Source organism: Actinotalea alkalitolerans (assembly GCF_023369855.1).
In the GTDB taxonomy this organism is placed as follows: domain Bacteria; phylum Actinomycetota; class Actinomycetes; order Actinomycetales; family Cellulomonadaceae; genus Actinotalea.
On sequence record NZ_JAMBPP010000003.1, the window covers coordinates 1 to 57,671 of the forward strand.

The following is a 57,671-nucleotide window of genomic DNA, read 5'->3' on the forward strand; positions in this document are numbered from 1 at the left end:
CGACTTTTGGCACGCTGTTGAGTTCTCAAAGAACGAACGCGCATCCATCCGGGCCATCAAGCCCGTCCGGAGGCAACTTCACAAGACTACACCCTCCACCACCCGGTTCTGACCACTCGATCTCAGCCAGATCCGTACCTGTGAAGGACCCCGCACGACAACGGGGCGCACTCGGCGCCCGTTGATCTTGCCAGGGGTTTCGCCCTCCGGGACCGGCCTGCGAGCTCTCACTCGCTGTCCGTTCCTCCCGCGCTGGGCGACGTCGAGAACAGTACGCAGCGCCTGCCGGGACGTCAACTCGCTGACTGGTGACGGGCGTCACGGCACCAGGTGCAGCGCCTCGGAGTGCCCCGGCTCCGCCCAGACGGTCCGGGCTCGCGGCTCCCGGCCACCTAGGACGAGAGCTCGGCGACCGCCAGCGTCTTCTTGCCGCGACGCAGGAGGGCCCACCGGCCGTGCAGGTACTGGTCGGGGGCGAGGACGGCGTCCTCGTCCAGGACCCGCACGTTGTTGATCGAGACACCGCCCTCGTTCACCGCGCGGCGCGCTGCACCACGCCCCGCGACGAGTCCGGACGCCACGAGCAGGTCGACCACGAGCTCACCCTCCGGTCGAGCCGCGGCTCGGGGTAGCTCGGCCACGGCCGCGCCCAGCGTCTCAGCATCGAGCTGAGCCAGGTCACCGCGACCGAACAGCGCACGGCTGGCCTCGATGACGTTGTCGGCAGCCTGCGAACCGTGGACGAGTGCGGTGACGTCGTGGGCCAACGCGCGTTGGGCCTCACGGGCTGCCGGCCGCTCGGCGACCGCGGCCGCGAGCTCTGCGATCTCCTCGCGCGTACGGAAGGTGAAGATCCGCAGGTAGCGCTCGACATCGGCGTCGTCGGTGTTCAGCCAGAACTGGAAGAAGGCGTACGGGGTCATCATGTCGGGAGCGAGCCAGATGGCTCCGCCTTCCGACTTGCCGAACTTGGTGCCGTCGGCCTTGGTGATCAGCGGGGTGGTCAGGGCGTGCACCGTGCGGTGCTCGCTCTTGCGGATCAGCTCGACCCCCGAGAGCAGGTTGCCCCACTGGTCGTTGCCACCGGTCTGCAGGGTGCAGCCGTACCGACGGTTGAGCTCGAGGAAGTCCATCCCCTGCAGGATCTGGTAGCTGAACTCCGTGAAGCTGATCCCCTCGTCGCTGGCGAGGCGGCGGGCCACGGTGTCCTTGGCCAGCATCGTCCCCAGGCGGTAGTGCTTGCCGATCTCCCGGAGGAAGTCGATCGCCGTGAGCTCGCCCGTCCAGTCGAGGTTGTTGACCATCCGCGCCGCACCCGGGCCCTCGAAGTCGAGGAATCGTGAGATCTGGGCGCGCAGACGCTCGACCCACTCGTGCACGGTGTCCTTGGTGTTGAGCACCCGCTCACCCGACATGCGCGGGTCACCGATCAGGCCTGTGGCCCCACCCACCAGCGTCAGTACCTGGTGACCCGCCTGCTGGAGGTGCCGGAGCAGCACCAGCTGGACCAGGTGACCGTGGTGCAGGCTCGGGGCCGTCGGGTCGAACCCGCAGTAGACGGTCACCGGCCCGGAGTCGAAGGCCTCGCGCAGCGCCGTCTCGTCGGTCGTCTGGGCCAGCAGGCCACGCCACCGCAGGTCGTCCAGGATGTGCACCGGTGTGCTCCTTCTCGGGTCGGTCGCCCCTAGTGTGCCGTGCCCGCGCCGTCCCGCGGGGACGTCCTCGCCGCACGAGACGCGCCGCTCGCGCGGTCTGGGCGCGCCGCCCTGCCCGGACGGTAAGCCGACACGGTCGGCTCGTGGGGCAACCAGAAGCGCCACGGGAACCGCTCGGCGTCGCCACCCGGCCCCGCGACACCCACCCGCGGGCCCATGCTCCAGGTGGCTGGTGCAGTCCCCTCGGTCAGGTGCACCGGTGAGCCCGCGTCCAGGACGTCCGTACCGCCGAGCGCGAGATCGATCCCCAGCGCGACGGCGAGGCGCGCCGGTCCCCGTGCCAGGTCGACGTCCGTGCGGGCGACCCCCGACAGGGTCCGTCGGGCTCGCGCGAGGTCCTTGCCCTCGACCACCTCACCGGCACGGACCAGGACGGCCGAGGCTCCTCCCGGCCGACCGGTGACCACGTTCGCGCAGTGGTGCAGCCCCAGGTGGCGGTACACGTAGAGCCGGCCCGCCGGGCCGAACATGACGGCGTTGCGGTCCGTGCGACCCCGGAAGGCGTGCGAACCCGGGTCCTCGGCGCCGTCGTAGGCCTCGACCTCGGTGACCCGAACCGTCACGATGCCATCGCGCAGGACAGTGGTCAGATGCGTGCCGAGCAACCTGGGTGCCACGGCGAGCACGGGGCCCTCGAGGTCCGCCCGTCGAAGGAGTGCACCGTGCGCCGGGGAAGGGCTCACGGGTCGAGCACCGCCGTGCCGTCGACGACCACATCGGCCCGCGCGCGTGTGCCCTCCCGTGCGAAGTGCGCCGCCTCCAGGTCACGCCACCTCAACCACTCGGCACGCATCTCCTCACCGTCGCGGGCCACACCCCTGGCCAGACGCAGCTCCGACGGCGCCTCGACCCACACCACGAGAACCGCCCTGTCCCCCAGCGCCCGAGGGGCGCTCCCACATCCCTCGACGACGAGGTGCTCGGGCACCGGGACGTCGCGCCACTCCGCGAACGCGCCCTCGACCCAGTCGTACCGCTGGTACCGGGCTGGGCGGCCAGAGGCCAAGGGGGCCAGCACCTGCTCCTCGAGACGGTCCCACCCACCCTCGAGACCGCTCCAGCCCTCGTAGAGGTCGTCCATGTGGATCACGGTCGCCCCGAGGTCCTGCCCGAGGCGCTCAGCGAGCGTCGACTTGCCCGCGCCCGCCGGCCCGTCCACGCAGACCAGGCGCACCGGGCCGAGCCGGGGAGCACGCTCGCGCACCAGCCGGGCCAGGCCCGGTGCGCCGAGGCTCACACCGTGGTCCACGCCCGGAGCTCGACCGACCGCGCACGGGCCCGCTCGAGCTGCTCGGCCACACGGGCCGGTGCGGTCCCGCCGGTGGCCGACCGCGACGCGAGGGAGCCCTCGACCGTCAGCACCTCGCGCACCGACGGGGTCAGGTGGGGCGAGATCGCCACCAGATCCGCCTCGGAGAGATCCCAGAGCTCGATGCCGCGGTCCTCGCAGACCCGCACGCACGACCCCGCGACCTCGTGCGCGACCCGGAACGGCACCCCCTGGCGGACCAGCCACTCGGCGATGTCGGTGGCCAACGAGAAGCCCTGCGGGGCCAACGACGCCATGCGGTCGGTGTCGAAGGTGAGGGTCGCGACCATTCCGGCGAAGGCCGGGAGCAGCACGCTGAGGGTATCGACCTGGTCGAACACCGGCTCCTTGTCCTCCTGCAGGTCACGGTTGTACGCCAGGGGCAGCCCCTTGAGCGTGGTCAGCAGACCTGTCAGGTCTCCGATCAGCCGCCCCGCCTTGCCGCGCGCGAGCTCGGCGACGTCAGGGTTCTTCTTCTGCGGCATGATGCTCGACCCGGTCGAGTACGAGTCGTGCAGCCGGACGAAACCGAACTCCTTGGTGGCCCACAGGATGACCTCCTCGGCCAGCCGCGACAGGTCCACACCGGTCATCGCCGCGACGAAGGCGAACTCGGCGACCACGTCCCGTGACGCCGTCCCGTCGATCGAGTTCTCGACGGGGCCTGCGAAGCCCAGCTCGGCAGCGACCGCACCGGGATCGAGACCCAGCGACGATCCCGCCAGGGCGCCCGAGCCGTACGGCGAGGCAGCCGCCCGGGCGTCCCAGTCACACCACCGGTCGACGTCGCGCAGCATCGGCCACGCGTGGGCCAGCAGGTGGTGCGCCAGGAGCACGGGCTGGGCGTGCTGCAGGTGCGTGCGTCCGGGCATCGAGGCGTCTGGGTGCGCCGCCGCCTGGTCGATCAGCGCGTCGACGACGTCCAGCAGCAGACCCGAGACCACGCGTGCCTGCTCGCGCAGGTACATCCGCACCAGGGTGGCGATCTGGTCGTTGCGCGAACGGCCTGCACGCAGCTTGCCGCCCAGCTCGGGACCGGCTCGCTCGATCAGGCCGCGCTCGAGCGCGGTGTGCACGTCCTCGTCGTCCGGGTCGGGGCGGAACGACCCGCCCGCCACGTCCGCACCGAGCCGGCGCAGCGCATCGACCATGGCGGAGAGCTCGTCGTCGGTGAGCAGACCGGCGCCGTGCAGCACGCGCGCGTGGGCGACCGAGCCGGCCACGTCGTGCCCTGCCAGACGCCAGTCGAAGTGGGTCGAGACAGACAGCGCCGCGAGCGCATCGGCAGGGCCGCCGGTGAACCGGCCGCCCCACAGGCTCACCCGGGCTGCCGCCGGCCCGCCCTGCGACCCCGGGTGCTGGTCAGGCATCAGCGACGGGGAGGTCGACGGCGCCCAGGTCCACACCGTTGCCGAACTTCACGTCGCGAGCCGCTGCGAGCTTGGCGGTGAGCCCGTAGATCTCGATGAAGCCCTTGGCGTGGGACTGGTCGAAGGTGTCCCCGGTGTCGTACGTCGCCAGGTTGAAGTCGTACAGGCTCTGCTCGCTGCGACGCCCCGTGACCGTCGCGCGGCCACCGTGCAGGACCATCCGGATCTCACCCGTGACGTACCGCTGGGTGTCGTCGATGAAGGTGTCGAGCGACCGCTTGAGCGGTGAGAACCACATGCCGTCGTAGACGAGCTCGCTCCAGCGCTGCTCGACGCCCTTCTTGAACCGGGCCTGCTCCCGCTCGACCGTGACGTTCTCGAGCTCCTGGTGGGCGGCGATCAGCGCGATCGCACCGGGCGCCTCGTACACCTCGCGCGACTTGATGCCGACCAGGCGGTCCTCGACGATGTCGATCCGACCCACGCCCTGCGCGCCCGCACGCCGGTTGAGCTCCTGGATCGCCTCGAGCGGCGTGACCGGGACCCCGTCCAGGGCGACAGGGACCCCCTGCTCGAAGGCGATCACGACCTCGTCGGCGACCGGCGGGAAGGTCGGGTCGTCGGTGTAGGTGTAGACGTCCTTGGTCGGCCCGTTCCAGATGTCCTCGAGGAAGCCGGTCTCGATCGCACGGCCCCAGACGTTCTGGTCGATCGAGAACGGGTTGTGCTTGGTGGTCTCGATCGGCAGGGCGTGCCGGTGGGCGAACTCGATCGCCTTGTCCCGGGTGAGCGCAAGGTCGCGGACCGGTGCCAGGCAGGTCAGGTCGGGCGCGAGCGAGGTGATGCCCACCTCGAAACGCACCTGGTCGTTGCCCTTGCCGGTGCAGCCATGGGCCACGGTGGTCGCACCGAACTGGCGTGCGGCACGCACCAGGTGCTTGACGATCACCGGGCGCGAGAGCGCCGAGACCAGCGGGTACCTGTCGAGGTACATCGCGTTGGCCCGAAGGGCCGGCATGCAGTACTCGTTCGCGAACTCGTCGCGGGCGTCGGCGACGTAGGCCTCGACCGCGCCGCAGTCCAGTGCGCGGCGGCGGATCACCTCGAGGTCCTCACCTCCCTGGCCGACGTCGACCGCCACAGCGATCACCTCGGCGCCGGTGGCCTCGGCGATCCAGCCGATCCCCACAGAGGTGTCCAGGCCGCCGGAGTAGGCAAGCACGACGCGTTCAGTCATCAGGGTTCTCTTTCTCGACAAGGGATCAGGGAAGTCTGGCAGGTCGGGCGGTCAGGCGGTCAGGTGCCGTCGGTGGCGAGCTCGAGGAACCGGCGGGCGACGGACTCCCCGCCCTCGACCTCACGGGAGATCACCAGGACGGTGTCGTCGCCCGCGATGGTCCCGAGCACCGCGGGCAGGATGGAGTGGTCGATGGCCGAGGCCAGGAACTGGGCGGCTCCCGGTGGCGTCCGCAGCACCACGAGGTTGCCCGAGGCCTCCGCGGTCACCAGCAGCTCGGCACACAGACGGGCGAGCCTCGCCGCGAGCTGCTCGGTGTCGATCGCGGCCTGGGGCCGACGGTCGGCCCCTTCGGCAGGAACGGCGTAGGCCTGCGTCCCGTCCGCCGCCCGGATCTTCTCGGCGCGAAGCTCGACCAGATCACGCGAGAGGGTCGCCTGGGTCACATGAAGACCCTCGGAGGCGAGCACCGCGGCGAGCTGGGCCTGAGAGTGCACCGGCTCACGGCTCAGCAGCTGGGCGATCCGTGCGTGCCGAGCTGCCTTGGTGGTGGGCACGGGCGACGTCGGGCCGCCCGCGGCGCCCGAGGTGGGCTGCGGGGTCATGAGTGCTCCAGGAGCCAGGTGAGCAGCGCCTTCTGCGCGTGCAGCCGGTTCTCGGCCTCGTCGAAGACCACCGACTGCGGCCCGTCGATCACCTCGGCGGTGATCTCCTGACCGCGGTAGGCGGGCAGGCAGTGCAGCACGAGAGCCTGGGGCGACGCGTGCGCGAGAGCCGTCGACCCGAGCTGGAACGGGCGGAAGATCTCCACGTCCGCGGCCGTGGCGGCGTCACCCATCGACACCCACGTGTCCGTGGCCAGGACGTCCGCCCTGTCCACCGCTTCGGCGACGTCCTGGGTGACGGTCACCGAGCCCCCGGTGCGCTCGGCCACCTCACGGGCGTCGGCGACGATCGCGGGGTCGGGCATCCGCTCTGCCGGGGTCGCGACGCGCACGTGCATCCCGGCGACCGCACCGCCCAGCAGGTAGGAGTGCGCCATGTTGTTGCTGCCGTCGCCCAGGTAGGCCAGGGACAGGCCGGGCAGGGCGTCGACCCCCCCGGGCGTGTGCTGAGCGACCGTCATCAGGTCGGCAAGCACCTGGCACGGGTGGAACGAGTCGGTCAGGGCGTTGACGACCGGGACCGACGAGGCCGCGGCCATCTCCTCGAGCCGGTCCTGGCCGAAGGTGCGCCAGACGATGGCGGCGCACTGCCGGTCCAGCACCCGGGCGGTGTCGGCGACCGGCTCGCCCCGACCCAGCTGGCTCGAGCCCGAGTCGATCACCAACGGGTAGCCGCCGAGCTCGGCGATGCCGACCGAGAAGGAGACCCGGGTCCGCGTCGAGTGCTTGTCGAAGAGCACCGCGACCGTTCGCGGGCCCTCGAGGGGGCGCGACGCGAAACGTGCCCCTCGCAGTGCCAGTCCGAGCTCGAGGACCTCGCGCTGCTCGGCAGAGGAGAGGTCGTCGTCCCGCAGGAAGTGCCGGACCATCAGGAGCCCTCCCCCGGTTCGAGCTCTGCCGGATCGGCCGGGAGCCCGGCCAGGAAGTCCACGAAACCGCTCACCTGGTCCCAGGTGAGCACCAGCGGAGGTGCCAGACGCAGCGCCGTGGGTGTCACCGGGTTCACGATGAAGCCGGCCGACAGGGCGCGCTCGGAGACCACGGCCGCGACCGGGGCCACCAGCTCGACGGCCACCAGCAGGCCGGCCGACCGCACCTCGCGGACCAGCGGACCCGCGCCCGCGAGCGCGGTCGAGAGCCGCGAGCCGAGCTCACGGACGTGGTCGAGCAGGCCGTCGCGCTCGATCACCCCGAGAGTCGCCAGGGCGGCGGCGGCCGCCACGGGGTTGCCCCCGAAGGTCGTGCCGTGCTGACCCGTGCCGAGCAACGTCGCGCTGCGCTCGCCGTAGGCGATCACCGCGCCGATCGGGAAGCCGCCGCCCAGGCCCTTGGCGACGGTCATGACGTCGGGCAGGACGCCACCACCCAGGTCAGGGTGCTGATGGGCGAACCAGGCACCGGTCCGGCCCACCCCGGTCTGGACCTCGTCCAGGACCAGCAGGACACCGTGCTCGTCGGCGAGCTCGCGAGCACGCGCCAGGTACCCGGGAGGCAGCATCCGCACACCCGCCTCGCCCTGGACCACCTCGAGGAAGAGGGCAGCGACGTCGTCGGCCATCGCCTGCTCGAGCGCGCGCGTGTCACCGAACGCGAGGAACTCGACCCCGCCCGGGAGTGGCTCGAAGGGCTCGCGGTACGCCGGCTTGTGGGTCAGCGCGAGGGCACCCATGGTGCGCCCGTGGAAGGCACCCTCGAGCGCGAGGATCCGTGGGCGCCCCGTGCGACGCGCCATCTTGAAGGCGGCCTCGTTGGCCTCGGTGCCCGAGCTGGTGAAGAACACCCGCGAACCTGGTCGCCGGGTGGCCCCCGCCAGGTCGAGCAGCCGCTCGGCCAGCGCGATCTGCACGGGCGTGGCGAAGAAGTTCGAGACGTGCCCCAGGGTGCCGAGCTGGGCCGAGATCGCCGCCGTCAGCGTCGGGTGCGCGTGACCCAGGGCGTTGACCGCGATACCGCCCAGGAGGTCGAGGTAGCGCTCACCGTCGGCGTCCCACACGTAGGGGCCCTCGCCGCGCACCAGGACGCGACGCGGTGCACCGAAGGTGTTCATCAGGGCGTGGGAGTAGCGCTCACCCCAGGCCGCGCCCGTGCCGGCGAGGTCCGTGGTCCCGGTTGCGGGCTCGAGGTCGTTCACAGCGCATCACCCAGGTGGCTCGGCGGGACGGTCGGGACACCGGGCTCGGCGACGACCGGAGGAGTCGCCGCCACCACCGGGACGGCGGGCGCGGAACCGGTCCGCAGGTCGTCGGGCAGCACCATGGTGCCGACACCCCGCTCGGTGAAGACCTCCATCAGCACGCAGTGCGCCTGGCGGCCGTCCACGACGTGCGCCTGCGGCACGCCGCCCCTGACGGCGCGCAGGCAGGCCTCCATCTTGGGGACCATCCCCGACTCGAGCGAGGGAAGCAGCCGGGCGAGCTGCGAGCTGCGGATCTCGGAGGTCAAGGAGGAGCGGTCGGGCCAGCTGGTGTACAGCCCCTCGACGTCGGTCAGGATGATCAGCTTGGCAGCGCCCAGCGCGACCGCGAGGGCCGCGGCGGCCGTGTCGGCGTTGACGTTGAGGACCTGGGTGGGGTCGTCGACATCGGGTGCGACGGTCGAGACCACCGGGATGCGTCCGGCGTCGAGCAGGTCCTGGACGGCGCGGGGGTCGACCTCGACGACGTCACCGACCTGACCGACGTCGACCAGCTCACCGGCGACCGTCGCCTTGCGCCGGCGTGCTCCGAACAGGCCGCCGTCCTCGCCGGACAGGCCCACCGCGTAGGGGCCGTGCGCGTTGAGCAGGCCGACCAGCTCACGCGAGACCTGACCGGTGAGCACCATCCGGACGACGTCCATGCTCTCGGGGGTGGTGACCCGCAACCCTCCACGGAACTCGCTGGGGATCCCGAGGCGCTCGAGCATCGCCGAGATCTGCGGGCCTCCGCCGTGCACGACGACCGGGCGAAGACCGACCTGCCGCAGGAAGACCATGTCCTGGGCGAAGGCACGCTTGAGATCGTCGTCGATCATGGCGTTGCCGCCGTACTTGACCACGAAGAGCGCGCCCCGGAACCGCTCGAGCCAGGGCATCGCCTCGATCAGGACGGCGGCCTTGTGCTCGGGTGCGAGGTCGGCGACCGGGTCGGTCATGGTCTGCTCCGTCGGTCTCATGTGGAGTACGCGCTGTTCTCGTGGACGTAGTCGTGGGTGAGATCGTTGGTCCACACCGTCGCCGTGGACTGCCCCGCGTGCAGGTCGACCTCGACGTGGATCTCGCGCGACGCGGCCAGGTCGAGCAGCTCGCGCGGTTCGCCCAGGCCACCGGCACGGCACACCTGGACACCGTTGATGGTCACGTCCAGCAGGTCCGGGTCGTAGGCGGCGACCTCGACCGGGACCGTGCCGACCTGCGCCAGGACCCGACCCCAGTTCGGGTCATTGCCGTACATCGCCGCCTTGAAGAGGTTGGAACGGGTGACCGCGCGGGCCACGGCCACCGCTGCCGACGTCGTCTCGGCCCGGACGACGGTGACAGCGATGTCGTGCGTCGCGCCCTCGGCGTCGGCGACCAGTCCACGGGCGAGCACCGCGCACGCCTCGGTGAGCGCCTCGGTGAGCTCGGCGAGCCCGACCTCGACGCCACTCGCGCCGGAGACCAGCAGGGTCACGGTGTCGGAGGTCGACATGCACCCGTCGGAGTCGACCCGGTCGAACGTGACCCCGGTCGCGGCACGGAGCGCGGCGTCCGCGGTCGCTGCGTCCGTCACGGCGTCGGTGGTCAGGACGCTGAGCATCGTGGCCATACCGGGAGCGAGCATCCCGGCCCCCTTGGCCATGCCACCCACCGACCAGCCCGGGGCGCCGTGGGCTCCGCGCGCGACGTGGACGGTCTTGGGGACCGAGTCCGTCGTCATGATCGCGCGGGACGCGTCGTCCCCGCCGTCGGGGCTCAGCGCACCGGCGGCCTCGCTCACCCCGGCCAGCAGCTTCTCGGTGGGCAGCCGCTCACCGATCAGCCCGGTCGAGCACACGACGACGTCACCCGCCGACACCTCGAGCAGCTCCCCGACCAGCTCGGCGGTCCGGTGGACGTCCGTGAACCCCTCAGGTCCCGTGCAGACGTTCGCCCCACCGCTGTTGAGGACGACCGCGTGGACGACGCCGTCGGTCACGACCTGACGCGACCAGACCACCGGTGCGCCGACGACGCGGTTGGTGGTGAAGACGGCGGCGCCGACGTGCAACGGTCCGTCGTTGACGACGAGGGCGACGTCGGGCCCGCCCGAGGCCTTGAGCCCCGCGGCGACCCCTGAGGCACGGAACCCGGCGGGTGAGGTGATGCTCACGGAGCGACTCCTTCGACGGGGAGGCCGAGGGTCTCGGACAGGCCCAGGGCGAGGTTCATCGACTGGACGGCGGCACCCGCGGTGCCCTTGACCAGGTTGTCCAGGGCGGTCACGGTCACGACCCGTCCGGCCCGCTCGTCGACGGCGACCTGCACCAGGGCGGTGTTGGACGCGGTGGTGGCCGCGGTCGTCGGCCACTGCCCCGGGGGCAGCAGGTGGACGAAGGGCTCGTCGTCGTAGGCGTCCTCCCAGGCCCGCCGGACCGACGCCGCGTCGACGCCGTGACGCAGACGCGCAGTGGTGGTCGCCAGGATCCCGCGCGACATCGGCACCAGCGTCGGGGTGAAGGACAGACTCACCCGCTCGGCGCCGACGGCGCGCAGGTTCTGCTCGATCTCCGGGACGTGGCGGTGGGTCCCGCCGACCGCGTACGGCACGGCCGAGCCGAGACCCTCGGAGGCGAGCAGGTGGGTCTTGGCGACCTTTCCTGCGCCCGAGTAGCCGACGGCCAGCACGGCCACGAGGTCCTGCGCCTCGACCACCCCGGTGGCGATGCCGGGCTGGATGCCCAGGGTCACGGCCGTGACGTTGCAGCCGGGGACGGCGACCCGGCGGGTACCGGCGAGCAGGTCCCTCTGACGGCGTGCCCCGCGGTCGAGGATCAGCTCGGGCAGGCCGTAGGGCCAGGTCCCCGCGTGCGGGGAGCCGTAGAAGTCGGTCCACGCCTGGGGGTCGGTCAACCGGTGGTCCGCGCCGCAGTCCAGCACCAGGACGTCCTCGCCGAGCTCGGCCGCGACGGCTGCGGAGGCGCCGTGCGGCAGCGCGAGGACGACGACGTCGTGCCCGGCGAGGTTCTGCGCGGTGGTCTCGAGGATCTCGAGGTCGGCGAGCGACCGCAGGTGGGGCTGGTGCGCGCCCAGCCGGGAGCCGGCCGTGGAGTGCGCGGTCACCGCACCGATCTGGACCTGGGGATGCGCGGCGAGCAGTCGCAGCACCTCTCCCCCGGCATACCCGCTCGCGCCGGACACGGCGACTCTCACAGTCATGCGCATGAACATACACCGATACGCAGAAGTATGCATCTTGCTGATGTCTGCGGCCGGGACCCCAGGTAGGTTCGACCCATGCGAGCGATCCACGCCGTCACCGCCGGCGGCCCTGACGTCCTGACCCTGGTCGACCTGCCCGACCCGTCCCCCGGCCCGCACGAGCTGCTCGTCAGCGTAGCCGCGGCAGGCGTCAACTTCATCGACACCTACCGACGGGCGGGCGTCTACCCGATGGAGTTCCCGCACGTGGTGGGCAGCGAGGGCGCTGGCACCGTGACCGCGGTCGGCGCGGCGGTCACCCGGCACCGTGTCGGCGACCGTGTCGCCTGGTGCGACGGAGCCTCAGGGAGCTACGCGGACCAGGTCACCGTCAACGAAGACACCGCCGTCGCGGTCCCCGACGAGGTGGAGAGCACCCAGGCCGCGGCGCTGATGCTCCAGGGCCTCACCGCGCACTACCTGGTCGACTCGACGTTCCCGGTGCTCGCCGGCCAGGTCGTGCTGGTGCACGCCGGCGCAGGTGGTGTCGGGCTGCTGCTCACCCAGCTGGCGGTGGCCCGCGGCGCACGCGTCCTGACCACCGTGTCGACCACCGAGAAGGCCGAGCTGTCCCGTGCCGCCGGAGCCGACGCGACCATCCGCTACGACCAGATGGAAGACCTGACCCTCGAGCTGCCGCGCGCGGTGAGGGCGCTGACGGACGGCCACGGGGTGCACACGGTGTTCGACGGGGTCGGACGCACCACCTTCGACGCCTCGCTGGCCTCGCTGCGTCGCCGGGGCGGCCTCGCCCTGTTCGGCGGCGCCTCGGGCCAGGTCCCGCCGATCGACCCACAACGCCTCAACAGCGCCGGATCGGTGTTCCTGACCCGTCCCAAGCTCGGTGACCACGTCGTGACGCCCGACGAGCTGGCCCGGCGGACCGGGGACGTGTTCGGCGCCGTCGTCGACGGGAGCCTGTCGGTCCACGTCGGCGCGACGTACCCGCTGGCCCTCGCCGCCGAGGCGCACCGCGCGCTCGAGAGCCGCGAGACCACCGGCAAGCTCCTGCTCCTCCCGTGACCGCGTCGACCGCAGGCCACCCCGGGGCAGCTCCCCTGCGCCCCGTGTCGTCGGCCGACCTCGACGCCCTCGCCCACCTCAACGACGCGGCTGTCCCCGCGGTCAACGCCCTGGGCGTCGAGGGCCTGCGCGTGCACCTCCCGCGGTGCGACCTTGCCCTCGTCGCCGACGACGGGGCAGGGGAGATCGCCGGCTTCCTCCTGGCCGTCGGCCCCGGCGAGCCCTACGCCAGCGAGAACTACCGGTGGTTCAGCACGCATCGCCCGGGCTCCCTCTACGTCGACCGGATCGTGGTGTCGCCCCAGCACCACGGACGAGGGATCGGTCGCGCCCTCTACGCCGCGGTCGCCCGGAGAGCCACCGAGCGCGGGCTGCCCGAGGTGACGTGCGAGGTCAACCTCGAGCCGCCCAACCCCGGCTCGCTCGCCTTCCACCGCCGGCTGGGCTTCGAGCAGGTCGGCGAGCAGACCACCAGCGGCGGGACCGTCCGCGTGGCTCTGCTGGCCTGGCGACCCTGAGCGACCTCAGCTGCGCAGCACCGCGCCCACCTGACGGTTCGCCTCGGCGAGCGCGGCCTCGCGCACCCCGGCAGCCTCCACCGAGGTGAGGGTCCGGTCAGGTGCCCGCAGCCTCAACGAGAACGCCAACGACTTCTTGCCCTCCCCGACCTGCGTCCCGGAGTAGACGTCGAAGAGCCGGAGCTCCTCGACGATGTCGCCGGCGACCGAGGACGAGGCACCGACCCGGACGGCGTCGAGCACGGCAGCGGCCGGGACTGCCATGTCCACGACCAGGGCGATGTCCTCCTTGGCCACCGGGAACGTCGAGACCGGGGTCGCCTGCACGGGTCCGTCGGGTGCTGCACCCACCAGCAGGTCAAGGTCGATCTCGAAGGCCACCGTCCGGGCCGGCAGACCCAACGTCGCCACCACACCCGGGTGGAGCTCACCCGCGTGCCCGACCAGGGAGCCGTCAAGGAGCTCGAGCCTCGCCGTACGGCCCGGGTGCCACGGCGCGTGGCCCGCATCGGCCACCACACCGAGCTCGACGCCCAGGGTCGTGGCCACCCTCAGCGCCGCGCCGATCGCGTCCGTGTGGTCGGCACGGCGTCCTGCTCCCCACCACCCGGCGGGCTCACGCAGACCGGCGAGCACCCCCGCGACCCGGCGCGGCTGCGCAGGCACCGCCGCGTCCAGCCGGGCCAGGTCCTCGGGAGACGGCAGCACCCCACCGGCCAGGCGCGGGGCCGACGGGGCGCCGTCCACCGGGCGTGTCACCAGCCCCATCTCGAAGACGGCCAGGTCGGTCGTACCCCGAGCGACGTTGCGGCGAACCGTGTCGAGCAGGGTCACCAGCAGCGAGGTGCGCATCAGCGGCTGCTCGTGCGACATCGGGTTCAGCAGTCGGACCGCCCGACGGCGCTCGTCCCCGGCCGGCAGGCCCAGCTCGTCGTGCTGGTGCTCGCCCACGAACGGGTAGCTGAGCACCTCGACCAGGCCGTGCTCGGCGAGCGAGCGGGCCACTGCGCGTCGTGCGCGCTGCTCGGCCGTCAGACCCCGACCTGCCGGCGCGACCGGGAGCACCGAGGGGATCGCCTCGTAGCCGCGCAGCCGTGCGACCTCCTCGACGAGGTCGACCGGCACCGTGAGATCGGGTCGCCAGCTCGGTGGCTGGACCTGCACCGTGGCCGAGCGCCCGTCGCGCGACGGCACCTCGTCCGAGACGACGCAGCCGATCTCCTCGAGCGTCTGGCGGACCTCGGTCGGGGTGTAGCCCACACCGACCAGCCGGGCCGGCAGGTCGACCGCGAGCGGGATCGACGGGGCCGGTGACGTGCGGTCGACGTCGGTCAGAACGCTGTCGGGAGTCCCGCCACCGTGCTCGACCAGCAGCTCGACGACCCGTCGCACCGCGACCCGCGGGAGCCGGGGGTCGACCCCGCGCTCGAAACGCTTGGCCGCCTCGCTCGGCACGCGGTGCCGTCGTGCCGTGCGGGCCACCGTGACCGGGTCGAAGTGCGCGGCCTCGACCAGCAGGTCGGTGGTGCCGTCGCCCACCTCCGAGTCGGCCCCACCCATCACACCGGCGAGCCCGAGGACGCGTCCGCCGCGCGCACCACCGGTCGAGTCGGTGATCAGCAGGTCCTCGGCGTCGAGTGCGCGGACGGCACCGTCCAGGGTCGTGAGCGACTCGCCGGGGGCGGCCCGGCGCACGACGATCGGTGCGGCGAGCCTGGCGAGGTCGTAGGCGTGCAGCGGCTGACCCAGATCGAGCATCACGTAGTTGGTGACGTCGACCGCGAGCGAGATCGGACGCATCCCGGCCTGGGTGAGCCTGCGCTGCATCCACGCCGGGGACGGGCCGGACGCGGCCACCCCCCGCACCACCTGCGCCACGAACCGGTCGCACCCGGGCACGCCGTGCACCGGCGCGTCGTCGGCCAGCTCGACACCGAAGGTGCCCTCGACCCCGTCGGCGACCGGACCGTCGTGCGGGCCCTCGAGCCCGCGGTCGACGAACGGGCTGCCCGTCGCGTGGCTGTACTCCCGCGCGACCCCGCGCAGCGAGAAGCAGTACCCGCGGTCGGGGGTGACGTTGATCTCCAGGACCTCCTCGCCGAGGCCGAGGAGCTCGCGGGCGTCCGTGCCGGGGGTCGCGTCCAGACCCAGCCGCGACAGCACGATGATGCCCTCGTGGTCCTCTCCCAGCCCCAGCTCGCGGGCCGAGCAGATCATCCCGTCCGAGACGTGCCCGTAGGTCTTGCGGGCGGCGATCGGGAACGGTCCGGGCAGCACCGCACCGGGCAGCGCCACCACGACGCGGTCGCCGACGGCGAAGTTGTGCGCCCCGCAGACGATGCCACGCGGCCGCGAGCCGCCACCGTCGGTGGCCTCGTTGTGCGAGCCGACGTCCACCAGGCACCAGTTGATGGTCTTGCCGTTCTTCTGCGGCTCGGCCGAGAGCTCGACCACCTCGCCGACGACCAGCGGACCGGTCACCGCGGCCGGGTGGACGGCCTCCTCCTCGAGCCCGACGCGGACCAGGTCAGCCGCGAGCTGCTCGGCCGTGGTGCCCAGCGGGAGCGTCGTGTGCTCGGCCAACCAGCCGAGGGGGATGCGCGGCATCAGATCTCCGTCCCGAACTGCAGGGAGAAGCGGACGTCGCCCTCCACCATGTCGTGCATGTCAGCGATACCGTGACGCAGCATCAACGTGCGCTCGATGCCCATCCCGAAGGCGAAGCCCGAGTACACCTCGGGGTCGACCCCGCACGCGCGGAGCACCCGGGGGTTGACCATTCCGCACCCTCCCCACTCGATCCAGCCCGCGCCGCCCTTCTTCTGCGGGAACCACAGGTCCATCTCGGCGCTGGGCTCGGTGAACGGGAAGAAGGAGGGACGCAGCCGCGTGCGGGCCTGCGGACCGAAGACCGCCTGGGCGAAGTGGTCGAGCGTGCCCTTGAGGTGAGCCATCGTCAGGCCCTTGTCGACAGCCAGCCCCTCGACCTGGTGGAAGACCGGGGTGTGCGTGGCGTCGAGCTCGTCGGTCCGGAAGGTCTTGCCGGGGCAGACGATGTACACGGGCAGGTCACGTTCGATCAGGCTGCGCGCCTGCACCGGTGAGGTGTGCGTGCGCAGGACGAGGCCCGACGACGTCTCCTGCCCCCCGGGCCCGGAGCCCTGCGCGGGGTCGGCGACGAAGAAGGTGTCCTGCATCTGCCGCGCGGGGTGGTCGACCCCGAAGTTGAGCGCGTCGAAGTTGAACCACTCGGCCTCGAGCTCGGGGCCTTCGGCGATCTCCCACCCCATCGCCACGAAGACGTCGCCGATCCGCTCCTGGAGCATCTCGAGCGGGTGGCGAGCACCCTGGGGAGCGCGATCCGCCGGCAGCGTGACGTCCAGGGCCTCCTCGACCAGCACTCGGGCGTCGCGCTCGGCCTCGAGCACGGTCTCGCGCTCGGCCAACGCACGACCGACCTGCGCACGGGCCGCCCCCAGTCGCTTCCCCGCCACCGCCTTGTCCGCGGCGTCGAGCCCTCCGATGGCGCGGTTGGCCAGCGCGATCGGGCTCCGGTCACCCACGTGGGCGAGCCGGGCCTCCTTGAGTTCGTCGAGGTCCGTGGCGGCGGCGAAGGCCGCAAGCGCTGCCTGGACGGCGGCCGCGACACCGTCCTCGTCGAGCGGAGAGAGCGTGGTCGTGTCAGTCATCAGGGCCTTCCCGGGCGGGTGGTGGGTGCGGCCTCACGGCCGACGGACGCACAGGGCCCGAGGTGGGGTGTCGCGGACCGGCCGGCGACACGGCTCCCCCGCGCGCGGCGTCAGCCGCCCAGCCCACCTGCGGGCCTGGTAAATCGGCGATCCCTCGCGTGGGGGCTCTGCGACATGGGCGTCATCCTGCCACAGCGCGCAGCGGGAGACGGTGCAGCACCTCGTGCACCGGGTGTCCGCCGGGGCCGGCTCCGGGCTCCGAGGCGATCAGCGCGATGGTGTCGACCACCCAGGACGGCCCGGTGTACACGGCGAGCGCCCGTGCGAGATCGGCGATCCCGTCCGACGCGGGTGCCGTTCGACCGAGCCGGGGCCGAACGGCGGGCCTGGCCCGGCTGCGCACCCGGGCGACCGTCAGGTGCGCTCGAGACCGCACGCGCGGGTCGACGTGGCCGAGCAGCGCCTCACCGACGCCCGTCACACGGCCCATCAGGCCGCTGAGCCCCTCGGTGTCCCCTGTGCATCCCACCCAGAGGGTCCGCCGGTCGAACAGGCCCGCACCGTGCAGGGCGAGCGAGAGGCGTGGCGTCCCGTCCGCCACGGCCGTGAGCCCTTCGCAGAGGTCGGGGAGGTAGCCCTGCGGGGTGCTGCCGAAGAACGCGAGCGTGAGGTGGCGCCCCTGCGGAGGTGTCCAGCGCAGCGATCCCCACGCGCCGAGGTCAGGGTGCGTCGCCCGCGCGACCTCGAGACTCCGCTCGAGGTGGTCGAGGACCACCGGGGGCGGCAGCACCGCGGCGAAGAGTCTCATCGGACCAGGATGCTCCTGGGCACGGGCTCAGCGCTGGGCCCGCGAGCTCGCGTACAAGCACACCGTGGCGGCGGTCGCGAGGTTGAGCGACTCGGCCCGACCCCGGATCGGCACCCGCACGACGGCGTCCGCCAACGAGCGGTGCGGTGCGGTCAGCCCCCACGCCTCGTTGCCGAAGACCCATGCGGTGGGTCGGGAGAGGTCGGGGCCGTCCGGGGCACCGGACCCATCGGTCCCCGCCCGGTCCAGCAGGTCGTCGAGATCGTGCTCGCCGGTCCCGTCGGCCGCGAGCACGGCCAGCCCCGCTGAGCGCACCGCGTCCAGGGCCCCCGGCAGCGAGAGCCCGGTCACCACCGGCAGGTGGAACAGCGAACCGGCTGTCGAGCGCACCACCTTGGGGTTGTGGACGTCGACGCTCTCCACGGTGAGGAGCACGGCGTCAGCTCCCGCGGCATCGGCCGCACGGATCACCGCACCCGCGTTCCCCGGGTCGCGCACGTGGGCGAGGATCGCGACCAGGCGGGGTGCCGTCGAGAGCACCGCGGCGAGATCGGGGGGTCTGATGTCGACCACGGCGACGACCTGCTGGGCATCCGGACTCATCGCGGCGAGCACCTCCGGGGTGCCCCGGTGGACGCGCACGCCGCGCGACCGTGCTGTCTCGACGATCTCGGGGTGACGCGCCTCGGACTCGGCCGTCACGTACAGGTCACGCACGCGCAGGTCGCGTTCCCGGACGGCCTCGCGGACGGCCTGCGGGCCCTCGGCGAGGAAGCGCCCGGTCCGCGCACGCACAGAACGCCCGGACAGTGCACGAACTGCCTTGACCCGCTCGGCGCGGGGGTTGGTCAGCTCGGGCACGGTCCGGGCGTCCGGGGTGCTCAGGTCAGGCTGCGGGAGCGCTGGCTGCGTTCACGTCGGCCGGCAGCGCGGCCTTGGCGACGCCGACCAGCGTGGCGAAGGCCGCGGGGTCGTTGACGGCCATGTCCGCCAGGACACGACGGTCGACCTCGACGCCAGCGGCCTTGAGACCCTGGATCAGGCGGTTGTAGGTCATCCCGTTCGCACGGGACGCAGCGTTGATCCGCTGGATCCAGAGCCGACGGAAGTCGCCCTTGCGCGCCTTGCGGTCGCGGTAGGCGTAGACGAGGGAGTGGGTGACCTGCTCCTTCGCCTTGCGGTAGAGACGCGAGCGCTGACCGCGGTAACCGCTCGCGCGCTCGAGAGTTGTACGACGCTTCTTGTGGGCGTTGACCGCCCGCTTCACGCGTGCCACGTGATGCTCCTTGCGTTTCGGGGCTCACAGGTGGGGACAGGGCGCGACGGGCGCGCCGCGGTCCTCACTTGCCGAGCAGCTTCTTGATCTTGGGCGTGTCGGCAGGCGAGACCACCTGGTCCGAGGAGAGGCGACGGGTACGACGGCTGGACTTGTGCTCCAGGAGGTGGCGCATGCCGGCCTGCTCGCGCATGAGCTTGCCGGTGCCGGTGATCCGGAACCGCTTCTTCGCACCACTGTGCGTCTTGTTCTTCGGCACTGGTGTGCTCTCTTCCATCAGGTCACCCCGGAGCGGGGGCGACACGGGCGTGGTGCGGACCGGTGGGTCCGCACACAGGTACGGGTCTACGCGCTCGGCGTCGGCCCGGTGCTCTTGGCGGCCTCAACCGGGGCGGGCTGCTCGGCCGGGGCGTCGGCGGGCGCGTCGGGCGCGCTCTCCTGGGCCTTGCGGCGCTGCTCGCTCTTGGCGTCGGCCTTCTTCTTGGTCGGGCCGAGCACCATGATCATGTTTCGGCCGTCCTGCTTGGGCATGCTCTCGATGAAGCCGAGCTCGGCGACGTCGTCGGCGAGACGCTGGAGCAGCCGCACGCCCATCTCGGGCCTGGACTGCTCGCGCCCGCGGAACATGATCATGACCTTGACCTTGTCCCCGGCACGCAGGAAGCGCTCGACGTGGCCCTTCTTGGTGCCGTAGTCGTGCGGGTCGATCTTGAGCCGGAAACGGATCTCCTTGAGGACCGTGTTGGCCTGGTTGCGCCGGGCCTCCCGGGCCTTCATGTCGGCCTCGTACTTGAACTTGCCGAAGTCCATGAGCTTGCAGACCGGGGGCCGGGCGTCGGGGGCGACCTCGACCAGGTCGAGGTCGGCCTCCTGCGCCAGCCGCAGGGCGTCCTCCACGCGGACGATGCCGACCTGCTCGCCGTTGGGGCCGACCAGGCGGACCTCGGCGACGCGGATCCGATCGTTGATGCGGGGCTCGCTGATGTGCTGCTCCTCGTGCTCGTGTCGGGACCTCGAGCACACGAAGAAGGCCTCCGCTGCTGAGCACAGGCGGAGGCCGGTTCCGATGACGTCGCGACGTGCCACGACGTCGAACCGAACGGCACGCCGCTCAGTCCTCGGACCAGGACCCGGCACCTGTCGTCCGCTCACGCGGACCGTCGGCACCCGGGTGGGATCAGCTCCACTTGTGCATCCGTGAGTCGTGACCCGCGTGGGCCGTCGATCACAGATCGGTCGGGAGACACGATAGCACCCACCTGCGCCCGGTCGGGTCGGACGGCGCCCACCGCGCCACCGTGCGGTGAGAGGATCGTCCCATGACGACCGCTGGCGACACCTCACCCGAGCCTTCGACCGAGCCGACGACCCCTGGTCCCGGGAGCGCCGAGCTGCGCGACCTGGCCGACGTCGCTGCCGTCGAGGTCATCACCGCCGCGGCCGTGCACCTGCTGAGCGCAGCCGCGATCAAGTGCGGCCTGAGCGAGGACACGGCCGAGATCCGCGGCACCGACCTGACCGATCTCGACGAGGCTCGCAAGCTCATCACCGCCCTCGCCGGGCTCATCACGGCCGCCGCCCCCGAGATCGGGAACCAGCACGCCAGGTCCCTGCGCGACGGCCTGCGCTCCCTCCAGCTCGCCTTCCGCGAGGCGTCCCCCTTCCCCGACGCGCCAGGTGAGGGCCCGGGTGAACGATGGACGGGCGCCGTCAGCTGAGCTGACGGGCACCGCCAGCTCAACCGGACCGCGACACGCAGCGACGCCGCGAGCCAGCCTCTCCTATCCTGTCCCCGAGACCGCTCGTCCCGGATCGTCCGGGGACCGGCCCGGACAGGGCGCAGGAGCGTGATCGAGTTCGGGGACCAGGGGGCAGGACGGGTGAAGGACGAGGCCGAGCAGGTCGAGGCGGCGGACGTCGACCCTGAGGTCGACGAGGCCGCGGTCGACACCGCGCCCGCGCACCCGGACGACGACGCCCCCACGCCATCCACCGAGGGTGATGCCTCCACGCCATCCCCCGAGGACGAGGCCCCCACGCCATCCCCCGAGGGCGAGGCCCCCGAGGTGGCGCCCGGCACACGGCCCGCACCGCCCGTCGACGCCGACGGCACCGAGCTCACGTCGGACACGGCCGGTCCGCCCGTCGGCGCGCACACCCCCGAACCCGGCGCTGCGAACGCCACCGCCCGTCCGGGCCTCGACACCTCACCACCCCCCGGCCGCACGACCGCGACCGAGCCCGCCGTCCGGTCGCACGCGCAGCCTCCGAGCAACCGAACCCTGCAGCGGCGCCGTCGACGGCGCCGCGCAGGTGTCGCACTGCTCGTCCTGCTCGTCCTGGCCCTCGGATCCTTGTCCACCTACCTGTACCTCACCACCGAGGCCTGGCAGGAGCACGCCGAGCGGTACCTGGCGACGGCCGAGGAGCTGGGTGAGGAGGTGTGGGCGACCCAGGCGTCGCTCGACGGGGCACGGGCCGAGCTCGAGGCCGTCCGTGAGCAGCTCCGAACCGCACAGGGACGGATCATCACCCTCGCGGACGAGAAGGCCCAGATCGGCGACGACCGCGAGATCGCTCGCCAGCTGAGCGACTACCAGGCCCGGGTCACCGACGCTGCCGGGCGCGTCGCCCTGGCCCTGGACGAGTGCGTGCAGGGCCAGCAGATGCTGATCGGCTACCTGGAGAACGCGGAGGCCTACGACCAGGAGGCCCTCGACCAGTTCGCGGTCGAGGTGGACACGCTCTGCCAGGCCGCGACCGAGGCCAACATCGCCCTCCAGCGCGAGCTCGCCCAGTGAGCGCCACGAGCCGGCACCGTCGTGGCCTGGGTGCATCGACGCTCCTCCTGGCCCTCGCGCTCGCCCTGACGGGCTGCGCCGTGATCGAGGAGTTCCCACGGCTGCCTGGCCCGCCGGTCACCGACTTCGTCCCGACCGACCCACCGCAGCCCTCACCGGACGGCAGCCTGTCCCCCGACGGGTTCGACACCGTCGAGCGCATGGCGGTGCGCATCAGGAACATCGGCTGCAGCTCGCTGTCCACCGGCTCCGGCTTCGCGATCGACGCGACCACGCTGATCACGAACCGTCACGTCGTGGCCGACTCGGCTGACCTCCAGGTCTCGACCTACGACGGACGGGACATCGACGTCACCGCGACGAGCACCGCGTCCCTCGCCGACCTCGCCGTCGTCCGCACCGCCGAGGAGCTGCCGAGCTTCCCCGAGCTCGCCCCCGCCGACCCGGTGCGCGGGGACGCCGTGACCGTGGTCGGCTACCCGCAGGGCGGGGTCCTCACCGCGACGCGCGGTCAGGTGATCGGCTCGACCACCGACCCGCTCAACGAGATCCTCGGCGAGGTGCTGGTCACCGATGCGCCGGTCGAGCCCGGGAGCTCGGGCTCGGCTGTGCTGGACGAGGACGGTCGCGTGGTCGGCGTCGTCTACGCGAAGAACGCCACAGGTCAGAGCTTCATCGTCCCGGTCAGCACGCTGCGCAGCCTGCTGGCCGACGAGGGCGCCTTCACCCCCAGCGCGGGCTGCGACCAGTAGACCGGGTCCTCCTGACAGGATGGCCCGTCCGCGGCACGATGGGTCGATGGCGACGAGCAACGAGAACGACGAGACCTCCGACCGGCACGAGGACCGCTCCGGGCACGACGCCCAGCGTGCACGGCGGGGTGGCCGCCGTGGGGGCGCCCACGGACTGATCACCCGGACCGCGGGTGATGCGCTGAGCGTCCGGCGCGCGTTCGGCACCCCCGTCCAGCACGGCGACGTGACCCTCGTGCCGGTGGCCTCGGTCGCCGGAGGGTCGGGATCGGGCTACGGCACCGCAGAGGTGGGCGGCGACGCGGCCCGGGGTGCTTCGCGTGGGGACGGCACCGGGACCGGAGGTGGAGGCGGCTTCGGTCTGCGGGTCCATCCGATCGGGGTCTACGTCGTGCAGGGCGCGCAGGTTCGGTGGCAGCCCGCGCTGGACCTCGGTCGGGTGATCCTCGGCGGTCAGGTCGTCGGGGCCGTGGCCGTGATCGCCCTCAGCTGGGCGATCCGCGGGCGACGGCGCTGACCCACGGCTGAGCGGTGCGCCCCAGACCGTGCCACCTCGCACCGGCGCGCGGCTCAGGGTGAGGCGGTCGTGAGCCGGAGCTCGATCGAGTCCACAGCCGTGGTCACGACGTCGTCGGCGGCCAGTCGCGCGTTGACCCGGGCCAGCACCATGTCCAGGGCCGCGCGATCCAGCCCAGGACGCAGAGCCAGGACCACGGCGACCTCGGCACGCCGCCCGGGAAGGGCGTCGACGCCGAGCACGTGGTCCGTCCCGGACACCGCGGCGACCACCGCTCGGCGGACCTCGGGGCGGACCTGCGAGCCGTGCACCGCCGGGTCCCAGGACGTCCCGGTGGCCAGCGCACGCACTGCCGGACGCGGCACGACGACCGTCACCGGTCCGGCCGGGTCGACGACCAGCACCTCCCATCCTTCCTGCGCGGCCGACAGCGCCGCCCGCGGGGCCTGGGCGGGGACAGGTCGCGCGTCAGGTCGCCAGGCCGCCAAGGTGGTCGTGCTGGTGAACACGGGCAGGGCGGTCCGGCCGTCAGGGGCCCGTAGCGCCACGATCCCGGTCGACGCCTCCTTGTCCAGGTCCAGTCCGAGGTCGCTGTGTCCCGCGACCTCGAGCTCGGCCAGGACCGGGACCAGGACGCGGGCACCGGACAGGGCGACGACGACGTCACGGAGCGTCGCGGCTCCCTCAGCGTGACGGACGAGCGCAGCGGAGAGCTCTGCGTCGGCGCTCCCGTCGTCTCCGGCGAAGGCTGAGGTCGGCGGAAGCTCCCGTCCCGCACCCGTTCCAGACTGCACCACTAGGGCCGCCCGGCCACGTCCAGCGCCTCGGGGAGGGTGAAGGCACCGGCGTAGAGCGCCTTGCCCACGATGGCCCCCTCGACCCCGACCGGCACCAGGCCGCGCAAGATCACCAGGTCCTCGAGGCTCGAGATGCCGCCCGAGGCGACCACCGGGGCATCGGTCCGCGAGCAGACCTCACGGAGCAGGTCGATGTTCGGGCCGCGAAGGGTCCCGTCCTTGGTGACGTCGGTCACCACGTACCGCGGGCACCCGGCGACCTCGAGACGCTCCAGGACCTCCCAGAGGTCGCCACCCTCACGTGTCCAGCCTCGCGCGGCCAAGGTCGTTCCTCGCACGTCGAGCCCCACCGCGATGGCGTCGCCGTGCTCGGCGATCACCCGCGCCGTCCACTCGGGGTCCTCGAGAGCGGCAGTGCCCAGGTTGACCCGACGGCAGCCGGTGGCCAGCGCACGGCGCAGCGACTCGTCGTCACGGATGCCGCCGGACATCTCGACCTTGACGTCCAGGGCGCCGACGACCTCGGCCAGCAGGTCCGCGTTCGAGCCACGGCCGAAGGCCGCGTCGAGATCCACCAGGTGGATCCACTCGGCGCCACCTGCCTGCCAGTCCAGCGCCGCCTGCAAGGGGCTGCCGTACGAGGTCTCCGACCCCGCCTCCCCCTGGACGAGCCGCACCGCCTGGCCGTCCGCGACGTCCACGGCGGGCAAGAGCTCAAGTCGAGACATGCTGGGCATTCACGGTCCTCTCAGGCTGCTGACCCAGTTGGTCAGCAGGTGGGCGCCGGCATCGCCGGACTTCTCGGGGTGGAACTGGGTCGCGGCGAGCGGTCCGTTCTCGACCGCTGCCACGAAAGGACCTCCGTGCTCGGACCAGGTGACCTGCGGTGGGGTGAACCGCTGGTCACCCAGCGGGGGGAAGGCGCGCGCCGCGTAGGAGTGGACGAAGTAGAAGCGCTCACCCTCGACACCGGCGAAGAGCCGCGAGCCCTCGGGGGGCGTGACCGTCGACCATCCCATGTGGGGCACCACGGGCGCCTCGAGCCGATCGACCAGACCGGACCACTCCCCCAGGCCTTCGGTCCGCACACCGTGCTCGTCACCGGCCTCGAACATGACCTGCATGCCCACGCAGATCCCCAGCACGGGCCGCCCGCCCGCGAGGCGACGGTCGATGATCTGGTCACCGCGCACGGCCCTGAGCCCGTCCATGACCGCGGCGAAGGCCCCGACGCCGGGGACGACGAGACCGTCCGCCTCGGCAGCCGCCTTCGGGTCGGCCGTGAGCTCGACCTGCGCACCGACGCGCTCGAGGGCGCGCACAGCCGAACGCACGTTGCCGAAGCCGTAGTCGAGGACGACGACACGTGGAGAGGTCACGGCGCCGAGTTTACCGACGCGGGGCGCAGCCGCCCGTCGCTGTCCAGATGGCGCGCGCTCAGGCCCGCCGCCTCTTGGCCGCCGCGGCGAGGATGCGCATCGCGGTCCATCGCGACATGCCGACCGAGGACACGACCCCGGGCAGCTCCTGCGGCGTGACCTGGCCCAGCAGCAGCTGCTCGACGACAGGTGGGGCACCGTCCAGCATCAGGACCGGCGCGATGTCCTCACCCTTGCTCCCCGCCGACCACCGGGAGGCGGTCATCTGCCCGTCGCGCTGGGTGAGCAGCACGACCGGGGTGTTCTTCAACAGCTTCGAGATGACCGCGGCAGCACGCTCGGGATCACCCACCGCGGTCGTGCGGCACACGCCGACGGCCCCGATGTCGGTGGGAACGGCATCGACCGGCACCTTGCTCAGCGCACACGCTGCGGCCAGGCCCTGCGCGACCGCGACCTGCGTGAGGACCACGGCAGCTGCCGGGAGGTCCTCACCGCTCACAGCGCGCCCTTGGTCGAGGGGATGCCCTCGACCCGGGGATCGTGGGCCACGGCGAGCCGCAGAGCACGGGCGAGGGCCTTGAACTGCGCCTCCACGATGTGGTGCGGGTCTCGCCCGGCGAGCACCCTGACGTGCAGGCAGATCCCCGCGTGATGGGCGATCGACTCCAGGACGTGGCGGGTCAGCGACCCGGTGAAGTGCCCGCCGATGAGGTGGTACTCCTGGCCCTGGGGCTCACCCGAGTGCACCAGGTACGGCCGACCGGACACGTCGACGACAGCCTGGGCGAGGGCCTCGTCGAGCGGCACGAGCGCGTCGCCGAAACGCGCGATGCCCGCCTTGTCGCCCAGCGCCACGCGCAACGCCTGGCCCAGGGCGATGGCCACGTCCTCGACCGTGTGGTGCACGTCGATCTCGGTGTCGCCGGTCGCGCGGACCGTGAGGTCGATCAGCGAGTGCTTGCCCAGCGCGGTGAGCATGTGGTCGTAGAAGGGCACCGAGGTCGAGATCTCGGTGCGCCCGCTGCCGTCGAGATCGAGCTCGACCAGGACGTCGGACTCCGAGGTCCTCCGCTCGATCCGGGCCGTGCGACCCGACCCGCCTGCGCCTACGGTCTGGCTCACAGTCCTGCCACCTCCACCAGGGCGTCCTTGAACGCCACCATCTCCTCCGGGGTGCCGATCGACACCCGCAGCCACCCGTCCGGCCCGGTCTCCCGGATCAGCACACCGCGGTCGAGCAGACCCTGCCAGATCGCGTGCCGGTCGTCGAACGTGCCGAACAGGACGAAGTTGGCGTCCGTGTCCGCCACACGCAGACCACGCGCGCGCAGCCACGCCACCGTCGTGTCCCGCTCGGCCCGCAGCGCGCCGACCAGCGCCATGAGCTCGGTCGAGTGGGCCAGGGCCGCACGCGCCACCGCCTGGGTCACTGCGGACAGGTGGTACGGGAGCCGCACCACGCGCAGGGCGTCGACGAGCGCCGGCGCAGCGGCGAGGTAGCCGAGGCGCGCACCGGCCAGCCCGAAGGCCTTGGACATCGTCCGCGACACCGCGAGGGCAGGATGACGGTCCAGCACCTCCAGGGCAGAAGGGGTGCCCCGCCGCCGGAACTCTCCGTAGGCCTCGTCCACGACCACCACGCACCCTCCCACGACACCGCGCGCAGCCTCCAGGACGGCCTCGATCGTCGCGAGCGGAAGCGCCGTCCCGGTCGGGTTGTTGGGGCTCGCCAGCAGCACCACGGAGGGCTGGTGCCTCTCGATCGCCGCCGCCGCGACCACCGGGTCCACGGTGAAGTCCTCCTCACGTCGGCCGACCACCCAGGTCGTGGAGGTGTCACGCGCGTACTCGGGATACATCGAGTAGGTCGGTGCGAAGGAGAGCGCGGTCCGTCCAGGACCACCGAACGCCTGAAGGAGGTGCAGCATGACCTCGTTGGACCCGTTCGCCGCCCAGATCCGGGTCGGGTCCAGAGCCACGCCCGACTCGCGCTCGAGATAGGTGGCGAGATCGCGCCGCAGCGCGAGGAAGTCGCGGTCGGGGTAGCGGTTCAGACCCCGTGCGGCCTGCGCCACCGCAGCGGCGATGTCGGCGACCACGGCGTGCGAGGGCGGATACGGGTTCTCGTTGACGTTGAGCAGCACGGGGACGTCGAGCTGGGGCGCGCCGTAGGGTTCCAGACCCCGCAGCTCGGTGCGCAGCGGGAGCTCTGCGGAGGCGCGGTCCCGCGCTCGCTCGGGAAGGTCGGCAACGGTCACGGGGCCGATCGTAGCCACGGTGGTGGCCTCGTCGTCGGGCTCGACCGTCAGGCGTCGACGAGCTCGAGCACGCGGCGGTCACCCTGAGCGACGAACCCGACCGCCCGGAGGTACTTCTCGGAGGCCGCCATGCCCGCCGAGGCAACGACCCGTCGAGTGCCCATCGCGGCGAACGGGCCGTCGGTGCGGAAGACGAACTCCCCCGGCGTGAAGTCCCGGTAGGCCGGGAGCACGTAGTCCAGGACGACCTGCTGCTCGCCGACCTCCTGCCCGGCCCGGGACAGGACCACACCCACGAGCTGGTCGCCGGTGCTCACCAGGAAGGCGTGATCGGCCACGGGCACACCGTCGTCGGGAAGGTCGGGGTTGAAGGCACGGATGTCCTGGCTGTGGCGCGAGAGCAGGTGACGCAGGTACGGCTGGTCCACCCCGATCGGCACGACGTCGTAGGCACGCTCGTCGTGACGCTCGCGCACCAGCCTGCTGATGACCCACAGGTTGATCCCGACCAGCACGACGTTCATCGCGGCCATCGGCCAGACCTCGACCACCGCGTTGTACCCGATCAGCACCAGGCACGAGAGGGTGTTGAGCACCCGGAAGCGCATCACCCTGGTCTGCAGCAACGAGATGATCAGGACGGCCGACCCGATCCAGCCGATGGCTTCGACGACGGGCACGTCACACGCTCCTGGGTCTCCGCGAGGCGACCGTGCGCCCCGTCCGGCGACGATCCTACGGCGCGGGAGGGAGGTCGACGGCCTGCTCGACCCACCCGGCCAGCAGGTCACCCACCACCTCGGGCAGGATGACCTGGCCGTGGTCCACGCCTGGCAGCACCTCGACGGCCACCTCGTGGCCGCCGACCGTGAGGGCGTCGGCGAAGACGGTCGAGAAGGATGCCGGGACCAGGTCGTCCTCGGCGCCGTGCACGAGCAGGACGGGGATCTCGGGGTGGGCGTCCGCCCAGGTCAACGGGTTGGCCTCGCGCCAGAGCTCGGGCGCACTGTCACGGGGGACGCCGAGCAGGGTCTGGGCCGCACCGGCCGTCGCCGCCAGGTCGTACGGACCGGCCAGGCCGACGACGGCGTCGGGCCGGACCGGCGGGTGAGGGCACGAGGCCGCACCCGGCCGGTCGGGGGCAAGACCGACCAGGGCCGCCAGGTGGGCCCCTGCGGAGTGACCCACCACCACCACCGGGACACCGGGCACCTGGTCCACCGCGTAGGCGACGCCGCACGCGACGTCGTCCACCGGTACCGGGTAGCTGTCGCCGGTACCACCCGCCCGGTAGGTGATGGTCACGACCGCGTGACCCTGGGCGACGAGCGCCTCGGCCAACGGAGCGAGGCCCGCGGGGTCCGCAGACCACCAGCCCCCGCCCGGGACGAGCACGATCACCGTGTCCGGGCGACCCGGCGGGAGGTCGACGGTCGCGGGCAGGCCCGCAAGGAACTCGCCCGTCCCCGGGGTCGGGGGGGTCACGGACGGTCGCGACGTGACGTCAGCGTCCGGCGCGGGCTCCTGGGGTGCGCAGCCCGCCAGGAGCAGGAGCAGGATCAGGGCCAGGAGGACGGGAGGTCGCACCCCTCCACTGTGGCATCCCGAGCGGCCCGGTGCGTGTGCTCGGGCACGTGCGTGTGCCTGTGCCTGAGCACCCTGCCGCAGACCGGCAGGTGTCCGTGACGGGTGACAGACTTCGACGATGCCCCCCACCTCGGACCCCTCGACCGGAGCGATCGCGGTCGCGGGACACGCCGCACCTCGGGGCGGGTCCGACCGCCCCGCGCTGCGGGAGCGCGCCGAGGAGGTGCTCCGCGCGCTCGTCGGACACCCCGACGCGCGGTTGCGCGAGGACCAGTGGACGGCGATCGAGGCGCTCGTGGCGGACCGACGCAGGGCCCTGGTGGTCCAGCGGACCGGGTGGGGCAAGTCGGCCGTCTACTTCGTGGCCACCTCGCTGCTCCGCGAGCAGGGGTCCGGCCCGACGGTCATCGTCTCGCCGCTGCTCGCCCTCATGCGCAACCAGGTCGAGGCGGCCCGACGCGCCGGGATCCGCGCCGAGACGATCCACTCGGCCAACACCGAGGAGTGGGCGTCGGTGCAGGAGCGGGTCGTGGCCGGGGAGACGGACGTGCTGCTCGTCTCACCCGAACGGCTCAACAACCCCGGCTTCCGGGACGAGGTCCTGCCCCGTCTCGCGCAGGACGCCGGGCTGCTCGTGATCGACGAGGCCCACTGCGTCTCGGACTGGGGTCACGACTTCCGCCCCGACTACCGTCGCATCCGCGACCTGCTGCTCGACCTCCCGACCGGCACCCCCGTGCTGGCGACCACCGCGACGGCCAACGCCCGGGTGACCGCCGACGTCGCCGAGCAGCTCGTGCCGCACGGGTCCGGCACGCCGGGGCCCGGCGACGAGCCGGGCGAGGAGGTGCTCGTCCTGCGGGGCAGCCTGGATCGCACGAGCCTGCACCTGTCCGTCCAGGAGCTCGAGGACCAGGCGTCCCGGCTCGCCTGGCTCGCGCAGAACCTGCCCGCGATGCCCGGGTCAGGGATCGTCTACTGCCTGACGGTCGCCGCTGCCGAGCAGGTCGCGGCCCACCTCACCGCCGCAGGCCTGGTGGTCCGCCCCTACACCGGGCAGACCGACCCGGCCGAGCGGCTCGAGTGCGAGCAGGATCTCCTGGCCAACCGGGTCAAGGCACTGGTCGCCACGTCAGCCCTCGGGATGGGTTTCGACAAGCCCGATCTCGGCTTCGTGGTGCACCTGGGGGCGCCGGCCTCCCCGATCGCGTACTACCAGCAGGTGGGCCGCGCAGGCCGCGCGACCGAGCGGGCCGAGGTCGTCCTGCTCCCCGGCCGCGAGGACCTCGCGATCTGGGACTGGTTCGCCTCGATGGCCTTCCCGCCCGAGCAGGAGGTGCGGGCGGCGCTGGCGGCCCTCGAGGACGCCGGCAGGACGCTCTCCACCGCTGCGCTCGAGCCCCGGGTGAGCCTGCGGCGCAACCGCCTCGAGATGATGCTCAAGGTGCTCGACGTCGACGGGGCCGTCCGTCGGGTCCGTGGAGGGTGGGAGTCCACCGGGCAGCCGTGGTCCTACGACAGCGCGCGGTACGAGCAGGTGGCTGCGACGCGGCAGACCGAGCAGCAGTCGATGCTCGACTACGTCGCCGGACCAGGGTGTCGGATGCACTTCCTGCGCAGTGCGCTGGACGACCCCGACCTCGCGGCTCACCCCCGGTGGCAGTGCGGGCGCTGCGACCGTTGCGGCGGCACGACCTCGACGACCAGGCCCGACGAGGAGGCCGTCCGCCAGGCGCGCAGCCAGCTCGCCGTGCCGGGGGTCGAGGTCCCCGCACGTCGGCAGTGGCCGAGCGGGATGGCGTCGCTCGGCGTCCCGGTCAGCGGTCGGATCTCGGCGCAGGACGGCGCGTCGGCAGGCCGTGCGGTCGCCCGTCTCGACGGTCTGGGCTGGGGGAACCAGCTGCGCGAGCTCTTCAGCGCCCCCGCGCAGGCCGCAGGGGCCCAGGACACCTTGCCGGTCGCGCTGCGGGCCCCGGTGCTCGAGGTGATGGACGCCTGGAGCCCTCAGGTCGACGGTGTCGTGGTGATCGGGTCCCTCACCCGACCCGGGCTCGTCGAGCACCTGGCGGCCGGGATCGCCCGCCACCTCGGCGTCCCCGTGGTCGGGCGGGTCGGGACGGACACCGGGCGTCCGCCCGGGCGCCACGACGTCAACTCGGCCCAGCGACTGGCCGGGGTCTGGCAGCGTCTCTCGCTCGACCTGAGCCCCGCCGCCGAGGCCGGTCTGACCGGCCGCTCGGTCCTGCTGGTGGACGACCGCTACGACACGGGATGGACCGTCACGGTCGCGGCGCGCCTGCTCCGCCAGGCCGGGGCGACCGCCGTCCACCCGTTCGCCCTCGCGATCGGGTGAGGGGTCCGGAGACCGGCTCGACGGCGTCGGACGTCAGCCTGGGGCAGAACCTCGGTTTGCCGTGGCGCAGCCTCAGTCCTCGAAGCGAGCCTCGACGGCCTCGCCGTGCGCCGGCAGGTCCTCGTCGTCGGCGAGGCTCACGATGCGTGACGCCAGCGTGTGCAGTGCGCCCGCGTCGTACTCGACCACCTGCACGGCCCGCAGGAAGCTGTGGACGCCGAGGCCGCCCGCGTAGTGCGAGCACCCGCCCGTCGGCAGCACATGGTTCGAGCCTGCCATGTAGTCCCCCAGGGAGACCGGCGAGTAGGGGCCGACGAAGATCGCCCCGGCGCTGGTGACACGGTCGGCCACCCTTGCGGCGTCAGCCGTCTGGATCTCCAGGTGCTCGGCGCCGTAGGCGTTCACCACCTCCAGGCCCTGCTCGAGGTCGTCCACCAGGACCACCGCTGACTGGGGGCCGCCCAGGGCCTGGACCACCCGGTCACGGTGCTTGGTCTGCGCGACCCGCTCCGGTAGCAGGGCCTGGACAGCGTCGGCCAACGACGTCGAGTCGGTGACCAGGACCGACGCCGAGGTGGGTCCGTGCTCGGCCTGCGAGATGAGGTCGACCACGACGTGCACCGGGTCCGCACCGTCGTCGGCGAGGATCGCGATCTCGGTCGGGCCGGCCTCGGAGTCGATGCCGACCACCCCCCGGACCAGCCTCTTGGCTGCGGTCACGTACTGGTTGCCCGGACCGGTCACCACGTCGACGGGCTCGCACAGCATCGCGCCGTCCTGAGGCAGCTCTCCCTGCGCGCCGTACGCGAGCATCGCCACGGCCTGCGCGCCGCCGACCGCGTAGACCTCGTCCACCCCCAGCAGGGCGCAGGCCGCCAGGATCGTGGGGTGCGGCAGACCGCCGTTCTCCCGCTGCGGCGGGCTCGTCACGACCAGCGAGGCCACACCGGCCTCCTGCGCGGGGACGACGTTCATGACGACCGACGAGGGGTAGACGGCGATCCCTCCGGGGACGTAGAGGCCGACCCGACGCACCGGCAGCCACCGCTGACGCACCTGCGCCCCCGGTGCGAGGTCGACGCTCAGGTCGGCGGGGCGCTGGGCGGCGTGCACGCGCCGCGTCCGCGCGATCGCCTCCTCCAGGGCAGCACGAACCGGCGGGGCGAGGCTCTCCAGCGCGTCGGCCAGGGCCGACTGCGGGACGCGTAGATCGACCGGGCGGACGCCGTCGAACCGTTCGGACAGGTCACGCAACGCCCGTGCACCGTGCTCACGCACCTCGGCGATGATCGGCGCGACATGCTGGGTGACCGCGGCGATGTCCTGCTCGGGCCGCGGCAGGACCGCAGCGAGCTCACGGGTGGACAGCGTGCGACCGCGCAGGTCGAGACGAGAGATCACGCGGTCAGTCTAGGCAGTCGGCGTCGCGTGCCCGGCCTGGTGGGAGACTGGCCCGATGAGCTCCGCACAGACCGTCCCCGTCACCGGCGGCGCGATCCGACTCGGCCAGCTGCTCAAGCTCGCCGGTGCCGCCGACTCCGGGGCGCAGGCCCGAGCCCTGCTCGACGAGGGCGAGGTCCAGGTCAACGGGGAGCTCGAGCAGCGCCGGGGCCGGCAGCTCGTGACCGGCGACGTCGTCACCGTCGCCACCCCGGCAGGCGACCACGTCTTCGTGGTCGGCTGACCCGACCCGACCCGACCGGCCGAGGGCGCGACGCCGCGACCCGCGAGGCCCGCTCACCGGGTCATGTAGTCCGAGCCCATGACACGGTCGACCGCGACCTGCAGCACGATCCGTCGAGGGTCGTGCTCGAGCGTCCGGTAGCGCGTGCCGTAGCGGCGCATCGCCTCGAGAACCTCGTCGGGGTCGCGAGACACGCTGATCCGTCCTTCGAGGGTCAGCCACCGACCGCCCAGCACCTGGCAGACCGCAGCCCTGGGAGCGAGACCGTCCGGTCCGACCCGCTCGGCGTTGCGCGCCTTGACCGAGCCGTCCCTCGTGGTGATCCGCAGGATCCCGAGCTCGGCGTCCCAGGTGAAGCCCACCGGGACCACGTGAGGGGTGCCGTCAGCCCGCAAGGTCGTCAGGGTCGCCAGGTGACGCTCGGTCACGAAGACGTGCTGCTCGGGAGTCAGGTGGATCACCCGAGGAGTCTAGGTGTCGCCGCGCGGTCTCAGCCCACCAGGCAGCTGGGGCCCAGGAGCGCCTTGAGGTCACCGAACAGGGCGTTGGACCGCTCGATGCGCAGGCCCTCCTCAAGCCGCATCACGGTCGACCGACCCGGCTGGGTCAGCTTGAGGTGGACCTCGGTGACCCCGGGATGGGTCGAGAGGATCTCCCGCAGGCGCTCGACCACGGGTGGGGTGCACCGCACCACGGGCAGGGTGATGGTGACCGGCGCGGACTCGGCCGTGGACACGTCCGGCAGCCAGACCTCGACGGCCTGGAGCTGGAGCTGCTCGTCGCGACGGCGCACCCGGCCCCGCACGGTGATCACCGCGTCCTCCGCGAGCGCCGTGGAGTAGGCCAGGTAGGTCTCGCCGAAGAACATGATCTCGATCGAGCCGTCGATGTCCTCCAGGGTCACCGCGGCCCACGGGTTGCCCTGCTTGGACATCTTCCGCTGGAGCGAGGTGACCAGCCCGCAGACGGTCACCATCGACCCGTCGGACCTCGCGTCGTCGGCCAGCAGGGTCATGATCGAGCAGTCGGCGGCGGCACTCAGGACGTGCTCGAGGCCTGACAACGGGTGGTCCGAGACGTAGAGCCCGAGCATCTCCCGCTCGAAGGCCAGCCGCTGCTTCTTGTCCCAGTCAGGGACGTCCGGCACCTCGACGCTGAAGGACAACGCCGTGTCGGCGGCGTCGGTCGCGTCGCCGAAGCCCGCGAAGAGGTCGAACTGCCCCTCCGCCTCCTTGCGCTTGACGCCCACGACCGCCTCGACGGCCTGCTCATGGACCAGCAGGAGTGCCCTCCGGCTCGGCGCGAGCGAGTCGAAGGCGCCGGCCTTGATCAGCGACTCGATGGTGCGCTTGTTGCAGACCACCGCGGGCACCTTGTCCAGGAAGTCGATGAACGAGGTGAAGTCGCCCTTCTCGGTGCGCGAGGCCACGATCGCGTCCACGACGTTGGCGCCCACGTTGCGCACCGCGGTCAGGCCGAACCGGATGTCCGTGCCCACCGCGGTGAAGTTGGCCGAGGAGGAGTTGACGTCCGGGGGCAGGACGGTGATGCCCATGTGCCGGCACTCACCGAGGTAGAGGGCCGACTTGTCCTTGTCGTCGCGGACCGAGGTGAGCAGCGCCGCCATGTACTCGGTCGGGTAGTTCGCCTTGAGGTACCCGGTCCAGTACGAGACGAGGCCGTAGGCGGCCGAGTGGGCCTTGTTGAAGGCGTACCCGGCGAACGGCACCAGGGTGTCCCACACCGCCTGGATGGCACCGTCGGAGTAGCCCCGCTCACGCATTCCCGCCTGGAACGGCACGAACTCGGCGTCCAGCACCTCCTGCTTCTTCTTGCCCATCGCACGACGCAGCAGGTCGGCCTGGCCGAGGGTGTACCCGGCGAGGATCTGCGCGGCGCGCTGCACCTGCTCCTGGTAGACGATCAGCCCGTGGGTCTCGTCGAGGACCTCGGCGAGCGGCGCCTCGAGCTCGGGGTGGATCGGGACGACCTTCTGCATCCCGTTCTTGCGCAGCGCGTAGTTGATGTGCGAGCTCATGCCCATCGGGCCCGGTCGGTACAGCGCGATGACGGCCGAGATGTCCTCGAAGTTGTCCGGTCGCATCTGGCGCAGCAGCGAGCGCATCGGCCCGCCGTCGAGCTGGAACACACCGAGCGTGTCACCCCGGCCGAGGAGCTCGTAGGTCGCACGGTCGTCGAGCGGCAACGACTCGATCTCGATCGGCGGCTTGCCGTTCGCCTCGATGTTGACCAGCGCGTCATCGAGGATCGTCAGGTTCCTCAGACCCAGGAAGTCCATCTTGATCAGGCCGAGGCCCTCACAGGTGGGGTAGTCGAACTGGGTGATCATCGCGCCGTCCTGCGGGCGGCGCATGACCGGGATGATGTCGATCAGCGGCTCGCTGGACATGATCACGCCCGCGGCGTGCACGCCCCACTGCCGCTTGAGCCCCTCGATGCCCTGGGCGAGCTCGACCACGCGCTGCGCGTCAGGGTCGGTCGCGTGCAGCTGACGGAACTCGTCCGCCTCGGAGTACCGCTTGTCCTGCGGGTCGAAGATCCCGCTCAGGGTGATGTCCTTGCCCATGATCGCCGGGGGCATCGCCTTGGTGAGCTTCTCCCCCATCGCGAAGGGGAACCCCAGCAGGCGGCTCGAGTCCTTGAGCGCCTGCTTGGCCTTGATGGTCCCGTAGGTCACGATCTGCGCGACGCGCTCGTCGCCGTACTTCTCGGTGACGTACCGGATGACCTCGCCGCGGCGCCGCTCGTCGAAGTCGATGTCGACGTCGGGCATCGAGACGCGCTCGGGGTTCAGGAAGCGCTCGAAGATCAGACCGTGCTCGAGCGGGTCGAGCTCGGTGATGCCCATCGCGTAGGACGCCATCGATCCCGCTGCCGACCCGCGCCCTGGCCCCACCCGGATGCCGTTGTCCTTGGCCCAGTTGATGAAGTCCGCCACCACGAGGAAGTACCCCGGGAACCCCATCTGCGTGATGATCCCGGTCTCGTAGTCCGACTGCCGACGTACGTCCTGCGGGACCCCCGCCGGGTAACGACGGTGCAGGCCCCGCTCGACCTCCTTGACGAACCAGCTCGTCTCGTCCTCGCCGGGTGGCAGCGGGAACCGGGGCATGTAGTTGGCCGAGGTGTTGAACGAGACCTCGCACTGCTCGGCCAGCAGCAGCGTGTTGTCGCAGGCCTCGGGCAGCTCGGACCAGACCCTGCGCATCTCCTCCGCGGACTTGACGTAGTACCCGTCACCGTCGAACTTGAACCGGTCAGGATCGGCGAGGGTGGTGCCGGAGTTGATGCACAGCAGCGCTTCCTGGGAGTGCGAGTCCTCACGCTTGACGTAGTGCAGGTCGTTGGTGGCCAGCAGCGGTGCGCCGATCTCCTGGGCGATGCGCAGGAGATCCTTCTGGACCCGTCGCTCGATGTCGAGGTCGTGGTCCATCAGCTCGACGTAGAAGGAGTCCTTGCCGAAGATGTCCTGGAGCTCACCGGCAGCACGCAGCGCTTCGTCGTACTGACCGAGCCGCAGCCTGGTCTGCACCTCGCCCGACGGGCAGCCGGTCGAGGCGATCAGGCCCGGCGAGTAGCGCTCGAGGAGCTCGCGGTCCATCCGGGGCCACTTGCCCATCTGTCCCTCGAGAGAGGCCAGCGAGCTCGCGCGGAACAGGTTGTGCAGGCCCTCGTTGTTGCGCGCCCACATCGTGAGGTGGGTGATCGACCCGCCACCCGAGACGTCATCGCTCTTCTGGTGCGCCTCACCCCACTTGACCCTGGTCTTGTCGAAACGGCTCGTGCCCGGGGTGACGTAGGCCTCGACGCCGATGATCGGCTTGATGCCGGCACGTGTCGCCTTGCTCCAGAAGTCGAAGGCGCCGAACAGGAAGCCGTGGTCCGTGGTGGCCATCGAGTGCTGCCCCAGGCGACCGGCCTCGGCGAAGAGCTCGTCCAGCTTGGCGGCACCGTCGAGCATCGAGTACTCGGTGTGCACGTGCAGGTGGACGAAGTCGGACCCGCCGCGTGCTGCCATGCCGACGATTCTAGGTGCCGCGACCGACGCCGAGGACCCTCGTGCCGGACTCCGGCGGCCCGCGGCCGCAGGTCCTAGAGGTAACCCTCCGACAGGACCGCCCACGCAACCGCGAGGTCGTCCGGGTACTGGCTGGTGACCTCGAGCCGCCGCCCTGTCGACGGGTGGTCGAACGCGAGCCGCATCGCGTGCAACCACTGCCGACCGAGCCCGGCACGGGCAGCGAGCACCGGGTCCGCGCCGTACTGCAGGTCGCCCACGCACGGGTGGCGCAGCGCCGAGAAGTGGACCCTGATCTGATGCGTTCGCCCGGTCTCCAGGGTGACCTCCACCAAGGAGGCCGACGGCACCATCTCGAGCACCTCGTAGTGGGTCACCGAGGGCTTTCCCTCGGCGACCACCGCGAACCGGTAGTCCGCGGTGGGATGGCGCCCGATCGGCGCATCGATGGTGCCTGTGGTGGGCTCCGGGTGGCCCTGCACGACCGCGTGGTAGACCTTGTCGACCGTTCGTTCCTTGAACGCGCGCTTGAGCACCGAGTAGGCGTGCTCGCTCTTGGCCACCACCATCAGCCCCGAGGTCCCCACGTCCAGGCGGTGCACGATGCCCTGGCGCTCGGCCGCCCCTGAGGTCGACAGCCGGTGACCCGACGCGGCCAAGGCGCCGACCACGGTGGGCCCGGTCCAGCCCGGCGACGGGTGTGCGGCCACGCCGACCGGCTTGTCGATGACGAGCAGGTCGTCGTCCTCGTGGACCACGATCATCCCGGGCACGGGCTGGGGGTCGACCGGGACGGTGGCCGCAGGGTCGAGCCCCTCGAGGTCCACCTCCAGCCAGCCACCTGCAGGCAGACGGTCGGACTTGCCGACGACGGCGCCGTCGAGCAGCACGGCGCCCGCGACCGCGAGATCGGCCGCCCGGGTCCTGGAGATCCCGAGCATCCGCGCGATCGCCGCGTCCACCCGCTCACCGGCCAGGCCGTCAGGTACCGGCAGGGCGCGCAGGTCGCTCACCTGAGCTCCCCGTCCCGGTGCTGCCCCTGGCCGTCCGGCAGCTCAGCGGCCGGGGAGTCCTCCGTGACACCGTCGACCGGTTCGTCACGGCTGGCTCCGCGCGCGGACTCGCGGGAGCCGTCGACACCGATCCCACGCAGGCTCAGCAGCACGATGAGGCAGGCCGCGACGACGATCGCGATGTCGGCGACGTTCCCCACGAAGAAGCCCGCGTAGTCGATGAAGTCGACCACGTGACCGCGACCGAAGCTCGGGTCGCGGAACAGACGGTCCATCAGGTTGCCGACCGCCCCACCGAGGAGGAGGCCGAGTGCCACCGCCCAGGCCCGCGACCCCAGCCGCTTGGCGATCCGCAGGATCACCACCGAGACGACCGCGGCCGCGACGGTGAGCAGCCAGGTCATCCCGGTGGCGATGCTCAGCGCCGCGCCGGGGTTGTAGAGCAGGGTCAGCCCGAGCAGGTCACCGACGACCGGGATGCGCTCGCCCACCGAGAGGCTCGCCACGGCCCACACCTTGGTGAGCTGGTCGACCAGGAGCACCGAGACGGCCAGGGCGAGGAGCAGTCGGACGAGAGGACGTCGGGCTCGACCGGACACGCTCAGCGTCGCTCCTGACGGGCCTTGCAGGTCACGCACAGCGTCGCCCGGGGGAACGCCTGGAGGCGCGCCTTCCCGATGGCCTCGCCGCACGACTCGCACCGCGCGAAGCCCGGGGCGCCCACGCGCTGGAGAGCGTGGGAGACCTGCTCGAGAAGGTCGCGGGTGTTGTTGACGATCGTCAGCTCCTGCTCGCGCTCGAGAGCGCTCGAGCCGGAGTCGGCCTGGTCGTCACCCGCACCGTCGCCCGAGTTCCGCAGCAGGTCGGAGAGCTCGGCGTCCGCGTGCGACAGCTCTGTCCGGAGCCTCGTGATCTCCTCGGTGAGCTCGTTCGCGAGAGCACGCACCTCGGCAGAGGTCCAGGGGTCCTCCCCGTCGCGGACCGGGAAGCCGTCGACGAGCTCGTCCAGGTCCGGCAGCTCGGGGGCCGCATGGTCGGTCGTCGTCGAGGGGCGCGCCGTGTCGTCGATGGCCATGACTCTTCCTGTCGCTGAGGTCACGCGAGAGTAGACCTCTCACGGGTGACGCACAACGCACCACGCCGGACTGCCGGCGTGGTGCGTCGTCTGGTGCTGTGCAGAGGTGATCAGCCGTTGAACTGGAGTCCCGAGTCCGAGCCACCGGAACGAGGTGCGACCGAGGTCCCTCGTGCGTCGAGGTCGCCCAGCAGGTTCTCCAGGTAGCTCTTGAGCCGCGTGCGGTAGTCCCGCTCGAAGACCCGGAGCTCGTCGATCTTGCGCTCGAGGAGGCTGCGCTCCTGCTCGAGCTGGGCCAGCGTCCTGCTGGACGTCTCCTCGGCCTCGCGGACGATCCGGGTCGCCTGGCTCTTGGCCTCGGTGATGATCCGGTCGCCCTCCTCCTGACCGCTGCGCACGTAGTCGTCGTGCAGCTTCTGGGCGAGGTGCAGCATCCCGGTGGCAGACTCGGGCTCGCTGACCCGGGCCGGTGCCGGTGCCGGTGCGGCGGCCACGGGAGCCGGTGCGGGCACGGGCTCGGGGGTCGGCTCCGGGGTCGGGGCCGCAGCCTGCTGGATCCGGCCGGAGGCCCCTGCGGACGAGCCGGAGCCGTTGTCGGCGTTGCGGCTGAGCTCAGCGATGCGCCGCTCTGCCGCTGCCAGCTTGGCCTTCAGCTCGTCGTTCTCGCCCTGGACAGCACGCAGCGTGTTGACGACCTCGTCCAGGAAGTCGTCGACCTCGTCCTGGTCGTAGCCTTCGCGGAACTTCGTCGCCTGAAACTTCTTGTTCAGGACATCATCTGCTGTCAGCAGAGCCATGGTGTCACCTCGGTTGATCGTGCTGGTCAGGCCGGGCAGTCCGCCGACCGCCAGGCATCACGGTAGCGGAGAATGCCGCCGGTGCACGCGGGAGCGCGTGAACGGGACGGCGTGTCGGGCGGCACTCAGACGAATGGGGCAAGGATGCTCAGCAGCACCGAGCAGGCGATCATCACGATGAGGAACGCCAGGTCGAGCCGGATCGTCCCGAGGGACAGCGGCGGGACCACCCGACGTACCGCACGCAGCGGCGGGTCCGTGACGGTGTAGGTGGCCTCCGCCACCAGCAGCACGACGCCGCGCGGCCGCCACTCGCGCGCGAACACCTGCACCCAGTCCAGGACGAGCCGCACGAACATCAGCAGGAAGAAGACGAGGACGACCAGGTAGAGCAGGCCGAGGACGAGACCCACGTCAGCTCTGGTTGTAGAAGCCGGTGCGCGTCTCGCCGGGCGCGACCTGCTCCTCACCGGTGACCTCGACGTGCTCGGGCGAGAGCAGGAAGACCTTGCTCGTCACCCGCTCGATCGCTCCGTGCAGGCCGAAGATCAGCCCGGCGGAGAAGTCGACCAGACGCTTGGCGTCCGCGTCGGTCATCTCCGAGAGGTTCATGATGACCGGCGTGCCCGACCGGAAGGCCTCGCCGATCACGCGCGCGTCGTTGTACGACCGCGGGTGGATGGTGGTGATCCGACGCAGCTCGGCTGCGGGCGCGGGCGCGCTCGGGACCCGCTGGTTGCGGTGCAGAGGGGTGACCTCGGCCTCGTACTCGTGCGGCACGGCGTACTCCTCGTCGTACTCGTCGACGTACTCCTCGACCTGCCCCTGCCGGTCGTCCTCGGCCAGGCCGAGATACAGCATCGTCTTGCGAAGCGCTCCGGCCATCGCGATCTCCATCCCCTGTGCGGTCCGTCAGGACCGTTCCACCCAGGGTTCTGGGCGCCACGATCCGGTCGGTCTCACGCTAACCCAGCGCCCTGTGCGACCCGGCGCGACACGCCCGCAGCCCTCGATCAGCACCGATCCGCGTCATGCGCCCTGCCCGGGCGCGGCTGTCGGCAGCAACCTCACGACACCGGCGAGACGACCACGGGGTCGGCCCTGCTGCTCGGCCCCGCGGTGGGAGTACCACCGGTGGTCGGTGAGGGTGCATCCGCCCACCTGGCGCACGTGATCGACCTTCGCGGCGGCGAGCAGCCGACGCACTCCTTCGGGGAGGTCCAGGGAAGGGGTCCCCCAGGTGGTGGTCGAGGCCGTGCCCGGCACCGCGTCGTCGACCACCTGCTGCATGGCGTGCGGGACCTCGTAGCACTCCCCGCAGATCGCGGGTCCGATCACGGCCTGGAGCTCGCCCGGACGAGCCCCGAGCGAACCGAGCGCGTCGACCGTGCTCTGCACGACGCCGTCGACCAGGCCTCGTCGACCAGCGTGGACGACGCCGGCCACGCGCGCTCCGACGTCGACGAGCAGCACCGGGACGCAATCCGCCACCAGCACCGCCACCGCGACGTCCGTCCGTCGGGTCACGATCGCGTCGGCTGTCGCGACGACCGTGACACCGTCGGGAGGTGGCTCGGTGCAGTGGTGCACCGACGCACCGTGGACCTGCCGGGTGAGTGCGAGCGGAGCACCGACCCACGCGGCCAGCCGTCCCCGTCGCTCCAGGACGTCCACCGGCTGGTCCGGCGTGGACAGGCCGAGGTCGTACCCCTCGCCCCGTGGCCCCAGGGTGGTGAAGGCAGCGCGCACCGCCGGTCCGAGCGTGACCTCGACCAGCGGTGGCGCCGAGGTCACGACGGGTTCTTGAGGAAGTCCGGCAGGTCGAGGTCGTCGTTCGCACGACGCGGCCGCGCCTCGAAGACCGGCGGCACGTCGAGGGCATCGGCATGGGCATCGGCCCGGCCGTCGGTGCCACCCGCGACGGGTTCGTGCACCGAGAGGTCGGGGCGCTCACCTCGCGGCACGTCGCTGCTCTCGTAGGGGTTCGGCACCTGGTGGGGGGCCCATCCCTCGTCGAGGGCCGAGGCAGCGGGCTGCACCGGGACGACAGGAGGCATGGCCCGCTGCTCGACCTGCGGCGGTCGTTGTGCGCCACCGACCTGGCCGAGCCCGCGGGTGTCCCGGGTGTCCCGGTGCACCGTCGGCGAGCCGCTGTCGAAGCCGGCAGCGATGACCGTGACCCGCACCTCGTCGCCGAGCGCGTCGTCGATGACCGCACCGAAGATGATGTTCGCCTCGGGGTGGGCGGCCTCCTGGACCAGCCGCGCGGCCTCGTTGATCTCGAAGAGCCCCAGGTCCGACCCGCCCTGGATCGAGAGCAGCACTCCGTGCGCGCCGTCGATGCTGGCCTCGAGCAGGGGCGAGGAGATCGCCAGCTCGGCAGCCTGGACGGCCCGGTCGTCGCCACGCGCCGAGCCGATGCCCATGAGCGCGCTGCCGGCTCCCTGCATGACGCTCTTGACGTCGGCGAAGTCGAGGTTGATCAGCCCGGGGGTGGTGATCAGGTCGGTGATGCCCTGGACGCCTGAGAGGAGCACCTGGTCGGCGGAGCGGAACGCGTCGAGGACCGAGACCGAGCGGTCGGAGATCGACAGCAGCCGGTCGTTGGGGATGACGATGAGCGTGTCGACCTCGTCCCGCAGGCTCTCGATGCCCGTGTCCGCCTGGACCGAGCGTCGGCGTCCCTCGAAGGTGAACGGCCTGGTCACGACACCGATCGTCAGCGCTCCGAGCGACCGGGCGATCCGAGCCACGACGGGGGCGCCGCCGGTGCCGGTGCCGCCACCCTCGCCGGCCGTCACGAAGACCATGTCCGCGCCACGCAGCACGTCCTCGATCTCCTCGGCGTGGTCCTCGGCTGCCTTCTTGCCCACCTCGGGGTCGGCCCCCGCGCCGAGACCTCGGGTGAGCTCGCGGCCCACGTCGAGCTTGACGTCCGCGTCGGACATCAGCAGGGCCTGGGCGTCGGTGTTGATGGCGATGAACTCGACACCCTTGAGGCCGACCTCGATCATCCGGTTGACGGCGTTGACGCCGCCGCCACCGATCCCGACCACCTTGATGACCGCCAGGTAGTTCTGCGGAGCTGCCACGTCGGTGCCTCTCGTCGTGCGACAAACCTTCACGTTCAGGTGGAAGGTTAGAGTTATGTCAGATTGCTGTCAGGGGCGACGCTAGGTGGCCCCGGCGCAGCCTGCAACGACCACGGGCGCGTGTCGTCGGATTACCCCCGGCGTTCCATGGTCAGGAGCGTGTGATCGGCAACCTGGGTGCCGAGACGTCGTAGACCGCCGCGCCGCTGCTCGCCTCGGCGCGACGCAACGCCCCCAGCACCTCGGCCTTCAGGGCGGTCTCGTCCGCGCTCCCCCACTCGACCCGCGCACCGTCCTGGAGCGTGAAGGTCACGGTGTCCTGGGTTGCGGCCGCAACGGTGGTGACCTCGGCGAGGAGGTCCTCCGGCAGACGCTGGAGCACCGTCAGGACCGCCGTCAGGACGCGCGCGTCCTCGGCGTCGAGCGGGACGTCGACCACAGGCAGGCCCTCCGGGACGGCATCCGCCCGGCCCACCTGCACCCCGTCGACGTCGAGCAGGACCACCGCCCCACCGGCCTGCGGGACGGCCGCGACGGGCTCCCGCGAGACCAGGGTGACCCGCAGCCCGTGCGGCCACACCCTCGCGACCTCGGCCGCGCGGACCCCCGGCACGTCGAGGATCGCTCGGCGCATCCCCACGGTGTCCAGCCGCGGCAGCGGGGTGCCCTGGTACCCCTCGACCACCGTCCGCACCGCGGCCGGATCCACCACCGTCCCCTCGCCGCGCACCTCGACGTCCTGGGTGTGCAGCGCCAGCACGGGCGAGATCAGCAGCAACCAGCCCACGGCGGCGACGACCACGACCACCGTTCCCACGATCAGCATGCGCCGGCGGCTCAGTCGGCGCCGCATCGCGACACGCTCGGCGAAACGCTCCGCCGAGCCTGTCGAGACCACCGGTGGGCGGACCGGCACCCAACCACCTCCCCGGACCACCTGCGCGTCCCGACCGTCGCGGGCAGCACGAGCGTCCGGCCCGCCGTCGGCCCTCCCGCCGTCGGCCCTCCCGCCGTCGGCCGCCCGTCCGGCCGGGCGTGCCGTCGCCGGACGGGTGACCTCGCCACGACCCTCGCGCGGCACGCGCAGCGGCGCCGCCGGCCGGGCCTGACGGGTAGGAGCCACCGGGACGACCCGGGGCCTGGAGGGCGGCCTCATCGCGCCCAGGTCCCGACCGCCTCGAGGACCTCCGGCCCGAGCTCGGTGACGTCCCCCGCCCCGACGGTCAGCACGAGATCCCCCGGGCGGGCCAGGCCGCCCACGCAGCGGGCCGCCGCATGCCTGTCTGCCACGAAGCGCGCACCAGCGTCCACGGGCATCAGGGCCGTGATGGTCTCGCCGGTCACCGCAGGGTCGACGTCCTCCCGCGCGGCGTACACGTCCGTCACCACGACGACGTCGGCCAGGCCGAGGGCGTCGGCGAACTCCTGGGCGAAGGCCAGGGTCCGCGAGAAGAGGTGGGGCTGGAAGAGCACCAGCACCCGGCCCTCGCCCGCCACCGACCGGGCGGCGCGCAGCAGCGCGGCGACCTCGGTGGGGTGGTGCGCGTAGTCGTCGACCACGCGCACGCCCTCACGCACCCCCCGCGGCTCGAACCGGCGACCCGTGCCGCTGAAGCCGCCGAGACCGCGGGCCGCCCGGGCCCCGTCCACACCCAGGAGACGCGCGACCGTCCACGCCGCGGTCGCGTTGAGCGCGTTGTGCTCACCGGGCACCAGGAGGTGCAGCGCCGTCACGCCGTCCTCGGTCTCGATCGACGCGCTGCTGCCACCGGTAGCACCACCCGACCGGAACCCGGTCAGCCGGACGTCGGCCCCCGGCTGCATGCCGTACGTGCGGACCTGACGCCCCTCGGCCCGCACCCGCTCGGCCAGGGCGCGCGAACCCGGGTCGTCCCAGCAGGCCACCAGCCACCCGCCGGCCGCGACCCGGTCGGCGAAGGCCACGAACGCGGCCTCGAACGCGGCACGGTCGCCGTAGTGGTCGAGGTGATCGGGTTCGACGTTGGTGACCACCGAGACCAGCGGCCGGTACGCCAGGAACGAGCCGTCGGACTCGTCGGCCTCGGCGACGAAGACGTCACCGGACCCGTGCATCCCGCCGCCGACAGCACCCTGCGCGCCGTGCACCGTGCCACCGATCGCGAACGAGGGGTCCAGACCCGCATCGCGCAGAGCGACCGCGATCATCGCCGAGGTCGTGGTCTTGCCGTGGGCACCCGCCACCGCCACCCCCCGACGGCCGGCCATCAGGGCCGCCAACGCCTGCGAACGATGCAGCACCCGCAACCCGCGCTCGCGGGCCCGCGCCAGCTCGGGGTTGGTCGAGCGGATGGCGGTCGAGACGACGACGGTGTCCACCTCGTCGACGTTCTCGGCCGCATGCCCCACACGGACCTCGACACCGACCTCACGCAGGGCGCTTAGCAACGCACCGTCGCGCGCGTCGGAGCCTGAGACGACCACACCCCGAGCAGCGAGCAGCGCAGCGACGGCCGACATGCCGGCCCCGCCCACACCGATGAGGTGGACCCGGCCCAGGTCGGCCACGTCGGTCAGGGCCCCGGCCTCGTCCGCGGTGTGACTCATCGGGTCTGCTCGACCAGGTCGGCCACCCGCGCGGCACCGTCGGTCACGCCCGCGGTCGCCGCCGCACGGCGCATGCCGGCCAGCCGCTCGTCGTCGGTCATCAGCGGGACCAGGGTCCATCGCACCCAGTCGGGGGTCAGGTCGGCGTCCTCGACGAGCAGCCCCCCTCCCGCCTGCACCACAGGGGCTGCGTTGAGACGCTGCTCACCGTTGCCGATGGGCAGCGGGACGTAGACCGCGGGCAGACCGAGCGCCGCGAGCTCACTGACGGTGCCGGCCCCCGACCGGCACACCACGACGTCCGCCACGGCAAGGGCCAGATGCATCCGGTCCAGGTACTCCCTGACCTGGTAGCGCGTCGGGAGCGTCGCGCCGTCAGGATCCCCCTGGCCGGTCGCGACCCGGTCACGCACGGCCTGACCCTTGCCCCGACCGGTCAGGTGCAGCACCTGGAGCCCGGCCGAGAGGAGATCGCCCGACGCCGTCGAGACCGCGGTGTTCAGGCTCAGCGCACCGAGGGAACCCCCGGTGACCAGGAGGGTGGGCAACGACGGGTCCAGCCCGAGCTCACGGGCCGCGCTCACCCGCTCGCCCACGGAGTCCCGAGCCCTGGCGTCCACGAGAGCGGCGATCTCGGGCCGCAAGGGCATCCCGGTGACCTGGGCCCCGGGCAGGGGCGTCCCCGGGAACGTGACCGCCACCGACCGGGCCCAGCGCGAGCCGAGCCTGTTCGCCAGCCCGGGCCGGGCGTTCTGCTCGTGGACCACCACGGGCACCCCCCGCCGACGGGCCGCGATGTAGGCCGGTGTCGCGACGTAGCCACCGAAGCCGACGACCACCTGGACACCGTTCGCGTCGATCGCCTCCCCCGCGGCACGGACAGCTGCCCGGAGCCGGCCGGGCAGGCGCAGCCAGTCCGCACCGGGGCGCCGCGGCAGGGGGACCCTCGGGACGTGGACCAGCGGGTAGCCACGGGCCGGGACCAGGTCGGCCTCGAGCCCGGTCGCCGTGCCGAGCACGGTCACCCGGAGCCCCGGGTCGCGGCGGCGCAGCTCGTCGGCCACGGCCAGCAGCGGGTTCACGTGACCGGCGGTACCGCCGCCGGCCAGCAGGACGGACTCAACCACGCGAGCTCCCGGGGACAGACCGACCGATGACCACCAGGGAGCGACGCACCACGCTGGGCCGGGCAGCCAGGGCCTGCGCGGCCCCGGGCTCCTGGCGGGCGAACGAGAGCACCACACCCAGCGCCAGCAGGGTCGTGATGAGGGCCGAGCCACCGGCCGAGACCAGAGGAAGAGGGACGCCGATCACCGGGAGCAGCCCGATCACCACCGCGACGTTCACCACCGCCTGGCCCAGGATCCACGCACCGATCGCCCCCGCCGTGATCTGCACGAAGGGGTCGGAGTGGCGGCGGACGACCCTGGCGATCGCGACGGCCAGCACCGCGAACAGCGCCAGCACCAGGCCCGTCCCCAGCAGGCCCAGCTCCTCGCCCAGGATCGCGAAGATGAAGTCGTTGTGCGCCTCGGGGAGGTAGGACCACTTCTCGCGGCTCTCGCCCAGCCCCACCCCGGTGAGCCCCCCCGAGGACAGCCCGATCTTCCCGCGCGTCGTCTGGTAGCAGGCGTTGAGGACGTCGCAGTGGGGGTCGAAGTGGGCCTCGATCCGGCTCATCCGGTTGCTGGAGCCCTGGGCGAGGGCCACCACCACGACGCCCGCGAGGACCGCGGCGACACCGAACATGCGCATCGGCACCCCTGCGACGAACAGCGCACCGGCCACCAGGACGAGCATGATGATCGCGGTCCCGAGGTCCTTGCCGAGCAGCACCAGGCCCACCACACCCATGGCGACCACCGCGGCGGGCAGCAGCACGTGCAGCCACTGGCCGAGCAGGTGCCTCTTGCGAGCGAGCACCATGCCGAGCCAGACGGCCAGCGCCAGCTTGGCGAACTCCGAGGGCTGGACCTGCCCGAGACCGGGGATCTGGACCCAGTTCCGGTTCCCCTTGACCTCGACCCCGAGCGAGGAGAAGACCAGGAGCTGCAGCGCGACCGCCAGGGCGAGCCCGGGCCAGGCGACCCGCTTGTAGAACGCCACGGGCAGACGGCTCGCGACGAAAGCCAGCGGCAGACCCATCAGGGCGTACTGCGCCTGGTTGAGGAAGATGGAGTACGGCGAGGCACCCTCGGTCAGGCTCAGCGAGTCGACGCTCGAGCTCGACAGGACCATCACCAGCCCCAGCGCGAGCAGCAGCACCGTCGCGCCGGTCAGCAGGTAGTAGCTGCTCACGGCGCTGTTCCACGGACCCAGCAGGTCACCGCGCGGTGGTCTCGCCTCGACGTCGGCCGCCATCGCCGCCCTCAGTCCGTCACCGGCTCGGCGTCCACGCCGACCAGGGCATGCACCGCCTCGGCGAACGCCTCACCCCGGTGCGCGTAGGAGTCGAACTGGTCCATCGACGCCGAAGCGGGGGCGAGCAGCACCGTGCCGCCCCGGCGGCTCAGCCGTCGGGCGCTCTGCACAGCACGTGACATCACCGTGCCAGTGTCCGTGGGATCCACGCGCACCACCGGGATTGAGGGCGCGTGTCGGCCGAGTGCCTCGTCCCACGGCGCAGCATCCACCCCGATCACCACGACCGCTCGGAGCCTGTCGACGCAGTCGACGACGAGCTCGTCGAAACGGGCGCCCTTGGCGAGCCCACCGGCGATCCAGACCACCGACCCGTCCTCGAAGGCCTTCAGGGAGGCAGCGGCAGCGTGGGCGTTGGTCGCCTTCGAGTCGTCGACGTAGGCGACGCCGTCCAGGGTCCGGACGTGCTCGATCCGGTGGGCACCAGGACGGTAGGCACGCAGCCCGTCACGGACCGCGGAGGCCGCGACCCCGTGAGCCCGTGCGAGGGCAGCCGCAGCCAGGGCGTCCATGACGATGTGCGCCGGGAGCGACGCGCCCCGACCCGCGAGATGAGCGAGGTCCGCCATCGTCGCGAGCTCGGCCGCGGACCGGCTGCGTGCCGGGTCCTCGGGCGCGGCGTGGAACACGCGGTCGACCAGGAGGTCGTCGATCACCCCGAGCTGGCCCGGCATCGGCGCACCCAGGGTGAGCCCGACCGCGCGGGCGCCCTGCGCGACGTCGGCCTCCCGGACGAGGGCCTCGACCCGCGGCGAGTCCACCGGGTAGACGCACGCCACCTCGGTCCGCTCGTAGATCCGCCCCTTGGCTGCGGCGTACTCCTCGAACGAGCCGTGCCAGTCGAGATGGTCGGGGGCGATGTTCAGGACGGCTGAGGCCTGTGCAGCCACCGAGTGCGTGAAGTGCAGCTGGAAGCTCGACAGCTCGACCGCGAGGACGTCGAGGGAGGGGTCGGTCGCGGCCTCGACCACCGGTGGGCCGACGTTGCCGACCGCCGGGCCGCGCTCCCCCGCCGCGGTGAGGATCTGCTCGAGCATGCCGACGGTGGTCGTCTTGCCGTTGGTCCCGGTGAGCACCAGCCACGGAGCCGGCCCGCCACCCGCCGCGCGGTCCACGCGTAGCTGCCAGGCGAGCTCGACCTCGCTCCACACGGCCAGTCCCCGTCCGAGGGCCTCGACCAGCACCGGGGTGCTCGGCGGGAAGCCGGGCGAGGCGACGACGAGGTCGATCGAGCCGAGGTCGAGGGTCGAGGCGTCGGCATGATCCGCGCCCTCGCCGCGTCGGTCGAGGGTCACGACCTCCGCACCACGCCGACGCAGGGCCTGGGCGGCGGCGCGCCCCGAGACGCCCAGGCCGACCACGAGCACCCGCCGCCCGGCCAGCTCAGGCTGCGTGCGGCCCTCCACTAACCGGCCACCCACTCGGCGTAGAACAACCCGACGCCGACGGCGACGAAGAGCCCTGCGATGATCCAGAACCGGATGACGATGGTGACCTCACCCCAGCCGGACAGCTCGAAGTGGTGGTGCAGCGGTGCCATCTTGAACACCCGTCTGCCGGTCATCTTGAAGAAGCCGATCTGGATGACGTCCGACAGGACGATCAGCACGAACATGCCACCGATCACCGCTGCGAGCACCTCGGTGCGCGACAGGATGGACAGGCCGGCCAACGCGCCGCCCAGCGCGAGCGACCCGGTGTCGCCCATGAAGATCTTGGCGGGTGAGGCGTTCCACCACAGGAACCCGAAGCAGGCACCGGTGATCGCCGCCGCGATCACCGCGAGCTCGAGCGGGTCACGGGAGTCGTAGCACCGCGGGCCTGCGGTGAGCATGCTCTGGCAGGTCTGGTTGGACTGCCACACGCCCACCAGCACGTAGGCCCCGAAGACGATCAGGGAGACCCCGGTGGCCAGGCCGTCGAGGCCGTCGGTGAGGTTCACCGCGTTGGACCACGCCGTGATGAGGAAGTTCGCCCAGATGACGAAGAGGATCAGGCCGAGTGTGGTCCCTGCGAAGGCCAGGTCGATGTTGGTGTCGCGGATGAACGAGATCCGGGTCGACGCCGGGGTCCGGTAGTTCTGGTTGGGGAACTGCAGCGCCAGGACCGCGAAGGTGAGTCCGACCATGCCCTGGCCGATGATCTTCCACCGGGCCGAGAGGCCCAGGCTGCGCTGCCGGGAGATCTTGATGTAGTCGTCGAGGAACCCGACCACCCCGAGCCCTGTCATGAGGAACAGCACCAGCAGGGCCGAGGCACTCGGTGTCCGGCCGGTCAGCAGACTCCCGATGCCCCACCCGAGCAGGGTGGCCGCGATGATCACGACCCCACCCATCGTGGGTGTGCCGCGCTTGGTGAAGTGCGCCGTCGGACCGTCCTGCCGGATGAACTGCCCGTACTGCTTGCGCACCAGGTACCGGATCAGCAGGGGCGTGCAGAGCAGGGAGATGAGCAGGGAGATCCCGCCCGAGATCAGGACGCTTCTCATCGGGCGTCCGCCCCACCCGCGGCGAGCCGGTCTCCCAGCCGCCACAGGCCGGCACCGTGCGAGGACTTGACCAGCACCACGTCACCCTCGGTGAGCTCCTGGTCCAGCCAGGTCGCCGCCGCCTCGACGTCCTCGACGAGCCGCGACTCCTGACCCCAGGACCCCTCCTGGAAGGCGCCGGTGTGCATCGCGCGGGCCCCGTCGCCGACGACCACCAGGCGGGAGATGTTGAGACGGACCGCGAGACGACCGATCGCGTCGTGGGCCTCGACCGCATCAGGACCGAGCTCGAGCATCTCGCCGAGGACCGCGATGGTCCGACGTCGACCAGCGGACCGGACCGCGAGGGCCTTGAGGGCAGCCCGCATCGACTCCGGGTTGGCGTTGTAGGAGTCGTCGATCACGGTCACCCCGTCGGGACGCTCGGTGACGTGCATCCGGTGCGGGCTGAGCGCCTCGGCCGTCGTGAGCGCCTCGGCCACGTCGGCCAGGTCGAGGCCCAGCTCGAGAGCTGCGGCCGCCGCGGCCAGTGCGTTGTGGACGTGATGCTCACCGACCAGGCGCAGGTGCACCGGCGCCGTGCCGACGGGCGTCGTGAGGTCGAACCGGGCACGACCCTCGTCGTCAAGACGCACCTGCACCGCCCGGACGGCGGCCGCGGCCTCCTCGCCGAACAGCACGACCCGGCCGGGCGCGACCGCGGCCATCGCGGCGACCCGCTGGTCGTCGCCGTTGAGCACGGCCGTGCCCCCGGGCACCAGACCCGTGACGATCTCGGCCTTGGCCCGTGCCACGGCGTCGATGCCGCCGAACTCTCCCAGGTGCGCGGACCCCACGACCAGCACGACCGCGACATCAGGTCGCGCGATCGCGGTCAGGTAGTCGATGTGCCCGATCCCGCTGGCGCCCATCTCCAGCACCAGGAAGCGCGTCGTGGCGTCGGCACGGAGCACCGTGAGCGGCAGACCGATCTCGTTGTTGAACGAGGCCTCGGGCCACACCGTCGGACCCGCGGGGCGCAGCACCTGGGCCAGGACGTCCTTGGTCGTGGTCTTGCCGACCGAGCCGGTGATCGCGACCACCTGGATGTCGCCCGCCGACCGGAGCCGACCCAGCACCGATCGGGCCAGGTCTCCCAGGGCGACGGTCACGTCGGGCACCACCACGACAGGGAGCGGTCCGTCAGGCCCCTCGATCGCCCGGGTCGCCAGGACCAGCACGGCACCCGTGGCCACGGCACGCTCGGCGTACTCGTGCCCGTCGACCTGGTCGCCGGGCAGCGCCGCGAACAGCGCTCCCGGCACGACCTGGCGCGAGTCGGAGACCACCGGACCGGTGACGACCGTCTGGGGGTCGCCGATCAGGCGTCCGCCCGTTGCTGCGGCTACCTGCTCGGCACTGAGGTCGATCACGCGTGGGGCTCCGGAGGGGTCGAAGGTGGTCTCGTGGTGCGGGCCACAGAGGATCGTGCCACCTCTGCGACCGCGGCGCTCAGGGCGTCCCGGTCGTTGTACCGGTGGAAGACCCCGTCGATCTCCTGCGTGGGCTCGTGCCCCTTGCCGGTGACGATGACCGTGTCCTGCGGGCCTGCGAGCTCGACGGCCGTCCGCACGGCCTCCTGCCGTGAGTGCGCCTCGTGCACGTCGCGGCCGTCGGGCCGCTCCCGCCGCACCCCGTCCAGGATCGCGGCACGGATCGCCTCGGGGCGTTCCGAGCGCGGGTTCTCGTCCGTGACCACGACCACGTCGGCGAGCCTGGCCGCGATCTCGCCCATCAGCGGCCGCTTGCCCCGGTCGCGATCGCCGTCCGAACCCAGCACGATCAGCAACCGCCCGGGGGTGATCGGGCGCACCGCCTCGAGGGCGAGCACCAGCGCGTCCGGGGTGTGGGCGTAGTCGACCAGGCACAGGGGCAGGGCCTCCCCCCGCTCGACGACGCGCTCCATCCGGCCCGGGATCGCCCGAGCCCCGGCGACGCCCTCGACCGCCTCGGCCAACGGGATCCCGGCCCGGTGGGCCAGCACGATCGCCAGCGCCGCGTTGGACACGTTGACCAGGCCCGGCAGCGGGCTCCGCGCCGCCACGCCGCGACCGTCGGGGCCGACCAGCGTGAAGCCCGAGCCGACGCCGTCGAGCCCGACGGTCGCGTCCCGCACCGTCCAGTCAGCGGTGCCGCCACCGAGGGAGTCCTCACGGGTGGCGATCGTCTCGACCGGGATCCGCGCCTCACGGGCGAGCCGGCGCCCCCACTCGTCGTCGACGCACACCACGGCCCGCCGTGCGTGCTCGGGGTCGAGCAGCCGCGCCTTGTCGGCGAAGTAGCCCTCCATGTCCCCGTGGAAGTCCAGGTGGTCGCGCTGGAGGTTCGTGAAGCCCGCGACGTCGACCTGCAGGCCGTCCACCCGCGACAGGGCCAGGGCGTGCGAGGAGACCTCCATCGAGCACGCGGTCACACCACGTTCGCGCATCAGGGCGAACAGGCCGTGCAGCACGGGCGCCTCGACCGTGGTCCGAGGGCTCTCGATGGTGTCCTGCCCGACCCGCAGCTCGACCGTCCCGATCACGGCGGTCGAGGAGTGCGCCGTCCGCAGGGCAGCGTCCACGAAGTAGCAGGTGGTGGTCTTGCCGTTGGTCCCGGTGATGCCCACGACCGTCAGGTCGCGCGCCGGATGACCGTAGAACCAGGCGGACACCTCTCCCAGCAGACGACGTGGCTGGTCGGCGACCAGCACCGGCACGGCCAGTGCGCGCGACGCGACCCGGGAGGCACCGTCGGTGTCGGTGAGCACGGCGACCGCCCCTGCCTGCACGGCCGAGTGGGCATGGTCCGCACCGTGGGCGTGCTGACCCGGCAACGCGACGAAGAGGTCACCGGGCAGGACGTCGGCCGAGCCGACCGCGACGCCGGTCAGCATCACCTCGGTCGTCACCACCGGGTCGTTGAGCGGCGACGAACCGCCGCCCGGCCCGGGCGCGACGATCAGGCCGAAGGCCTCTGCGAGGTCACTGAGCCGACGCGCGGGACGGTGGTCGGGGCGCATCCGACCCTGCGGGGACGTCACGGCTCGAATCTACCGTCCGGGACCGGCGCCGGGCGCCGGGCAACGCCACGGGTCACTCCCACGTGCTGGGCAGGAGGTCGACCGGTGTCCCGCTGGGCGGCACGCCGAGGTACTGCAGGGCGTACTGCGTGACCTCGGCGAACAGCGGCGCGGCGACCGCTCCACCGTAGATCGACGTCTTGGGGTCGTACAGGACCACGTTGACCACGATCTTCGGGTCGTCGACCGGTGCGACGCCGATGAACGAGGCGACGTTCTTGATGACCCCGCCCCCCTCGAAGGCCTGCGCGGTGCCGGTCTTGCCACCGATGCGGTAGCCGGGCACCGACGCGTTGGACCCGGTGCCCTCGGCGACCGCGCTCTCCATCATCCGCACGACGGTGTCGGCGGTCTCCTCGCTCACCACGCGGGTCGGCTCGGGCACCTGCGCTGCGTGGAAGACGCCGTCGGCGTCGCTCCATCCCTTGACCAGGTGTGGCTGGACCCGGACCCCGCCGTTGGCGAGGGTCGCGAACACCTGCGTCGCCTGGAGGGTGGTGACCGAGACCGCCTGGCCGAAGAGGACCGCGTACTGCGACCGTCCGTCCCAGCTGTCGGCGTCGTGCAGCAGGCCGGGCTCCTCGCCCGGGAGCCCGACACCGGTGACCTGGCCCAGCCCGAACTTGGCGAGGTAGTCGTGCCGCACCTGACGGGGCAGCTGTTCGCCGAGCATGACGGTGCCGGTGTTGGAGGACTCGGCGAAGATCCCGGTGGCTGTCAGGTTCAGCAGCGCGTGCGGGTGCGAGTCCTTGAAGGACTGCCCGTTCTCGGTGGTGTAGACGTCCGGCACCTGGTACTGCGCCGTCGGGGTCGTGATCCCCTGCTCGAGCACTGCGGCCATCGTGATCGCCTTGGCCGTGGAGCCCGGCTCGTAGATCACCGAGGAGGACCTGCTCCCTCGCAGGTCGGCCGGGGTGTCTCCCGGGGTGTTGGGGTCGACCGTGCCGGAGTCGGCCAGGGCGAGGATCTCGCCGGACTCCACGTCGAGCACCTGGATGGCCCCCCACTGGGCACCCGTGCTCAGGACACCGGTGTCGATCAGGGTCTGGGCCATGTACTGCACGTCGCGCGCGATCGTCAGGTGGACCGTGCGTCCCGGCACCGCCGGGACCTCGTCCAGCCCGCCCGCGGGGATCCGCTGGCCCCGGCGGCCCTGCTCGTAGGTCATCCTTCCCGGCGTCCCGCTGAGCTCGGCATCGAGCACCTGCTCGAGGCCGGCGAGCCCGTTGCCGTCACGACCCACGAAGCCGACGATGTTGCCCGCCGTGGTGCCTGCGGGGTACATGCGCTCGGTGGTGCGCTCCGCGGTGATCCCGGGGATCCGCTGCGTCGCGATCTCGCGGTACACCTCGGGTGTCACACCACGGGCCACGTAGGCGTAGCCGCGCTGGCCGTCCAGCACGGGTGCCAGCTCGGCGACCGAGACGCCCAGGATCGGCGCGAGGACCGTCGCGGCCTGCTCGACGCTGTCACCGGTGCTCTTCCACTGCGCGAGCAGCATCTGGTTGACGACGATGTCGTAGCGCTCGACCGAGGTCGCGAGCACCTCACCCTCGGCATCGACGATGTCGCCCCGGTCACCGGGGATCGCGACCGTGTGCAGTCGGCTCTCGAGCGCCTCGGCCGCGACCGCCGGGCCGGCGATGCCCTGCACGTAGACGAGCTGGCCACCCAGCACGGCGATGAACGCCAGGGTCAGCACCAGCAGCAGGTTCTGCCGTCGCTCGGGGCGCACCGCCGCAGCGGGTGCGGTGGCAGCCGGGGGACGTCGTGGTGGCCCCGGTGGGCGGCCGCCACCGCCGCCTCCGGGTCGGGTCGACGGCGGGGTCGGCCCGGTCCGCCCCTGAACCGGCACCCGGGACCGCCGCTGCGCCAGCGGCTGCCCCGACCTCCCGGCGGGCGACGACGAGGGCGGCGGGCTTGCCGGCTGGCGACGGGGCTGGTCAGAGGATGCCCGTCCCTGAGAGCGCCCCGACGCTCCCTGAGCACGACGTGGTGCCTGCGTCATCCTTGAGCCTCCGCGGGGACGGGGTTGCCCAGGACGGCGCCGTCGGACAACCGGAGGTAGCCGTTGCCCTCGGCCTGCACCATGCCCAGGGCGGTGGCGGCGGCGGCGAGCTCGGCAGGCGACTTGCGCAGGGCGATCTCGGACTCGATCCGCTGCTGCTCGGTGGTGGCCGCGGCGTGCCGCACCTGCAGCGCGTAACGGTCGTACTCCCCCTGGGCCATCGAGGTGTTGAGCAGGAGCGCCCCCAGCAACGAGCCGGCGAGCACCGTGATGCAGAGCATGACGAACGGTGCCCGCGTCCGGGCGGGGGCTGGGGCACGGACGACCCTGAGCCGGGGTCGCGCCTCCGGGAGCCGGGGAGCCGCGGCCGGCGCGCTGGCCGGTACGGGTCGTGGCTGACGGGCAGCAGCCTGTGCACTCATGACGTTCTCCCGTGACGAAGGTGATCGGGGGTGGGGCGAAGCCGCACCGCACCGCGCAGGCGGACGGGTGCGGAGCGGGGGTTGACCTCGAGCTCGGCCGGCCCGGCGCGCTCAGCGCCCCGGGTGAGCATCTGGAGGTAGGGCCGGTGGGTCTCGGGCTCGACCGGCAGACCGGCGGGTGCGCTCGACGTCGCGCCGCGAGCCAGGGCCCTCTTGACCAGGCGGTCCTCGAGGGACTGGTAGGCCATGACGACGATCCGCCCGCCGACGGCAAGGGTCTCCACCGCGGCGGGCAGTGCGCGCTCGAGCACCTCGAGCTCGGCGTTGACCTCGATCCGCAGCGCCTGGAAGGTCCGCTTGGCCGGGTTGCCGCCGGTCTGACGGGCGACCGCGGGGATCGCCGTCCGGACGATCTGCACGAGCTGTCCGGTGCGGGCCAGCGGTGCCACCGCCCGCGCTGCCACGACGGTACGGGCGATCCGGGGAGCGAACTTCTCCTCGCCGTACTCGCGCAGGATCCGCACGAGCTCCGCCTCGGGGTAGGTGTTGAGCACCTCGGCCGCCGTGATCCCGCCCCCCGCGTCCATCCGCATGTCCAGCGGCGCGTCCTGCGCGTAGGAGAAGCCGCGCTCGGGCTCGTCGATCTGCAGGGACGAGACCCCAAGATCCATCAGGACGCCCTGCACCTCTCCGCCCGCCGTGCGCTCGACGACCTCCTGGATCTCGTCGTACACGGCGTGGACCGCTGTGAAGCGGTCTCCGAACGCCTCGAGCCGCGCCTCGGCCAGCCCGATGGCCTCGAGGTCGCGGTCGAGCCCGATGACCCGCAGACCCTCGAACCGGGTGAGCAGGGCCTCGGTGTGCCCTCCCATGCCGAGGGTCGCGTCCACCAGGACGGCACCTGGAGCGCTCAGCGCAGGACTCAGCAGCTCGACGCAGCGGTCGAGCAGGACAGGGGTGTGACGGGTGGCGGCCGGGCGCTCGTCCTGCGTGTCCACCGTCACCTCCCTCTCCTGTCGTGGCTGGTCGTACGTCGTGCGTCCTGTCCTGCGACCTGCCGCAGCCGGCGCTGGTGCCGTGTCGCGTGGTTGCTGGTCGGGTGGCCCTCCACCGCCCGACCAGGTCTCCCTCCGCAGCCCTCTGACGCCGGGGAAGTGCGTCAGAGAAGGCGGGAGGAGACCTCACCGTGCGGTGCTCGCCGATCCGTCGAGCACACGCGGTCATCGTCTAGAAGGCACCGGGGATCACCTCCTCGGCGGTGTCGGCGTAGACGCCGACCTGCTCGTCGAGGTAGGTCTCCCAGGCGCCGGCGTCCCAGATCTCGACCCGCGACCCGGCACCGATCACGGCGACGTCGCGATCCAGGCGCGCGTAGGACCGCAGGCCGGCCGGGATCGCCAGGCGCCCCTGCTTGTCAGGCACCTCGTCGTGGGCTCCCGACAGGAAGACGCGCAGGTAGTCACGGGCCTGCTT

The 57,671-nt window shown here is 72.2% G+C and carries 57 protein-coding genes (1 of these 57 running past the window's edge); 8 read left to right on the forward strand and 49 right to left on the reverse strand.

What is annotated here, in order from left to right:
* Positions 1–392: 392 nt before the first annotated feature.
* The 11 genes from tyrS to argC are packed head-to-tail and all read right to left on the reverse strand — an operon-like array spanning position 393 to position 11,676.
* A complete protein-coding gene (gene tyrS / locus M1R94_RS03545) occupies positions 393–1,655 on the reverse strand; it encodes a tyrosine--tRNA ligase (protein WP_249380293.1) in 1,263 nt (420 codons plus the stop codon).
* A 29-nt stretch (positions 1,656–1,684) separates the two neighbouring features.
* Positions 1,685–2,398, reverse strand: a complete 714-nt coding sequence (locus tag M1R94_RS03550; RefSeq protein WP_249380294.1) for a DNA-3-methyladenine glycosylase — start codon at positions 2,396–2,398, stop codon at positions 1,685–1,687.
* Positions 2,395–2,952 carry a uridine kinase family protein gene (locus M1R94_RS03555; RefSeq protein WP_249380295.1) on the reverse strand — a complete coding sequence of 186 codons (558 nt, stop codon included), beginning with the start codon at positions 2,950–2,952 and terminating at the stop codon, positions 2,395–2,397. Before M1R94_RS03555 ends, M1R94_RS03550 begins: the two co-directional genes overlap by 4 nt.
* The gene (gene argH, locus M1R94_RS03560) at positions 2,949–4,394 is read right to left on the reverse strand and encodes an argininosuccinate lyase (RefSeq protein ID WP_249380296.1); all 1,446 of its coding nucleotides are present in this window, start codon (positions 4,392–4,394) and stop codon (positions 2,949–2,951) included. The genes M1R94_RS03555 and argH overlap by 4 nt, the downstream gene beginning before the upstream one ends.
* Positions 4,387–5,631: an argininosuccinate synthase gene (locus tag M1R94_RS03565; RefSeq protein WP_249380297.1), complete on the reverse strand. Its 1,245-nt coding sequence runs from the start codon at positions 5,629–5,631 to the stop codon at positions 4,387–4,389. The genes argH and M1R94_RS03565 overlap by 8 nt, the downstream gene beginning before the upstream one ends.
* 59 nt (positions 5,632–5,690) lie before the next feature.
* Positions 5,691–6,236, reverse strand: coding sequence for an arginine repressor (locus M1R94_RS03570; RefSeq protein ID WP_249380298.1), 546 nt, complete (start codon positions 6,234–6,236; stop codon positions 5,691–5,693).
* On the reverse strand, positions 6,233–7,165 hold the full coding sequence (gene argF / locus M1R94_RS03575; protein WP_249380299.1) for an ornithine carbamoyltransferase: 933 nt from the start codon (positions 7,163–7,165) through the stop codon (positions 6,233–6,235). The genes M1R94_RS03570 and argF overlap by 4 nt, the downstream gene beginning before the upstream one ends.
* Complete coding sequence (locus M1R94_RS03580) at positions 7,165–8,427, reverse strand: acetylornithine transaminase (RefSeq protein WP_249380300.1); 1,263 nt, start codon at positions 8,425–8,427, stop codon at positions 7,165–7,167. The genes argF and M1R94_RS03580 overlap by 1 nt, the downstream gene beginning before the upstream one ends.
* On the reverse strand, positions 8,424–9,428 hold the full coding sequence (argB, locus tag M1R94_RS03585; RefSeq protein ID WP_249380301.1) for an acetylglutamate kinase: 1,005 nt from the start codon (positions 9,426–9,428) through the stop codon (positions 8,424–8,426). The genes M1R94_RS03580 and argB overlap by 4 nt, the downstream gene beginning before the upstream one ends.
* A 17-nt stretch (positions 9,429–9,445) precedes the next feature.
* Positions 9,446–10,624, reverse strand: a complete 1,179-nt coding sequence (argJ, locus tag M1R94_RS03590; RefSeq protein ID WP_249380302.1) for a bifunctional glutamate N-acetyltransferase/amino-acid acetyltransferase ArgJ — start codon at positions 10,622–10,624, stop codon at positions 9,446–9,448.
* Positions 10,621–11,676, reverse strand: coding sequence for an N-acetyl-gamma-glutamyl-phosphate reductase (argC, locus tag M1R94_RS03595; protein ID WP_249380303.1), 1,056 nt, complete (start codon positions 11,674–11,676; stop codon positions 10,621–10,623). Before argC ends, argJ begins: the two co-directional genes overlap by 4 nt.
* A 72-nt stretch (positions 11,677–11,748) precedes the next feature.
* Between argC and M1R94_RS03600 the strand changes: the two genes are divergently transcribed.
* Together M1R94_RS03600 and M1R94_RS03605 are read left to right on the forward strand one after the other, a co-directional pair.
* Positions 11,749–12,735, forward strand: coding sequence for a quinone oxidoreductase family protein (locus M1R94_RS03600; protein ID WP_249380304.1), 987 nt, complete (start codon positions 11,749–11,751; stop codon positions 12,733–12,735).
* 44 nt (positions 12,736–12,779) lie between these two features.
* On the forward strand, positions 12,780–13,253 hold the full coding sequence (locus M1R94_RS03605) for a GNAT family N-acetyltransferase (RefSeq protein ID WP_249380305.1): 474 nt from the start codon (positions 12,780–12,782) through the stop codon (positions 13,251–13,253).
* 6 nt (positions 13,254–13,259) lie between these two features.
* Here M1R94_RS03605 and pheT read toward each other — a convergent pair whose 3' ends face one another.
* The 7 genes from pheT to infC all read right to left on the reverse strand — a co-directional run bounded on the left by pheT (position 13,260) and on the right by infC (position 20,010).
* Positions 13,260–15,860 carry a phenylalanine--tRNA ligase subunit beta gene (pheT, locus tag M1R94_RS03610; protein ID WP_249380306.1) on the reverse strand — a complete coding sequence of 867 codons (2,601 nt, stop codon included), beginning with the start codon at positions 15,858–15,860 and terminating at the stop codon, positions 13,260–13,262.
* On the reverse strand, positions 15,860–16,942 hold the full coding sequence (gene pheS, locus M1R94_RS03615) for a phenylalanine--tRNA ligase subunit alpha (RefSeq protein ID WP_249380307.1): 1,083 nt from the start codon (positions 16,940–16,942) through the stop codon (positions 15,860–15,862). The genes pheT and pheS overlap by 1 nt, the downstream gene beginning before the upstream one ends.
* 181 nt (positions 16,943–17,123) lie before the next feature.
* On the reverse strand, positions 17,124–17,750 hold the full coding sequence (gene thpR / locus M1R94_RS03620; protein WP_249380308.1) for an RNA 2',3'-cyclic phosphodiesterase: 627 nt from the start codon (positions 17,748–17,750) through the stop codon (positions 17,124–17,126).
* Positions 17,751–17,777: 27 nt separating this feature from the next.
* Positions 17,778–18,611 (reverse strand): TrmH family RNA methyltransferase, encoded by an 834-nt coding sequence (locus M1R94_RS03625; RefSeq protein WP_249380309.1) that lies wholly within the window; start codon positions 18,609–18,611, stop codon positions 17,778–17,780.
* Between the two features lie 25 nt (positions 18,612–18,636).
* Positions 18,637–19,026, reverse strand: coding sequence for a 50S ribosomal protein L20 (gene rplT / locus M1R94_RS03630; RefSeq protein ID WP_249380310.1), 390 nt, complete (start codon positions 19,024–19,026; stop codon positions 18,637–18,639).
* A gap of 64 nt (positions 19,027–19,090) precedes the next feature.
* On the reverse strand, positions 19,091–19,285 hold the full coding sequence (rpmI, locus tag M1R94_RS03635; protein ID WP_249380594.1) for a 50S ribosomal protein L35: 195 nt from the start codon (positions 19,283–19,285) through the stop codon (positions 19,091–19,093).
* 86 nt (positions 19,286–19,371) lie between these two features.
* On the reverse strand, positions 19,372–20,010 hold the full coding sequence (gene infC, locus M1R94_RS03640; protein WP_249380595.1) for a translation initiation factor IF-3: 639 nt from the start codon (positions 20,008–20,010) through the stop codon (positions 19,372–19,374).
* 335 nt (positions 20,011–20,345) lie between these two features.
* On the opposite strand from infC, the gene M1R94_RS03645 reads away from it, so the two are divergent.
* From M1R94_RS03645 to M1R94_RS03660, 4 genes are all read left to right on the forward strand, one after another.
* A complete protein-coding gene (locus M1R94_RS03645; protein WP_249380311.1) occupies positions 20,346–20,744 on the forward strand; it encodes a DUF1844 domain-containing protein in 399 nt (132 codons plus the stop codon).
* A 129-nt stretch (positions 20,745–20,873) separates the two neighbouring features.
* The gene (locus M1R94_RS03650) at positions 20,874–21,827 is read left to right on the forward strand and encodes a hypothetical protein (RefSeq protein ID WP_249380312.1); all 954 of its coding nucleotides are present in this window, start codon (positions 20,874–20,876) and stop codon (positions 21,825–21,827) included.
* Complete coding sequence (locus M1R94_RS03655; protein WP_249380313.1) at positions 21,824–22,579, forward strand: S1C family serine protease; 756 nt, start codon at positions 21,824–21,826, stop codon at positions 22,577–22,579. Before M1R94_RS03650 ends, M1R94_RS03655 begins: the two co-directional genes overlap by 4 nt.
* A 46-nt stretch (positions 22,580–22,625) precedes the next feature.
* The gene (locus M1R94_RS03660; RefSeq protein WP_249380314.1) at positions 22,626–23,096 is read left to right on the forward strand and encodes a GerW family sporulation protein; all 471 of its coding nucleotides are present in this window, start codon (positions 22,626–22,628) and stop codon (positions 23,094–23,096) included.
* A 53-nt stretch (positions 23,097–23,149) separates the two neighbouring features.
* Here M1R94_RS03660 and M1R94_RS03665 read toward each other — a convergent pair whose 3' ends face one another.
* The 8 genes from M1R94_RS03665 to M1R94_RS03700 are packed head-to-tail and all read right to left on the reverse strand — an operon-like array spanning position 23,150 to position 29,120.
* Complete coding sequence (locus M1R94_RS03665; RefSeq protein WP_249380315.1) at positions 23,150–23,890, reverse strand: SseB family protein; 741 nt, start codon at positions 23,888–23,890, stop codon at positions 23,150–23,152.
* A 2-nt stretch (positions 23,891–23,892) separates the two neighbouring features.
* On the reverse strand, positions 23,893–24,630 hold the full coding sequence (gene priA / locus M1R94_RS03670; protein WP_249380316.1) for a bifunctional 1-(5-phosphoribosyl)-5-((5-phosphoribosylamino)methylideneamino)imidazole-4-carboxamide isomerase/phosphoribosylanthranilate isomerase PriA: 738 nt from the start codon (positions 24,628–24,630) through the stop codon (positions 23,893–23,895).
* Positions 24,631–25,272: an imidazole glycerol phosphate synthase subunit HisH gene (hisH, locus tag M1R94_RS03675; protein WP_249380317.1), complete on the reverse strand. Its 642-nt coding sequence runs from the start codon at positions 25,270–25,272 to the stop codon at positions 24,631–24,633.
* Between the two features lie 58 nt (positions 25,273–25,330).
* Positions 25,331–25,774 (reverse strand): hypothetical protein, encoded by a 444-nt coding sequence (locus M1R94_RS03680; RefSeq protein ID WP_249380318.1) that lies wholly within the window; start codon positions 25,772–25,774, stop codon positions 25,331–25,333.
* Positions 25,771–26,397 (reverse strand): imidazoleglycerol-phosphate dehydratase HisB, encoded by a 627-nt coding sequence (gene hisB, locus M1R94_RS03685; RefSeq protein ID WP_249380319.1) that lies wholly within the window; start codon positions 26,395–26,397, stop codon positions 25,771–25,773. The genes M1R94_RS03680 and hisB overlap by 4 nt, the downstream gene beginning before the upstream one ends.
* Positions 26,394–27,533, reverse strand: coding sequence for a histidinol-phosphate transaminase (locus M1R94_RS03690; protein WP_249380320.1), 1,140 nt, complete (start codon positions 27,531–27,533; stop codon positions 26,394–26,396). The genes hisB and M1R94_RS03690 overlap by 4 nt, the downstream gene beginning before the upstream one ends.
* Before the next feature lie 47 nt (positions 27,534–27,580).
* Positions 27,581–28,213 (reverse strand): YgjV family protein, encoded by a 633-nt coding sequence (locus M1R94_RS03695; protein ID WP_249380321.1) that lies wholly within the window; start codon positions 28,211–28,213, stop codon positions 27,581–27,583.
* A 55-nt stretch (positions 28,214–28,268) separates the two neighbouring features.
* Complete coding sequence (locus M1R94_RS03700; protein WP_249380322.1) at positions 28,269–29,120, reverse strand: alpha/beta hydrolase family protein; 852 nt, start codon at positions 29,118–29,120, stop codon at positions 28,269–28,271.
* 118 nt (positions 29,121–29,238) lie between these two features.
* On the opposite strand from M1R94_RS03700, the gene M1R94_RS03705 reads away from it, so the two are divergent.
* Positions 29,239–31,473 (forward strand): RecQ family ATP-dependent DNA helicase, encoded by a 2,235-nt coding sequence (locus M1R94_RS03705; protein WP_249380323.1) that lies wholly within the window; start codon positions 29,239–29,241, stop codon positions 31,471–31,473.
* A gap of 72 nt (positions 31,474–31,545) precedes the next feature.
* On the opposite strand, the gene hisD is transcribed toward M1R94_RS03705, so the two are convergent.
* Positions 31,546–32,874 carry a histidinol dehydrogenase gene (gene hisD / locus M1R94_RS03710; RefSeq protein WP_249380324.1) on the reverse strand — a complete coding sequence of 443 codons (1,329 nt, stop codon included), beginning with the start codon at positions 32,872–32,874 and terminating at the stop codon, positions 31,546–31,548.
* Between the two features lie 55 nt (positions 32,875–32,929).
* Here hisD and M1R94_RS03715 point away from each other — a divergent pair, with 55 nt between their 5' ends.
* Entirely contained in the window at positions 32,930–33,157 is a 228-nt protein-coding gene (locus M1R94_RS03715; protein ID WP_249380325.1) for an RNA-binding S4 domain-containing protein, read from the forward strand.
* 53 nt (positions 33,158–33,210) lie between these two features.
* Here the strand turns inward: M1R94_RS03715 and M1R94_RS03720 are convergent, their stop codons facing one another.
* The 22 genes from M1R94_RS03720 to mraZ form a co-directional block, all read right to left on the reverse strand.
* A complete protein-coding gene (locus M1R94_RS03720; RefSeq protein WP_249380326.1) occupies positions 33,211–33,618 on the reverse strand; it encodes a pyridoxamine 5'-phosphate oxidase family protein in 408 nt (135 codons plus the stop codon).
* A gap of 29 nt (positions 33,619–33,647) precedes the next feature.
* Positions 33,648–37,196: a DNA polymerase III subunit alpha gene (gene dnaE, locus M1R94_RS03725; protein WP_249380327.1), complete on the reverse strand. Its 3,549-nt coding sequence runs from the start codon at positions 37,194–37,196 to the stop codon at positions 33,648–33,650.
* Positions 37,197–37,270: 74 nt separating this feature from the next.
* Entirely contained in the window at positions 37,271–38,209 is a 939-nt protein-coding gene (locus M1R94_RS03730) for an RluA family pseudouridine synthase (protein ID WP_249380328.1), read from the reverse strand.
* Positions 38,206–38,808 (reverse strand): signal peptidase II, encoded by a 603-nt coding sequence (gene lspA, locus M1R94_RS03735; protein ID WP_308199868.1) that lies wholly within the window; start codon positions 38,806–38,808, stop codon positions 38,206–38,208. The genes M1R94_RS03730 and lspA overlap by 4 nt, the downstream gene beginning before the upstream one ends.
* A gap of 2 nt (positions 38,809–38,810) precedes the next feature.
* Positions 38,811–39,284, reverse strand: coding sequence for a TraR/DksA family transcriptional regulator (locus M1R94_RS03740; protein ID WP_249380329.1), 474 nt, complete (start codon positions 39,282–39,284; stop codon positions 38,811–38,813).
* A 110-nt stretch (positions 39,285–39,394) separates the two neighbouring features.
* On the reverse strand, positions 39,395–40,081 hold the full coding sequence (locus M1R94_RS03745) for a DivIVA domain-containing protein (protein WP_249380330.1): 687 nt from the start codon (positions 40,079–40,081) through the stop codon (positions 39,395–39,397).
* Between the two features lie 125 nt (positions 40,082–40,206).
* Positions 40,207–40,494 carry a YggT family protein gene (locus tag M1R94_RS03750; protein ID WP_249380331.1) on the reverse strand — a complete coding sequence of 96 codons (288 nt, stop codon included), beginning with the start codon at positions 40,492–40,494 and terminating at the stop codon, positions 40,207–40,209.
* A 1-nt stretch (position 40,495) separates the two neighbouring features.
* Positions 40,496–40,966, reverse strand: coding sequence for a cell division protein SepF (locus M1R94_RS03755; protein ID WP_249380332.1), 471 nt, complete (start codon positions 40,964–40,966; stop codon positions 40,496–40,498).
* Between the two features lie 144 nt (positions 40,967–41,110).
* Positions 41,111–41,875 carry a purine nucleoside phosphorylase YfiH/LACC1 family protein gene (locus M1R94_RS03760; protein WP_249380333.1) on the reverse strand — a complete coding sequence of 255 codons (765 nt, stop codon included), beginning with the start codon at positions 41,873–41,875 and terminating at the stop codon, positions 41,111–41,113.
* Positions 41,872–43,173: a cell division protein FtsZ gene (gene ftsZ, locus M1R94_RS03765; protein WP_249380334.1), complete on the reverse strand. Its 1,302-nt coding sequence runs from the start codon at positions 43,171–43,173 to the stop codon at positions 41,872–41,874. Before ftsZ ends, M1R94_RS03760 begins: the two co-directional genes overlap by 4 nt.
* Before the next feature lie 151 nt (positions 43,174–43,324).
* Entirely contained in the window at positions 43,325–44,296 is a 972-nt protein-coding gene (locus M1R94_RS03770; protein WP_249380335.1) for a cell division protein FtsQ/DivIB, read from the reverse strand.
* Between the two features lie 29 nt (positions 44,297–44,325).
* Positions 44,326–45,759, reverse strand: coding sequence for a UDP-N-acetylmuramate--L-alanine ligase (gene murC / locus M1R94_RS03775; RefSeq protein ID WP_249380336.1), 1,434 nt, complete (start codon positions 45,757–45,759; stop codon positions 44,326–44,328).
* Complete coding sequence (murG, locus tag M1R94_RS03780; RefSeq protein WP_249380337.1) at positions 45,756–46,886, reverse strand: undecaprenyldiphospho-muramoylpentapeptide beta-N-acetylglucosaminyltransferase; 1,131 nt, start codon at positions 46,884–46,886, stop codon at positions 45,756–45,758. The genes murC and murG overlap by 4 nt, the downstream gene beginning before the upstream one ends.
* The gene (gene ftsW, locus M1R94_RS03785; protein ID WP_249380338.1) at positions 46,879–48,120 is read right to left on the reverse strand and encodes a putative lipid II flippase FtsW; all 1,242 of its coding nucleotides are present in this window, start codon (positions 48,118–48,120) and stop codon (positions 46,879–46,881) included. Before ftsW ends, murG begins: the two co-directional genes overlap by 8 nt.
* An 8-nt stretch (positions 48,121–48,128) precedes the next feature.
* Entirely contained in the window at positions 48,129–49,586 is a 1,458-nt protein-coding gene (gene murD, locus M1R94_RS03790; RefSeq protein WP_249380339.1) for a UDP-N-acetylmuramoyl-L-alanine--D-glutamate ligase, read from the reverse strand.
* Positions 49,586–50,668: a phospho-N-acetylmuramoyl-pentapeptide-transferase gene (gene mraY / locus M1R94_RS03795; RefSeq protein ID WP_249380340.1), complete on the reverse strand. Its 1,083-nt coding sequence runs from the start codon at positions 50,666–50,668 to the stop codon at positions 49,586–49,588. Before mraY ends, murD begins: the two co-directional genes overlap by 1 nt.
* Positions 50,665–52,080 carry a UDP-N-acetylmuramoyl-tripeptide--D-alanyl-D-alanine ligase gene (locus tag M1R94_RS03800; protein ID WP_249380341.1) on the reverse strand — a complete coding sequence of 472 codons (1,416 nt, stop codon included), beginning with the start codon at positions 52,078–52,080 and terminating at the stop codon, positions 50,665–50,667. Before M1R94_RS03800 ends, mraY begins: the two co-directional genes overlap by 4 nt.
* Positions 52,077–53,729, reverse strand: coding sequence for a UDP-N-acetylmuramoyl-L-alanyl-D-glutamate--2,6-diaminopimelate ligase (locus tag M1R94_RS03805; RefSeq protein WP_249380342.1), 1,653 nt, complete (start codon positions 53,727–53,729; stop codon positions 52,077–52,079). Before M1R94_RS03805 ends, M1R94_RS03800 begins: the two co-directional genes overlap by 4 nt.
* A 52-nt stretch (positions 53,730–53,781) precedes the next feature.
* A complete protein-coding gene (locus M1R94_RS03810) occupies positions 53,782–55,503 on the reverse strand; it encodes a peptidoglycan D,D-transpeptidase FtsI family protein (RefSeq protein WP_249380343.1) in 1,722 nt (573 codons plus the stop codon).
* 269 nt (positions 55,504–55,772) lie between these two features.
* The gene (gene ftsL / locus M1R94_RS03815) at positions 55,773–56,198 is read right to left on the reverse strand and encodes a cell division protein FtsL (RefSeq protein WP_249380344.1); all 426 of its coding nucleotides are present in this window, start codon (positions 56,196–56,198) and stop codon (positions 55,773–55,775) included.
* Complete coding sequence (gene rsmH / locus M1R94_RS03820; RefSeq protein ID WP_249380597.1) at positions 56,195–57,196, reverse strand: 16S rRNA (cytosine(1402)-N(4))-methyltransferase RsmH; 1,002 nt, start codon at positions 57,194–57,196, stop codon at positions 56,195–56,197. The genes ftsL and rsmH overlap by 4 nt, the downstream gene beginning before the upstream one ends.
* 229 nt (positions 57,197–57,425) lie before the next feature.
* Positions 57,426–57,671, reverse strand: partial view of a division/cell wall cluster transcriptional repressor MraZ gene (mraZ, locus tag M1R94_RS03825; protein ID WP_249380345.1) — the 3' portion only. 222 nt of this gene lie beyond the right edge of the window; the window shows 246 of its 468 coding nt (coding positions 223–468); its start codon lies beyond the right edge, outside the window; it ends in the stop codon at positions 57,426–57,428.

Excerpts from the sequence above, each read along its gene's own strand:
- M1R94_RS03645 (WP_249380311.1), top strand. The coding sequence starts at position 20,346 with ATGACGACCGCTGGCGACACCTCACCCGAGCCTTCGACCGAGCCGACG.
- M1R94_RS03745 (WP_249380330.1), bottom strand. The coding sequence starts at position 40,081 with ATGGCTCTGCTGACAGCAGATGATGTCCTGAACAAGAAGTTTCAGGCG.
- argB (WP_249380301.1), bottom strand. The coding sequence starts at position 9,428 with ATGACCGACCCGGTCGCCGACCTCGCACCCGAGCACAAGGCCGCCGTC.
- argC (WP_249380303.1), bottom strand. The coding sequence starts at position 11,676 with ATGCGCATGACTGTGAGAGTCGCCGTGTCCGGCGCGAGCGGGTATGCC.
- ftsW (WP_249380338.1), bottom strand. The coding sequence starts at position 48,120 with ATGGCGGCCGACGTCGAGGCGAGACCACCGCGCGGTGACCTGCTGGGT.
- M1R94_RS03740 (WP_249380329.1), bottom strand. The coding sequence starts at position 39,284 with ATGGCCATCGACGACACGGCGCGCCCCTCGACGACGACCGACCATGCG.
- thpR (WP_249380308.1), bottom strand. The coding sequence starts at position 17,750 with ATGAGACTCTTCGCCGCGGTGCTGCCGCCCCCGGTGGTCCTCGACCAC.
- pheS (WP_249380307.1), bottom strand. The coding sequence starts at position 16,942 with ATGACTGACACGACCACGCTCTCTCCGCTCGACGAGGACGGTGTCGCG.
- argH (WP_249380296.1), bottom strand. The coding sequence starts at position 4,394 with ATGCCTGACCAGCACCCGGGGTCGCAGGGCGGGCCGGCGGCAGCCCGG.
- M1R94_RS03570 (WP_249380298.1), bottom strand. The coding sequence starts at position 6,236 with ATGACCCCGCAGCCCACCTCGGGCGCCGCGGGCGGCCCGACGTCGCCC.
- mraY (WP_249380340.1), bottom strand. The coding sequence starts at position 50,668 with ATGAGAAGCGTCCTGATCTCGGGCGGGATCTCCCTGCTCATCTCCCTG.
- M1R94_RS03660 (WP_249380314.1), top strand. The coding sequence starts at position 22,626 with ATGGCGACGAGCAACGAGAACGACGAGACCTCCGACCGGCACGAGGAC.
- M1R94_RS03565 (WP_249380297.1), bottom strand. The coding sequence starts at position 5,631 with ATGACTGAACGCGTCGTGCTTGCCTACTCCGGCGGCCTGGACACCTCT.
- ftsL (WP_249380344.1), bottom strand. The coding sequence starts at position 56,198 with ATGAGTGCACAGGCTGCTGCCCGTCAGCCACGACCCGTACCGGCCAGC.
- priA (WP_249380316.1), bottom strand. The coding sequence starts at position 24,630 with ATGCCCAGCATGTCTCGACTTGAGCTCTTGCCCGCCGTGGACGTCGCG.
- pheT (WP_249380306.1), bottom strand. The coding sequence starts at position 15,860 with ATGCCGCGCATCCCCCTCGGCTGGTTGGCCGAGCACACGACGCTCCCG.
- M1R94_RS03705 (WP_249380323.1), top strand. The coding sequence starts at position 29,239 with ATGCCCCCCACCTCGGACCCCTCGACCGGAGCGATCGCGGTCGCGGGA.
- M1R94_RS03715 (WP_249380325.1), top strand. The coding sequence starts at position 32,930 with ATGAGCTCCGCACAGACCGTCCCCGTCACCGGCGGCGCGATCCGACTC.
- dnaE (WP_249380327.1), bottom strand. The coding sequence starts at position 37,196 with ATGGCAGCACGCGGCGGGTCCGACTTCGTCCACCTGCACGTGCACACC.
- murC (WP_249380336.1), bottom strand. The coding sequence starts at position 45,759 with ATGAGTCACACCGCGGACGAGGCCGGGGCCCTGACCGACGTGGCCGAC.
- M1R94_RS03600 (WP_249380304.1), top strand. The coding sequence starts at position 11,749 with ATGCGAGCGATCCACGCCGTCACCGCCGGCGGCCCTGACGTCCTGACC.
- M1R94_RS03755 (WP_249380332.1), bottom strand. The coding sequence starts at position 40,966 with ATGGCCGGAGCGCTTCGCAAGACGATGCTGTATCTCGGCCTGGCCGAG.
- argF (WP_249380299.1), bottom strand. The coding sequence starts at position 7,165 with ATGGTCCGGCACTTCCTGCGGGACGACGACCTCTCCTCTGCCGAGCAG.